Source organism: Psychrobacter cibarius (assembly GCF_904845955.1).
In the GTDB taxonomy this organism is placed as follows: Bacteria; Pseudomonadota; Gammaproteobacteria; order Pseudomonadales; family Moraxellaceae; genus Psychrobacter; species Psychrobacter cibarius_B.
The window spans coordinates 57,672-115,342 of the sequence record NZ_CAJGYX010000007.1 but is presented as its reverse complement, the minus strand read 5'-3'; the positions used below and the strand labels follow the sequence as shown (position 1 = coordinate 115,342).

The following is a 57,671-nucleotide window of genomic DNA, read 5'->3' as shown; positions in this document are numbered from 1 at the left end:
CAATACTTGATAATGACGCAGTACAGTATTGGCATGCATCAATACCGCCATTTCAGTGGTTTCATGGGTGACGAATGGATTGCCATCTCTATCGCCGCCAATCCAAGAGCCAAAACTGACAAAGGCGGGTAAAGGATAGTCGATTAACTCAGGATAGATATCGACGATAGCGTCTTTTATATTACGATATACTTTGGGAATGGCAGTGAATAAGCTGGCATCAAAATAGTGTAAGCCGTTGTTTATTTCATCATAAACCAACGGTTTGCGGCTACGAACTTCGTCTGACGACCATAGCAAATCAATGGTTTCTGCTGTTTTTTGCTTGGCTTGCATAAAGGCTAAGCTACCTTCGGAATAGTCGCTCATGGCATCGGTATGCTCATAGAGGGTCTGCAAGATATTCATGGTGGTGCGTCTACGGGCTTCGGTAGGATGAGCCGTAAAAACAGGAATAAATTTAAGGTGATCAATAAGCTCTTTGATTTGCGCAGGTTCGATTTGCCGCTCACGGCATTCTAACAAGGTGCGGCGAAAGGAGCCCTCCCAGCTTTGATTGGATTGGGCACGCATAGTACGGCGTTGCTCACGCAGATAGTTTTCTTCAGTTAAATTGGCGAGGAAAAAGTAAATAGAGAATGCCCGAATGACGTTTTTTAAGGTTTGATTGTCTAATGAGGCAATAAGATCGATCAGCTGCTGTTTGTGTACTGGATTATGCTCGCGGCGCTCCTGAATAAAGCCTTTCCGCAATGTTTCGATAGTACGTAGGGTATCCTCCCCAGATTGGCGAGAAATGGCCTCACCTAAAAATGCGCCTAACAATCTAACACGCGCACGCAATACGTCGTTCTTCAATAACATAATTGGCTTCCTTGGCTTCTAATCGACTCATTTATCAATGAGATAGGGTGGTTAATAATTAAGGGTCGCTGTTCTTATAGGATATAAATTAAAGTTATTTATATTCATTTGCTAAAAAATCCAAATAGCGTTTCCACGAGCGCTCATCGGCACGTGCATCATATCTATCACTGCCGAACACGCTAAAGGCATGTGGTGCACCACTATATGTCACCATCTCATGCGGTACGTTGGCGGCTTCTAGCGTCTTACCCAAAGTGGCGAAGCTCTCTAGAGAGACAGATTCATCAGCAGAGCCATGGAATACTAAGATTTCTCCAGTTGTCTTGTCATAACTTTGACCCGTTGGAATATCAAAGGCACCATGGAAGGGTACAAATGCTTTTTGCTCAAATCCTGAGCGCGCCAGCTCCAGAGCAACGGTACCGCCAAAACAATATCCCATGGTAGTGCCTTTACGCACATCATTACCTTGTAGTCTTCCAGCATTCAGCGCACCTTGAAGTATGCGGCGCATTTTATTGCGATCATCGTATAACTCCCCAGTTAAGCGTTTGTTTTCTTCAATAGAAGTAGGGCGAACGCCTTGTCCGAACATGTCTGCCGCCAATACATTGTAGCCCTCAGTGGCTAACATGTCAGCACGTTTGCGCTCATAGTCTGTCAATCCATCCCAATCATGAATGAGTAAGATAAAAGGCGCATTCGCTTTGTCCGCTTTGGCGTAATAGCCTTCGTATGCTTGATCATCCACGGTATAGGTAATATTTTTGGTTGTAATGGCGGCAGCTGTTTGGCTGAAAGTCAGTGCCATTAGTCCGATTGACGCACCCATTAGCAATGAGTGATAAGGTTTTTTGGACGGAGTATTTGAAGTTGATAACATAGTAGGTCGCCTTATAATCGTATAAAAAAGATAAATAATTGGCTAAAACTATGCCCATTTTATTTATCAACTGTTTTAATGCTTCCTAAGAGCATACCTTAAAAAATCACCACATGACAAGAATCTATCGTCAACGTTGAAGCTCTCTTTAGATACGCTGAAATTACGGCTTTATCACGGCTGCAAACTTTAACCAAATATCAACAAGGAGTGCCATGAATTAGTCATATTTTTTGGCTAACATTAAAGGTAGCTCTATACAAAGGTTCTAAAGAAATAGAGCCTACTTTTAATTACTAGCTAGGATGCATAATGAAAAATAATATTGATCATACTGACCCCGCTAAAGATATGAATACGGAACGTGGCAATGGCGGTGAGACTCACCAGCGCGCAGGGGATGACACCAAAGTATTGACGACCCAACAAGGTGTCGTCATCTCTGACAATCAAAACTCTCTAAAAGCAGGCGCACGTGGCCCCACATTGCTAGAGGATTTTGTATTACGGGAAAAAATTCATCATTTTGACCATGAGCGTATTCCTGAGCGTATCGTTCATGCGCGTGGTAGTGCTGCTCACGGTTATTTTGAACTCACTGAGTCGCTCGAAAAATATACCACGGCGAAAATTTTGACTGAAACAGGTAAACAGACGCCTTTATTTACCCGTTTTTCTACGGTTGCAGGTAACAAAGGCTCAAAAGATACGCCACGTGATGTGCGTGGTTTTGCCGTAAAGATTTATACCGAAGAAGGCAATTGGGACATCGTTGGTAACAACATGCCGATTTTCTTTATTCAAGATGCGATGAAGTTTCCAGACCTCATTCATGCGGTCAAACCAGAGCCTGATCGTGGATTTCCGCAAGCCGCTTCGGCGCACGATACCTTTTGGGACTTTGTGTCATTAAGTCCTGAGACCATGCATAATTTAATTTGGCTGATGAGTGATCGTGCACTACCACGCAGTTTACGCATGATGGAAGGCTTTGGTATTCACAGCTATCGTTTAATCAACAAAGAAGGCAAGAGCACCTTTGTCCGTTTCCATTGGAAACCTGTACTCGGTGTACAGTCAACCACATGGGATGAGGCGGTAAAAATCTCAGGCGCTGACTCTGATTATCATCGCCGTGATTTATTTGAAGCCATTAATAATGGCGACTATCCTGAATGGGAGTTTGGCGTCCAGTTATTTACTGAAGAAGAAGCTGATAAGTTCCCGTTTGATCATCTAGATGCCACCAAATTGATTCCAGAAGAGATGGTGCCAGTGAAAGTCGTGGGTAAAATGGTGCTGAACCGCTATCCCGATAACTTTTTTGCAGAAACGGAGCAAGTGGCGTTCTGTCCATCGCATCTGCCACCAGGTATCGACTTCAGTAATGACCCATTATTACAAGGTCGTCTGTTCAGTTATTTAGACACGCAGTTATCACGTTTAGGTTCGCCTAACTTTGCCCAAATTCCAATCAATGCGCCGAAATGCCCGTTTGCCAATAATCAGCAAGATGGTCATATGCAGATGCAAGTATCTAAGACTCGTGTGCTCTATGAACCGCAAAGCTTAGATCCGACTAGACCGCGCGAAAGTGTCAAACGTGGCTTTGAATCATTCCATGAGCAGTTGGATGATGGTGTGAAAGGTCGCGTGCGTGCAGAAAGTTTTGCCGATCATTATAGTCAACCGCGGATGTTCTATCGTAGCCAGACGCCAGCTGAACAAGCACACATTGCTTCTGCTTATGCCTTTGAGCTAGGTAAAGTAGATACGGCGCATGTACGTACGCGTATGCTGAGCCATCTGCCGCATATTGATGAAGACTTGGCAAATCGTGTGGCAACAGCGCTAGGTATGGAACTGCCAGAGCCTGCTGATGCCGCTGCTCCTGTACAGGATATGGCGACATCGAAAGCAGTACAAACCATTGGTCTAACGCTTAAGAGTTTAAAAGGCCGTTTGATTGGTATCTTGGTCGCTGAAGGCTCTAAGCATAGTGAAATCAAAAAGTTCGAAGAGGCGGCAAAAGCGCAGGGTGCTAGCGTGAAAATTGTTGCGCCCAATAAAGAAGTTGTCTTAGATGACGACACTCGCATACAAGCAGATGAGCGTCTCGCTGGCGGCCCTTCAGTGATGTTTGACGCAGTCGTTAGTATTATTATGCCAGACCAAGCTAAAAAGCTAGCAAAAGACAGCTCAGCACTAGATTGGTTCAATGATGCCTATGGACATTGCAAAGCGATTGCTTATTGCGGGGCGACTGATGAGTTTATCTTAAGTAAGCTACCTATCGAAAAAGACGCCTTTATCACGCCACTGGCTGAATTGGATACTTTTATTGAAAATGCCAAATCTCGTCTGTGGGAACGTGAGCCAAAGGTTCGTGACTTGGCATAAGGTAGTATTAAGTTTAAACTTCTGATACTTTTAAAATTTTACTAATTTAACGAAAACTCAGCTTTAGCGCTGGGTTTTTTTTGATGGCAAGTTTTATAAAAAAGCAATTTATAGTCACAAGCGTTCACTCAAAGTCATTACAAGTTGAATGGTGGGCGTTATACTAAATCCTATTAAGGCGCGTTAAAAGCGTCTCCTATAATAGGGATGCTATAACAGTGAGCAATCATGTAGCAGGGAATGCAAATGAGTTTATGTGACATTGTACGCTTGGATGGATATATTCAAAGTACTTATCTTGCGGTATATCCAGATAAAATCATGCTGCTGGACGGTGGTTGCCGCCCTGATGTAGCGATGGTATTAGATTATATTAGAACGAGGTTACAGCGACCAATCAGCGATCTAAAAGTCGTCGTGGTGACCCATATGCATCCTGATCATGCAGGCGGCGCTCATCAATTCAGAAAAGAGACGGGCTGTATCATTGTTTCGGCAGAAAAAAAGCGTCAATGGTATAGCGGTATCGGTGGGCATGCCATGCATTTTGTGGATATAAATCTTGCGCATTATGTGGCGAGACGTCAAGGTCGCTCCCTTAAGAACCTGTATTATCCTGCCCATCTTACGCCTGATATGACCGTTAAAGATGGGGATAGTGTGCCGAAATTTGATGAATGGCAAGTACTGGAAACACCCGGACATACAGATCGTGACTTGTCTCTATTTCATGTACCAAGTCGGCAAGTCTATACGGCCGATCTCATTATCAAACTGCGTCATAAGTTTGGCGCCTTTTCCTATTTATGATCCTAAAGTCTATATTCAGTCACTACAAAGAATAAAGGCGTTAAAACCTTCTATGGTTATGATGGCACATGGGCGTGAGCTAGCAATAGACGCAGAAACGTTTGATATGCTGATTACGCAAGCACCCAAGCATCCACGGACGATCAAAGACACGATTAAGCATAAGCTACTGTGGCGAAAAGACACTGACTTCACTATTTTTAAACGAAACCGTAAAAAATAAAGTGAAATTTTAAGCAAAAAAAAGCCCAGTCATTATTAATATAATGACTGGGCTTTCTAAATATGGTGGGCCGACCGCGACTCGAACGCGGGACCAATTGATTAAAAGTCAACTGCTCTACCAACTGAGCTATCGGCCCTGAAGAGTGTATAAAAAAGCATGGCTTTTTTTAACTCTGCAAGTGAATTTACAACTTCGTAAATTCGGTGAAGTTTTCTAAAAGAAAGCTTCTTAAACTTTGTTACTTATTATGCCAATACCTGATAGGGCAATGTACATAACAAGCATAATACTAAATATGGTGGGCCGACCGCGACTCGAACGCGGGACCAATTGATTAAAAGTCAACTGCTCTACCAACTGAGCTATCGGCCCTGAGCGAAGATAAAATGAAGTAGTACTTCATCTGAGTGCAAGAGAATTTACATTTTCATAAATTCTAAAAACTCTATACCTTTACTAGGTTTATATCTACTACAAGATAAGTTTCCTTAAAGGCAAACTTATTAAAACTAGACATCTAAAAAATGTCTTTAAACTTAATTTTTAATATTAGGTAAATCAACATTAAAAGAGGCATTAAGTTTGTTTCAACGTTTAAAGAATTTCTATCCCTAAACGTGAGAGCACATTATATACACTATCAGGACAATTACAACCCCGTAATATAAAAAAAGTGCAATTAATGCGAAAAAATGCGTTTTTTTATATAATTTGGCTTATTGGTGGCTGTTTCATGGCAGTAAATGCCTATTTAAAACGTCAGTCGCGACGTTTTAGTCCCTAGACAGTGCTTCAACAGGGTCTAATTTAGCAGCATTACGCGCTGGCAAGAATCCAAATACGACACCAATCAGTGTTGAACAAATAAAAGCAGCAATAATAGAGGTTGATGAGTAAATCACTTTAAAGCTATCACCAGCAAAATTATTAATGATTTCACCAATAGCAAAGGCCAGTCCAATACCTAATAAGCCGCCCAAAATACAGACGAGTACGGCTTCTATCAAAAACTGCTGCATGATATCGTTTTGACGAGCCCCAACTGCCATACGTACACCAATTTCATTAGTGCGTTCCGTGACCGATACTAGCATAATATTCATCACACCAATACCACCAACGATCAATGAGATAACAGCAACCGATGAGATGAGCAGTGTCATAGTACCTGTGGTCGATTCAATGGTCTGACGAATAGAGTCTGAGTTAATAATATTAAAATCATCTTTACCATGGCGACCTTCTATTATGTCGGAAATAGCTGACTCAGCGACACTAGATGAGACACTATCATCTAACAGTGCTATAAAACTATCAATATTTGCACTACCAGTTATACGTGACATCACAGTGGTATAAGGCATATATATGACGGGTGTCGTGCTACTTGGTCCAAAGCCACTGTCGCTTGCCTCAAGGACGCCAACCACTCGTCCAGGCACACTACCGATGAGTATGACTTCTCCGATAGGGTTATCTATATCTGCAAAAAAAGCACTCTTGGCATTGTCATCGATAATAATATCTTGACTGCGAAGGTCGATACTTTGCGAATCGAAACCTTGACCTAATGCCAGCGTCTCACCAGTGACCTCTAGATAATACTCACCAACACCATTGATGGTCGAGTCTTCCTGCACGCTGCGATAGCGTACACTAGAGCTGGTATTGACTTGAGGGCTCACATTGATAACATACGGTTGACTGCTGACCGCTTCTGCATCTTCTGGTGTGAGGTTGTCGTCATTATATTTACGTCGCGGGTCGCCTCTAGGGTAGCCGTCATTCACTGTTATAGTATTGGTTCCTAGCGAGCTAATATTTGCGAGAATTTGCTGCTGAGAGCCTTGACCAAGACCAACGATAGACACAACCGCAGCGATACCGATGATAATGCCTAACATGGTCAGCAATGTGCGCATCTTGTGTGCACGCATGGCAAGTAAGGACATTTTAAAAGCTTCGAGCAAACGATCCACAAAGCTGCCGAAGGCACTTTTACGATGTCCACCGAGGATAGATGCTGGGTGTTGAGTTGTCGGTCTATAATGCTCAGTTTTGTAATCTGCAATGACGTAGCCATCTTTTAACTCAATAACTCGTTCGGCTTGGGCAGCAAGTTTGGGATCATGAGTGACCATATAATGGTATGACCTTTAGCATTTAGATCATGTAAGATCGCCATCACGTCTTCGCCAGATTTGCTATCTAGTGCACCAGTTGGCTCATCTGCTAAGATAACATCGCCACCATTCATCAGGGCGCGAGCAACAGAAACACGCTGTTGTTGGCCGCCTGAGAGCTGGCTAGGACGATTATTTACCTTTTCACCAAGACCTAGATCGGTCAAGAGCTTTTCTGCGCGATTGATTCGTGCCTCAGTGTTCATACCAGCATATACGGCAGGGACGGCAACGTTATCTTTAGCGCTAATGTCACCGAGTAGGTGGTAGCGCTGAAAGATAAAGCCAAAATGCTCTCGGCGTAACTCAGCCAGCTCATCTGCCTCTAGTTTGTTTGCTGATTGGCCGTAAATCTTATAGTCACCTGCTGTCGCCTGATCTAAGCAACCTAAGATATTCATTAGAGTAGACTTACCAGAGCCAGATTGCCCGATAATCGCGACCATTTCACCTTGATTAATCGTTAAATTAACCTTGTGCAATACGCGAATGGTTTGCTCGCCAGCAGCAAACTCTCGAATAATACCCGACAGCTCCATAATGGGCTTGTCAGCGGTAGATGTAGTGTTATTCTGTGAGTGAGATTCTGTCGATGTGTTAGTGCTGTCGGTCGGCTGTTTAGCAGATTGAGATATAGTCATAGCAATGTCTTTAATCAAAGATAGTGAGTGTCGTGAGAAAAGGGCTAAGTTGCTCAAGCCCTTTCATCGTTAACATAGTCAAAGAATTAATTACATCCTTGGAGTACCACCAGGTATACGAGTACGACCACCACCTTTACCTGAAGCATTGGCACTACCTTCGCCGATGATGACTTGCTCACCTTCTTTTAAACCACTTAAAATTTGCGCATTTACTCGGTTATCAATGCCCACTTCTACTGTGCGAGGTTCTACTGTGCCGTCATCATTTAGTACGCGTACAACCTTGCTGGTTTTTGCTTGACCTTCAGTTTGATTTCTCGCGGGTCTTTCTTGTATGGCTGCTGATGGCACAAGCAACGCGTCTTTGGCTTGATCGATGATGATATAAATCTGGGCGGTCATATCAATACGAAATAATCGCTCAGGGTTAGCTACTTCTACGTAGCCAACATAGTAGATTGCAGAATCGGTTGAGCTGGTCTTGCTAATTTCCTCAGGTGCCGGCTCAATAGCTGTCAGTGTCGCATCATACTGCTTGTCTGGATTACCGATGATATTAAAGTAGGCGGGCATACCAGCATTGACATTGATAACATCGGCTTCGGAGATTTGTGCGTTGATTCTAACAGTAGACAAATCTGCTAAAGTTACGATGGTCGGGGCTGTTTGATTGGCATTGACCGTCGTGCCTTGCTCTGTGGTCACTGATACGACAGTACCTGATATTGGTGCGCGAATCGTTGTATAGCTAAGGTCTTCTTGAGCCGTTGCGACATTGGTTTGAGACTTTCGTAATGCTGCTTGTTGGCTATTAATGTTTGCAGTGGCTGTTGCAATGGCGGCTTGTGCCGTATCAATAGCAGCGCGTGCATTGGCAACGGCTGCTTTTGCGGTCTCGACATTGGTCGCTTGTGTATCATATTCTTGTTGTGAGATAGCATCGATAGCGACTAAGTCTTGCAAACGTGCAAAATCAGACTGTGCTTGTTTAAGCTCAGACTGACGGCTGGCAAGATCGGCATAGGCACTTTTTAGACTAGCTTGTTTGCTTAACGATTCTGCTTGCGCACTTTGTAGCGCGGCTTCGCTTTGCTCAAGACTGGCTTGTTCATTGCTCAGGCTGTTCTTCTGAGTCACTTGATCAATCTGTGCAATCAAATCGCCTTGTTTCACCTCGTCACCCACTTCTACATAGAGGTTTGTGACCTCACCAGAAACCTGTGCACCGACATCAACGGTATTAAGTGCTTTAACTTTACCTGATGCCATGACATTGTTTTCGATATCACCAACCTCAACAGGTGCGGTTAAATAACTGGGTTTTTCTTCTTCTGGTTTTAAAAAAGTATAGGCCAAAGCCCCTAATGCTACGATGATTAAGGCGATGACACCCCATTTGATAGCAGACTTTTTGCTTATTTTGCGCATAACAACAATCCAGTCACAATGAAATCAAGTGTACATATAGTAGAGGCTTGAAGTCCAAAAGGGAATGGTAATTAGTTTAAGAAAGGTTAAGGTGGTTTTGTAAAAAAAAATAATCATCTGAACGTAAGTTAGGATAGTAAAGTTATTCATATTGAAACAAGGATTTTATGATGCTAAATCATCAGCAAGTTCAAGATATAGTTAATGATTATGGTAGAAAAATAGGGTTGAGTACCAATGATGTGATCTTAAGAAAAAAGCCATCTGGATTCGGGGAACCACATTTAGAGATAAGTGATGACTATTACCATTATGTAGTATGTGAACGAGGTAGCGAACTCACTAGAAAGTCTTCTAGGGACGTAGATGATTTTATCTATAGGTTTTTTGAGACTACAACTTCTATGATAGCGAGTGAGTATCAACAGCAAAATACTGTCATCGGTGAGGATCAAAGAATAATTTGCTTTCGTAAACAAATCGAACTTATGACTGAATTAAGCGATGAGTGGGGTAAAAGAAAAGAGGTTGATATAGCAGAAATTTTACAGAACGCTCCTTATTCAGTTAACAAAATTACTTGGCTAAATAAGTTATTGAATTTTTTCAACCAATCAAACGGCAAACAGCCGCTTACCTGATAACTCAAGCGCTGCCTGCAATAATAACTCCCACGCTGGCTGACGCACGAGTCCTTTGATGGCTTGGTCACATTTATAAAGCAGGGCAGGCCATTCAGCCGTTTGCGCTTTTGACTGGCGACGGCAAGCTTGCTGGTACAATCCTTGTTTGCTACGCCAGATACCAAGCGCTTGCGGGTCTTGCCCATCCATCAACTGCATAATTTGCCGCATGTCTTTACTGATTGCCCATAATACCAAGGTGGTTGGCTCGTCGGTGGCTTTCAGCTGAAACATGATTTTGGCGACTTGCGTGCTGTTACCGGCAAGCATGGCATCCGATAAATCAAAGACGCTAAACTGTGCATCACTGACCAACGCGGCTTGTAGATCCTTAATGTCTAAGGCAACATTGTTTGGAAGTTGTGTAGAGTGATCAGCCTGTTGAGTAGCCTCAATATTCTTAGCGACTAGCTGCGGCGCAAATAAGTAGGATAGCCGCCATAAGGTCTGATAAGCGCTTAGCAGATGGTGCTCAGTATGCGACATAAGCAGCTGCCAGGCTTCTTGCGATAGCCGTAAACCAAACTGCTGAGCTTGTATTTGCAGTAGCTGCTGTCGTTGCTGCTCATTATATAAATTGCAATCAATGACATGACCATATTGAGCAAATGGCGTAAACCACTTACTGCTTTGCGATCGTTTGTCTTGTTTGGGCGTGAGCCATAATAAACTATGACTGTGCGTCCCTGTTTGAGCTTCAACGGCAAAGCGCTCAAGCTCAGTGATGACCGCCTTGTCAGGCTTATGATTGCCCGTCACGATGAGTGCACTGGCATCATCAAATAAAGACTGGCTACCAAGCTCTGACAATACTTCTTGCCAGCTCTTGACTGATATCAGCTCAATACGCTTAATCGCGTAATTCTGCGCGCGGCAATGTGGGCGCAAGGCATCGATGAGCCATTGACTGAGTAGTGGCTCATCACCATGCGCCAGCCACAAGCCCGCGACTGCAACGGAAGGCTGTAGTAGCTTTGGATAGGCTTGTATAAAGGTATCTTGCATAGGGTAATAAGTACACAGATTGATGAAAATAAACGTGGAATGTGTTGCGCATTATAAATTATGGGTTTGGCACCACCACCGCGATCGACGTTGAGCCATTACCGCTTTGCACAGATTGTCTGACTCCAGAAGAGCTGACCTTTGGTAGGGAGATGGCGACTTATTGATCAGTAATTCGGCGTGCCAATCTGTCATAGAGCCAGTCACGAATTTGATCGCCTTGCTGATCATCAGTGCTCACCGATGCTTCATTATATTGATAGCTACGCTCGACTTGAATGGGGTTGCTTAACGTAATTGGTTTACCATTTTCCATCGTCTGATAGCTGACATCTGCTGAAAGTACCAAACGGATCTCTGTCAAGACACCGACCAGCTCATAACGCTTAAAACGCACGTTATTGATGGTGATAGCGGCAATGGGTTCAGCACTTGCTTGTTTGTTATTGTTCGCAACATCAGCTGCTGTCATGTTGTCAATGACCTCAACACCTAAAGTTTTCAGGCGTCTTGTCAATGGCAGCTTAAGCGGAAATGAGGTGCGATTGTCTTCGAGAATCACCGCTGTTTTGGCGACATCAAGCAGCATTGGCGCATCATAGCCACGCAGTTGAAAGCCGCAGCCACTAATAGCTGCCGTTGCACCTAATAGCGTAAACATTGGCAGGGCAGTCAGAAAAGCCGCCACCAGTTTTTGTCCGCTTGATTTTTTAGCAAAAGCGTCTTTTTTGCTTAAGCTGGCTTTGGGTGACTGACCTGCTCGATATTTATACGACATAATCGCTATCCTAATATTATGAATAGGCTCAGATTAATCATTAAACTAATAAAAAGTACTGAGCCTAAAAAATCTAGCCTACCACCACGATGTTTACCAGCTTATTGGGGACGACGATTTCTTTTTTGATGTCGCCAGTCAAGAATTTTGCCACACTTTCCATTGAGCGTGCTTGTGCTTTTAGCTGTTCTGGATCGCTATTTGGGGCTACGTCCATTTTACCGCGCATTTTACCATTGACCTGTACTACCATCGTGATCATATCTTGTACCAGAGCGCTTTTATCAACTTCTGGATAATTCAAGGTAATGGTATCTAAACCCAATTGCTCAAGTAAATGTTCACCAATGTGCGGCGCATATACGGATAGCATAATCAGCAGATCCGTCAATGCCTCATGCTGTACCTGTAGGTCTTGCGTGCTATTGGCCTTAAAGCCAGTCAGCTCGTTGGCAAGCTCCATCAAACTTGATACAGGTGTGTTTAATGCCAAACGATCACCCAAATCACTATCGATTTTAGCAATGGTTTCATGAGTTTTACGGCGTAAGTTTTTGGCTTCTTTGCTTAAGCCATCAGTGCTCAAAGCTTCATTGTTCAGCGTCTCGATACTTAGGTTCGCGGCAGTAAGCGCTTGCATGTGTTCAGTAGCAATACGCCATACTTTTTTGACGAAGTTATAAGGGCCTTTGAGTGCATCATCTGACCATTCTAGCGTTTGATCCGCAGGTGCGGTGAAGAGCGTATAGAGACGAACGGTATCAGCGCCGTATTTATCTATAGTAATTTGCGGATCGACACCGTTATTTTTTGACTTAGACATTTTTTCGATTTTGCCAATGGTTACGGGCTGCCCATCAGATTTTAAGATGGCTTTAATCGGTTGACCACGCTCGTCATAGTCGATATCAATGTCTTCTGCAAAATAGTAGGTAGTACTGCCATCCGCATTTAGGCGATAGAATGTCCCTGCCAATACCATGCCTTGCGTCATCAAATTAGCAAACGGCTCATTTCCTGACACCAAGTCTTCATCACGCATCAGTTTATGGAAGAAGCGTGCATAAAGTAGATGCATCACCGCGTGCTCAACACCGCCGATGTATTGATCGACAGGCAGCCACTTATTGGCGGCAGATTTGTTGACCATGCTTTGCCCATCATTTGGGCTTGCAAAGCGTGCATAGTACCAGCTTGACTCCACAAAGGTATCAAAGGTATCGGTTTCGCGCTCAGCAGGATTACCGCATTTAGGACACGTCGTATTGACAAACTCTGGAATATTTTTTAACGGATTTCCGCGACCATCAGGAACGACATCAGTCGGCAAGACAACGGGCAAATCTTGCTCTTCGACAGGTACGGTACCGCAATGCTCACAGTTAACCATTGGGATAGGACAGCCCCAATAACGCTGGCGAGAAACCCCCCAATCACGGAGACGGTATTGGATTTTTTTCTTAGCAAGCTCTTGTGGTTCTAGTTTGGTCAGCATCGCTTCAAATGCTTGCTCAAAGTCTAAACCATCAAATTCACCTGAATTGACCAAAGTATTGCGTTCGGTATAAGCACGATTAATCTCAGTATCGTTCGCCTTTGCATCTGCTTCCAACGCATCGAAATAGCCGACAGGGATATCGATGACTTGTTTAATGGGTAAGCTGTATTTAATCGCAAACTCATAATCACGCTCATCATGAGCAGGGACAGCCATCACTGCGCCTGAGCCGTAGCTCATAAGCACATAGTTGGCAACCCATACTGGCACTTCTTCGCCAGTGAGTGGGTGCGTGACCGTAAGACCAGTAGCCATGCCGATTTTTTCAGCTTTAGCTAGGTCTGCTTCTGCAACTGAGCCTTTTTTACAAAGCGCACAGAATTGCGCAATCGCTTCATCATGCTCAGCCGCATACTGCGCTAGCGGATGTTCGGCTGCGACCGCCACATAAGTCACACCCATCAAAGTATCAGGGCGAGTAGTGAACACATCTAACGTATTGGTCTCGCCAGCAAGCTCATAAGGGAAGTGTACTTCCATGCCTGCGCTGCGACCAATCCAGTTGCGCTGCATGGTCAATACTTCTGATGGCCAGTGACCTTCTAGCTGATCCAAATCATCGAGCAATTCGTCAGCATAATCAGTGATATTAAAGTAATACATCGGAATGTCGCGCTTTTCGACCGCAGCGCCACTACGCCAGCCTTTACCATCGATGACTTGCTCGTTGGCTAAGACGGTATTATCAACAGGATCCCAGTTGACGGTCGAAAGCTTTTTGTAGACCAAGCCTTTTTTGTATAGCTGTAAAAACAACCATTGCTCCCACTGATAATACTCAGGGCTGCAAGTAGCAAATTCACGTGACCAGTCAATAGACAAACCCAGTAGTTTAAGCTGCGCGCGCATGCTGTCAATATTGGCAAACGTCCATTTGGCAGGTGGCGTTTGGTTAGCAATCGCCGCGTTTTCTGCTGGCAAGCCAAAACCATCCCAGCCCATAGGCTGCATGACTTCATAGCCCTTGAGGCGATAGTAGCGGCTCAGTACATCAGAGATGGTATAGTTACGCACGTGACCCATATGCAGCTTACCGCTTGGGTAAGGGAACATCGACAGCATATAGCGACTTGGCTTATCGCTTGGCTCATTGCTCACTTCAAAGCGCTTGTCAGTTGCCCATTTGGCTTGCTGCGCCGCTTCTATCGCTTGTGGGTTATAATGATTGTTTTCAGCTTGGTCAGATGTCACAGTATTGCTCATAGTTGGCTCGAGATTGATTAATACGAATAAATTGGGTGAAATTTCACAATGCCATAGCATAGCGTAATTTGGCAAAAATTGCGACGATATGATAGGGCGTTTGCGCATGACGAAGAATACAAATTTGAAAATTTGAGCGGGTTTTTAATGTTTTGGTTATCATAAACCAAATACCCATAGGCTTAGGTATAATAAACAGAATAATGATCAATGATCAATGATCATTGATTTGGAGTTTTTATGACCATCACCATTTACGGTATCAAATCTTGCAGCACCATGAAAAAAGCCTTTACCAAGTTAGATGAGTTGGGTGTCAGCTATGATTTTCATGATTATAAAAAACAAGGTATCGATAAAGATAGCGTCCAACATTGGGTAGATGAATTAGGCATTGATAAAGTGCTCAATAAGCGCGGTACGACATGGCGAAAACTAGACGACAGTCAAAAGCAGGCGGCTGATGCTAGTCTAGATAACGCCATTGATTTGCTCGTAGAAAATACCAGTATGATTAAGCGTCCGATAGTTGAAGGTGAGCAGGTAGATAAAAATATATTACTATGCGGTTATGATGAAGCTGAGTTTGATAAAGTTTTTTCGTAAAAGAATACGGCTACCATCAATAAAGCCCGAGCTAAGAACCTCTTAGCTCGGGCTTTATAACACCTAGAATAAACCAAATCACACTTGCGAGCCATATAAGCAAGACGTAAAAGCGAATTTGTTCAGCATTCCAATCTAGTGCAAACCACTCAATGAGGAAAAATGACTTCCAGCCTTCTATCCATTTTGCGCCACCATAGCCAATAATCCACCAGCAATACAAGCTTTCTAAGATAAAAAGCAGACACCAGAGCCACAATGCCATGATTTACTCCTGCTAGTCCGCCAATGATGAGCCTAAATCACGACTGATTAATGTACCAACCCCTTCATTGGTAAAAATCTCTAACAGCGTGGCATGAGGCACACGACCATCGACGATCACCGCGCTTTTTACGCCGCTACGTACCGCATCAAGTGCACATTGGATTTTGGGAATCATACCGCCTGAGATAGTGCCGTCTTCAATGAGGCTGTCGACTTTCTTTGGTGTGAGTCCAGTCACGACTTCGCCGTCACGACCCAGCACACCTTTGATATTGGTTAGAAGCATGAGCTTTTCAGCTTGTAAAAATTCCGCTACTTTACCTGCAACCAAGTCGGCATTGATATTGTACGTATTGCCTTCGCTATCGACCCCAAGTGGCGCGATGACGGGAATAAAATCAGAGGCAATGAGCATGTTAATCACGTCTTTATTGACACTGACCACATCACCGACAAACCCTAAATCGACGGGCACAGCAATCCCATCTGTGCCAATTTTTTCCATCATCAGTTTTTTGGCTAGGATTAAATTGGCATCTTTACCCGTCAAACCGATAGCGCGGCCACCGTGCTTGTTGATTAAGCTAACAATAGATTTGTTGACGCTACCACCTAAGACCATCTCGACGATATCCATGGTGCTTTTATCGGTGACGCGCATACCATCGATACGGTCTGACTGACGCCCCAACTCTTTTAATAAATTATCCACTTGTGGACCACCGCCATGCACGACCACGGGATGAATGCCAACAGTTTTTAACAAAACGATGTCGCGGGCAAATGAGCTCTCAAGCGCAGGATCCGTCATCGCATTGCCACCGTATTTGACCACGATAAGCTTATCGACAAAGCGCTGGATATAAGGCAGCGCTGTGGTCAATACTTCAGCAGTGTTTTTGGCATCATCTAAATTAAGCGTCATTATAAACTCCTAAGTTATGGTATTAAAAAGTCATATTTTTATTTGACAGCAACTACTTTGACGGTAACTATTTTGCTCAAAACTATTCGGCAGGAATAGCGACAATTTGTTCCGCCAGTTTTTTATCAAATGGGCGACATAAAGCGGCAAATTTTGCTTGAATGTCGCGTAAGTCTTCTATGCTATCACCAGCAAAGCGTGCGGTAAGATTGTGACTGGTATTTGATTGGCGGAGCACCCCAAAACCATGGGCGAAATCCAAACGCACGCCATCAATACAGCTCAGCTTCGTCCCCACTGGCAATAAGCATTTGGCTTGCTTGGACGTCATATATTGCCGACTCATCGAACAACGGCAAAGCGATGGCTGGCCAGTAGCTATCCAATGATCACCAGAATCTTTTGCTACAGTCGCTTCCACGAGCTGGCGTAAATACTGACAAAATTTGGTCAGCTGCTCGACGATAGCATCGTCTTTTTTAAGGGTTTTAAGCATCGGCAAATAATGATCCGCCGTACTGACCATAGCAGGCAATTGCTCTGTAATATCAGTCAGAGATTTTTTACCCTGAGCATCGTAAGCCGCTAGCCAATGCAGCAATCGCAAGGCCGCGTACATGGCGTCATCATAAATAATAAAGCGGCTATCGTTAAATATGAAATGCCCTGACAATTCACCCGCAAAGACAATTTGACCAGCAGATTGCTGCATCTGTCGGCGCATAAAGCTGCTGCCCGTTTTACTGAGCACAGGTGTTGCGCCAAGCTCAGACAAGAGTTTCGGTAGATGATGGGAGCATTTAATATCAAAAAGGATTTGAGAGGGCAGTTGTGAATGGTCTGGGCTTTTAGAACACAGCGATTCGGGGTGTTCGGTCAGCGCCACTTGCGCTAATAAATATAGCAAGTGATCGGGCGTGACAACTTTACCGCTATTATCAACGATCATTAAGCGGTCGCCATCGCCATCAAAAGCGATACCTATATCTGCTTGATGTTGACGCACACTTCGCTGTAATTGTTTAAGACGGTGTGGTTCAGTGGGATCTGGATTGCCAGAGGGAAAACTGCCATCTGCGATGTCATTAATCATGATGACTTGCTGGCAAAAATGCTCAAATAAACGCTGGGCGATATTACTGGTCGCGCCATGCATACAGTCTATGACGATTACTACATCAAGGGTGCCAGATGGTTGTTGGTTATCTTTAAGAAGTGGTTTATTACAGGGATGGATTTGCTTAAAGACTTGAGCGATAGCCTCAATATAAGTCGTCGCGACTTGTGCATCAGATAAATTGAAAGGTTGATTACAAATAGATTTAGCAGTTGTATTTGTCAGCGTATTTTGAGCATCGACCTGTGTTTGACCGTAATTAAGGTGACAGGCATAGTTAGCCCGTGTTTTTTGCCAAAGCAACTGAATCTCTGCATGACTCGGAGATTGATGATTGACCAGCCATTTGATACCTAAAATATCTTTAGCAGAATGACTGGCGGTGACGATAATGCCATGACCCGAGTATTGCTCTGCCCAAAAAACCATCATGGGGGTAGTGATTAACCCCAGTCGGATAACTTGTAAGCCATGTTCAGTCAGTATATTAGCCAATCTCTGAGCGATAATATCACTACCGAGACGCACATCATAACCAAGCACAACGACGGTACTTGTAAGGTCAATACTTGGTTTTGGCAGGCAGGCTTTGACAGGATCTGCTGTTGGGTTGCAATCTGCGGCACTATAAAGCTGAGCAAATGTCTTGCCCAATGCTTGAATAAAGTCAGTGGTAAAATGCTGGCGTGAACCACGAATATCATAAGCACGAAATAAGCATTGCTGCGCAGCAAAAGACGGCATCGCTTACTCTCCTTATGGCGTGATTCACGTGATGGTGATTTTGTGATAACTAAAAGATAATTAACATGGCAAATCAGTAATGACGACTGATTATTGGCGGCCTGAATGTCCAAAGCCGCCTGCACCGCGTGCACTGGTATCACTAAATTCTGATACCACTTCAAACTCAGGGCGGGCAACGGGTACGACGACATATTGTGCCATACGTTCCGCAGGATTCAACACAAAGTCTTCATTACTACGATTCCAAATACTGACCATCAGCTCACCTTGATAATCGGCATCAATCAAGCCGACCAAATTACCCAAGACGATACCGTGCTTATGACCAAGACCTGAGCGCGGTAAAATCATCCCTGCAAAGTTAGGATCTTGGATATAAACCGCCAAACCAGTACCAATTAAATGCGTGGCACCTGCTTTAATCGTCAATGGCTCATCAATACAAGCGCGCAAGTCGATACCAGCGCTGCCATCAGTGGCGCGTGTCGGTAACGAGAACGCTTTATCTTCAGTAATTTTGGGGTTTAATACTTTAACTTGTACAGCTTGCATAACGCACTCACTTAACGGTTGGATAGTTTCTAAATAATATTGTTTCTAAATAATATAGTTTTAACGTTGGCTATGTGATTATAGTATCAACACACTTGCCAAACCTAAGAATGACATAAAGCCGACGATATCCGTCACAGTGGTTAAAATAACCGAGGCGGATAGGGCAGGGTCAATATTCATGCGTTTTAGGAGCAGTGGAATACTAATGCCCGAAACGTTAGCAGCAGTCATATTAATCGCAATGGCAAAACCAATGACGGCGCTAATTTTAATGTCATGAAACCATAATTGGGCAATAATCGCCATGATTATCGCCCATATGATACCGTTTATCGCGCCAACCCACAGCTCTTTATTTAATAACCACAAACGGTTGGAACCACCGATTTGACCCATCGCCATACCGCGAATGACGACAGTTAATGTCTGAGACCCGGCAATACCGCCCATACTAGCAACCACAGGCATGAGTATCGCCAGCGCCACCACTTTTGCCAGTACCGCCTCGAACTGACCAATCACAGCGGCAGCCAATAAGGCGGTACACAAGTTAATGCCCAGCCAAATACTGCGGCTTTTGGCACTGGTTAAAATAGGCGCAAACAGCTCTTCATCTTGGCTGACACCCGCGAGGTTTTTCATGGTGCTATCGACATCATCTTGGATAATTTCCATGATGTCCTCGCCATTTAACTGACCGACCAATTCACCGTGGCTATTAATAACGGGGGCAAAACGAATATCCTCTGAGCGGAAAATCGCCGCGGCATCTTGGATGTCTAAGCGATCATTAATGGTGATGGCGTTATCAATCAATTCTGAGACTAAAGTAGTTTGATCGTGTTTAATCAAATCGACCAGACTGAGCAGCCCGAGTAATTGTTGGCTTTGATCGACGACCAGCAGCTCTTGGCTTTCATCATCGAGCAAATCGTCATTTTCTCGTAGCCAGTTCTGTACTTCTGCAAGGGTGATATCATCCCTAATCTGAATGAGGTCAGGATCCATGTAACGACCGACTTCCCAGTCAGCATAGGTATCGAGCTTATTGACCTGCACTCGGATGTCTTCATCCAAGGTTGCCATGACCGAGGTACGCACACTTTCGGTGACGGTGTCTAAAATCTCAGAGATGTCTTGCGCATCAAGGTCTTGGGTAAATAAGGAAATGTCTTTCGATGAGACGTTTTCTAACAGCGGCTGGCGTGTATCAAACTCTAACTCGGCAAGTACTTCGCCTTTGATATTTTCTGGTACTTGTGCCCAAATCAATAAGCGATTTTGGCTAGGGAACGATTCTAATAGGCTCGCAATCTCATATTTGGACTGCTTTTCTAAAAACTCAGTAATCGCCTCGTATGCCTTGTCAGCAACCAAACTTTGCAGGTATAGAAGCTTATATTCGCCGCTATACTCTGCTGGATTGTAATCTCCCTGTAGCGTAGATGGTCGTTCCTGATCAGGCATAGGGGTAGGCATAAAGGTTCCAAAGTTTTTAGAAAGTATAAATAATAACAAACACTAAAATGTCGAATAAGTGCTAATTTCTCATGTCGCTAACTGATGATGCTCTCAAGCGTTGAGCCTAACGCTAACGATTACCCAATAAAGCGCGAATATTAGCCAAGTATTCATCAGCAACAGCTTCTGGGTCTTTAGTCGCTTTTTTCTTTTTCGCCTTGGCTGGCCAGTCGATATGCTCTTCTGGTAACTCATCTAAGAAGCGCGATTCAGAAGTGACACGCATCTGTCCGCCTGCACGGCGCTGAGTCGCTAGCGTCAATGTCAGCTCTCGACGCGCACGAGTAATGCCCACATACATTAAGCGCCGTTCTTCCTCGACCGTCTCGCTTAATATAGAGTTGCGATGCGGTAGCATTTCTTCCTCAAGCCCCATGATATACACAAAATCAAATTCCAAACCTTTTGCTGCATGCAAGGTCATCAAGTTAACCTTGTTGGTATTTTCTTCTTCTTGCTGTTGCTCGAGCATATCTAGCAACACCAGCTTACGAATGATGGTATCAATGGTGCGATCTTCGTCTTCTTCGGCGCGATTAATCAGTGATTGAATACTAGTGTAGAGCATATCAATATTATCGATACGGTTTTTTTCTTGTTGCGGGGTTTTGGCGTCGCTACGCACAAAGTCGATATAACCCGTTTCATCAATCATCTGACGAACGATAGGCACAGGGTCAGGATGCTGATCCAGCTCACGCGTATAATGTTCAATAAACTCACCGAACTCCTTTATCGTACCATAAGCCTTCGACGGTAAAACATGCGCGAGCCCTGCGTGGGTACAAGAAGCGAGTAGCGAGATGCTATGCTCTTGTGAAAATAAGCCTAACTTTTCTAGCGTTGCTGGCCCCATTCCACGCTTAGGCGTATTGATAATACGCAAAAACGCACTGTCGTCTTCAGGGTTCAAAATCAAACGCAGATAGCCCATGATGTCTTTGATTTCACTACGCGCAAAGAACGACTGACCACCCGATAATTTATAAGGCACTTGCAGTTGACGCAACTGCGCCTCTAGCATGCGCGCCTGAAAGTTACTGCGATAAAGAACGGCATATTGCTCCCACTCATTACCGAAACGCAGTTTATGAGTAACAATCTCTTTTGCCACACGCTCAGACTCATCATCATCATTACGACAGTTAATAATGCGAATTTTTTCGCCTTGACCTTTATCTGACCAGAGTTTCTTTTCAAATAAATGCTCGTTATTGGTAATAACGGCATTGGCAGAAGTCAAAATACGCGTGGTCGAGCGATAGTTTTGTTCAAGCATGACGATTTTTAGCTTAGGAAAATCCTCCTTGAGCAACGCCATGTTTTCAGGTTTTGCCCCGCGCCACGCATAGATAGATTGATCGTCATCACCCACGACGGTAAAACGCCCTTGCGGTCCGACCAGATATTTAATCATTTCGTACTGCGCAGTATTGGTATCTTGATACTCATCGACCAATAGATAGCGAATGCGATTTTGCCATTTGTCACGCAGTTCTCTATTTTCACGCAGGATTTTGGTGGGCAGTACAATCAAATCATCAAAATCAACAGCGTTATAAGCCCGCAAATTGCGCTCATATAAGGCATAGAGGGTCGCAAAAATCATGTCTTCTGGATCGTCTAAGGTTTCCATCGCCTTATCCGGCTCAATCAGATCGTTTTTCCAGTCAGAAATCATTTTAATGGCTTTGCCGACCAATTCGCGACTTTCAGCGCCGCTTAAATTGTCACGCATCATCAGCTCCATCAGCAAACGCTTACTGTCGTCGCTGTCCATGATGGAGAAGTTACCCTTGAGCGGTGTATGAATCAACTCATAACGCAAAAACTGTAGCCCAAATTGGTGAAAGGTGGATACCGTCAGCCCGCGAGTTTTTTCACTCGGCAGCAATTTACTGACACGGGCTTTCATCTCGCGCGCCGCTTTATTGGTAAAGGTCACTGCGGTAATGCGCTCGGCTGGCATGTTGCACTCTTCGATTAGATACGCAATCTTGCGGGTAATCACCGATGTCTTACCGGAGCCGGCACCTGCTAGCACAAGCAATGGACCGGATACGTAGAGCATCGCTTCTTGTTGTTTGGGATTAAGTTGACTCATAAGGTGACCTGTAAGACAAAAGCAAAAAGAAAGCAAAAAAGACGAGTGTTGATATCAAGCGTTGCTCAGTGAGATAAAAACGGCACGTATCAGGCAGATCGATAGCGCAAGACGGCAACATAGCATTATAGCTTGTTGCATCATCTCGATATCAAAACATGGCGTCGATAAGGTTAATCAACCTATCCGCTAATCACGCTCATGACCATTAATATTTTGTGACAATTAATCAAGAGCGCCATCGTTAAAACAGCCGCTGATACTACCATGCAATTAGGCGGGTTATTATAAAGCAAAAACCGTCACATTGGGGAGGAGTTCAAGGATCGGCACCCAGTAAAAAAGCGTTAATTTTTCGTGACTTATACTATATATACTAGCGTCCACTCAAAAATGTGGATTTGGGCTTAATATAAGGTAACGTCTATATCATAATTCATGGTAAAAAAAACATGTTTCTTTCACCTATAAAGTGACCGTTCAATACAGTTAAAAACTAGCTTTTAGGCACTGATATGCGTATAGTACGTAAATAATTTATGCCAGTTGTCTCGTCATTGTTGACCACGTGTAATGAGCTATTAAATCAATTAAATAAACTATCGAATATGATATTGATTTAATACGTTGATCTTACGTTGTTAGAAGATGCGTTAGGCGACCAGCCTTTCTCCGTTGTATATCGGAGTATCTATAGTTGGTCATGTCTGACATCGTCGTCAATAAGCTTGATAATTGGTTATTACCAGCACAGTATCTATATGAGCCATTGAGTTATTAAGACCCAATGGCAGTTACTTTGTGTTTTCGTCTGCGTTATGCCAGTCGCTATTGCCACTCTATAGTTTGTGAGTATGCGCGCTGCGCTTGACACTCGATTGGGTGAGGAGCACGTATTATCATGTCTGCTTTTAATTGGTCAGCCATTGCTTTTATCTTAGCCGCCATTGGGCTAGTGGTCTTTATGCTGGTTGTGCCGCGTTTGCTTGGCGGTCGCTCTCAGGGCTCACAAAAAGAAGAAGTATTTGAAGCGGGTGTTGTCGGAGCTGGCAACGCCCGTATTCGTTTGTCTGCCAAATTCTATTTGGTGGCAATCTTCTTCGTTATCTTTGATTTAGAAGCGCTATATTTATACGCTTATGCTGTTTCAGTACGTGAAGCAGGCTGGCTGGGCTTCGCCGCTGCCGCGATATTCATTACCATCTTGATTATAGGCTTGGTATACGAGCTCAGTCTGGGTGCGATGAATTGGGCACCATCGGACAAGCGCCGCAAGCAACCACGTCTATATGCAGCTCCAGTAGGTTTTAATTTGGCAGATATTACGCAGTTTGATGGCGTCGATGAGCTGATGGTCGATCCAACTGGCAAGATACCAGCCCAGTCTTCAGGGCAGATTAATGTATCGAACAATATCGAGACTAACCGTCGTCACTTGCAAAATATCGATCATATTAATACTACTGGTAATGTGACTTCCATGGATTTTGCCACACCTGCGCAACAAGACAAAGTCAAACGCTAATCGCTTTTGACGGTCTTGTGGCACGTTACTGCAAAATGGTCGCTTATTAATAATAGAAGTTAAGGCGATAGCGGAAGCAAGATGATTGCTGCGCTTCGCCTAATATAAAGGTTGTATGTTATGAAATACACATTAACAAAAGCCAACCCTGATGCAGATGTCTATCCTGCTCAGACAAGCCAAACGGTCAATGATCCAATCGAAGACGAAGTGAATAAAAACGTCTTTATGGGTCGTCTCGAAGACCTCGTCCATTCAACAGCAAACTGGGGGCGCAAGCACTCACTTTGGCCATTTAACTTTGGTACCTCTTGCTGTTATGTCGAATATGCCACCACCCTAACCGCCGTTCATGATTTGTCACGTTTTGGTGCCGAAGTCATTCGCGCGTCGCCCCGTCAGGCAGACGTGATGATCGTTGCTGGTACTTGCTTTGTTAAAATGGCACCGGTTATTCAGCGCCTGTATGAGCAAATGCTTGAGCCAAAATGGGTTATCTCGATGGGTGCCTGTGCCAACTCGGGTGGTATGTATGATATCTATTCGGTCGTGCAAGGTGTGGACAAAATTATCCCTGTTGATGTCTATGTGCCCGGTTGTCCGCCGCGTCCAGAAGCATTGATCCAAGGCTTGATGTTGCTGCAAGAGTCGATTACTAAAGAGCGTCGCCCGCTAGGTATTCATGTCAATGATCAGGGTATTTATCAGCCACAAATGACGCCTGAGCGTGACCGTAAGCAAGCAGATCGTATCGCTGTGAAAAACTTGCGTAGTCCAGACAGTATTTAATCAGCGAGCCTGTAGCCAAACTGCATGTGATAAACAGTATATTAGGCATAAATTATTTGGCTATATCATGTTTTAGTTTGGCTCAATCATACACAATCCGTAAAAGTGCTCAGTACGCATATATTCATCGTAGTTCGCTTATGTTTAGCGTAGTTCAGTTATGATTAACATGGTTCAGTTATGATTAACATAGCTCGGTGAGGCTCAACATAGCTCAATGATGATTAATGAAGGAATACATCATTCATGGTCACGGTAGTTGAAAACATAGATCCTAACATTAAGCCTGTTCCAGCGGTTATCACCGAGCTGGAGCAGAAGTATGCCGGTAAGTTTGTCGTGCAGCACACTGTGGATGAGATTCCAACGGTTTGGGTGGCACGTGCTGATTTGCTCGACGTTCTTTTATTCTTGCGTAAATTACCCCAGCCATACGTCATGCTATTTGACTTGTCAGCGATAGATGAGCGCTTACGCCAACATCGCCAAGGGTTGCCTGACAGTGATTTTACGGTGTTTTATCACTTGATGTCGCTTGAGCGTAATAGCGACGTACGTATTAAAGTCGCGCTGAGTGAAGACGATGTCAATGTACCGAGCGCCACCCAGATTTGGCCAAATGCCAACTGGTATGAGCGTGAAGTATGGGACATGTTCGGTATTGTCTTTACCGGTCATCCGCATTTGACCCGTATCTTATTGCCAAAATACTGGGAAGGTCATCCACTGCGCAAAGAGTATCATGCTCGTGCGACTGAGTTTACTCCATATTTCTTGAATACCGCCAAGCAGCAGTACGAGCAAGAAAACTTGCGTTTTGTCCCAGAAGAATGGGGCATGAAACGCTCAGGTCGTGATGAAGACTTTATGTTCTTGAACATCGGTCCTAACCATCCCTCTGCTCACGGTGCTTTTAGACTTGTGCTACAGCTCGATGGTGAAGAAGTCGTCGATTGTATCCCTGATATCGGTTATCACCATCGCGGTGCAGAAAAAATGGCTGAGCGTCAAACTTGGCACTCATTTATTCCTTATACCGACCGTATCGATTATCTCGGCGGTGTGATGAATGAGCTGCCGTACATCATGTCGGTCGAAAAGCTTGCTGGAATTACGATTCCACCGCGCGCTGAAACCATTCGCGTGATGATGAGCGAGTTTTTCCGTATTACCAATAACTTACTATTTGTCGGTACGTTCATTCAGGATGCGGGCGGCATGACCCCGGTATTCTATATGTTTACCGATCGCCAAAAAGCCTATGACGTCATCGAAGCTGTGACTGGCTATCGTATGCATCCTGCTTGGTTCCGTATCGGCGGTACTGCTGCTGATCTACCACGTGGCTGGCAGCGTCTGGTTCGCGAATTCTTGGATTGGATGCCAAAACGCTTGGACGAATATGTCAAAGCGGCATTGCAAAACAGTGTGCTCAAAGGTCGTACCCAAGGCGTTGCTCAGTACAATGCCAAGCAAGCACTTGCTTGGGGTGTTACTGGTGCAGGTCTGCGCGCGACAGGCGTTGACTTTGATTTGCGTAAAGCACGTCCGTATATGGGCTATGAAAATTACGACTTTGAAGTGCCAGTCGGTTACAACGGTGATGCTTATGATCGCTGTATGGTCAAAGTCGAAGAGATGCGTCAGTCGTTACGTATTATTCGCCAGTGCATGGATAACATGCCACAAGGCCCTTATAAAGCGGATCATCCACTCGCTGTACCACCGCCGAAAGACCGTACCTTAAACGATATCGAGACCTTGATTAATCACTTTATCTCAGTATCTTGGGGTCCTGTGATGCCAGCGGGCGAGTGTACGACGATTGTAGAAGCGACCAAAGGTCTGAACAGCTATTACATCACCTCAGATAAGGCGACGATGAGCTATCGTACCCGTATTCGTACGCCGACATTTGCGCATTTGCAGCAGATGCCATCGGTGATAAATGGCTCGCTCGTCTCTGATGCCATTATGTATTTGGCATCGATTGATATTGTAATGGCTGACTGTGATCGTTAATACTGTGATCGCTAGCACTTTAGTCTAATGCTTTGATCAGAAAATTATCGTTATTAAAGAAATACGTTTATCAATATATCATTGCCAAATGGCACACCAAAATGCTGATATCTTGCCATATATCGACACTCGTAAGACTGTCGCTATTAGCTGATAAAGCGTGATGAGTGAGGACAGATAGAAGACTATGAAAATTGTTTCCGACAAAATGCCAAAAGTAGATGTGGCAAGCATCCTCACTAGAGAGGAAATTGCAGCTATTCATGAGTTTATGCACCATTATCCACAAGCCCGTGCCGCTTCGTTAGATGCGCTAAAAATTGTGCAGAAGCGTAACGGTTGGGTAGATGATGCACAAGTGAATGCTATTGCCAATATTCTAGATATTCCGATGTCAGATATGGATGGGGTTGCTACTTTCTTTAACCGTATTTATCGTCAGCCTGTCGGTCGCCACGTCATCCTTATTTGTGATTCAGTGGCTTGTTTTTTGACAGGCTATGAAGCCTTGTCTGCTGAGATCAGATCGCAGCTGGGCATTGAATATGGTCAGACGACGGCTGATGGTCGTTTTACGCTATTGCCAATTTGCTGCTTAGGTAATTGTGACAAAGGCCCTGCTGTGTTGATTGACGAAGACACGTATGGTCCTGTTCAGCCCGAAGAAGTCACGCAATTATTGGAGCTATACGCATGAGATTAACGCTTTCAGAGCAGATTGCTCAACGTAGTCAAGGCAAAGCACCTAGCCAGCTTAATGAGCAGCGCATTCCAATTTATGGTGATAAAGCAACAGCGACTAGCGAAACCAAACCGTTAACATGGCGTCTAGCACATCATGATGCCGTACTAGATTTGACCACCTATGAGTCGTTAAAAGGCTTTGATGGCTTAAAGCAAGCTTTGAGTCAATCGCCTAAAGAAGTGGGCAATATGATTAAAGCTGCCAACGTCAGAGGTCGCGGTGGTGCAGGCTTTAATGCTGGTTTGAAATGGACATTTATGTCACCGCCAGATGGTCTACCACGTTATCTCATCTGTAATGCTGATGAAATGGAGCCGGGCACCTTTAAAGATCGCCTATTGATGGAGCGCCTACCGTTTCAGTTAATTGAAGGTATGTTGATTACCGCACATGCGATTGGCGCAACTGATGGTTATATCTTTATCCGCGGTGAATATATCTTAGCCGCCCAGCGTTTGGTCGCTGCCATCGAAGAATGCTTGGCTAACAATCTCATGGGCAAGAATATTTTAGGCTCAGATTTTAGTTTTAATCTGCATGTGCATACTGGCGCTGGACGTTATATTTGCGGTGAAGAAACCGCATTGATTAATTGCTTAGAAGGTCGCCGTGCTAATCCACGTACCAAACCACCGTTTCCACAAATTTCTGGTGCATGGGGTCGTCCAACCGTCGTCAACAACGTTGAAACCTTGTGTAACATGCCAGCCATCCTAAACCATGGTGTTGAATGGTATCAGTCATTATCTAACATCAAAGGCAAGAGCCAGACACCGGGTACCAAACTGTTCGGTTGTTCAGGCTTAGTTAACGATCCAGGTCTGTGGGAGTTACCGTTTGGTTATACGGCACGCGAAATCATTGAAGATTTAGCGGGTGGTATGCAAGATGGTAAAACCCTCAAAGCTTGGCTACCGGGCGGTGCCTCTACTGACTTTTTAACCACTGAGCATTTAGATGTGGTGGTAGATTTTGACACCATTCAAAAAGCAGGTAGCCGTATGGGTACTGGGCTAATTATGGTGGTGGATGAAGCACAAGATATGGTACCGCTCGTTCGTAATCTCGAGATTTTCTTCCAACGCGAATCCTGCGGTTGGTGTACGCCATGCCGTGATGGTCTGCCGTGGGGTGTCAAACTGCTTACTGCTATCAATGATGGTGAAGGGCAAGTGGGCGATGTCGAAAAACTAGAAGGCCTCACGCGTGACTTATGGATTGGTAAAACTTTCTGCGCACATGCGCCGGGTGCGATGGAACCACTGATGAGTGCGATTAAATATTTCCGTCCAGAGTTTGATCAAAAAATCGCGCAGGCGGTTGGTGTCGATGTCATTGATGCGGCAGCCAATCAACAGCCAGAAGTGAAATAAGGAGAGCGGCATGGCAGTCATACATATTGATGGAACCACTGTCGAAGTAGATAGCGCAGATAACTTGCTACAAGCCTGCTTATCACTCGGCATTGATGTGCCGTATTTTTGTTATCATCCAGCCCTTGGCTCAGTAGGGTCGTGCCGTCAGTGCGCGGTCAAGCAATTCCAAAACAAAGAAGATATGGAAGCAGGTCGTGGCCGTCTTGTGATGTCATGTATGGTCGCTCCGGGCGATGACATGTATATCTCTGTTACTGACGATGAAGCCAAAGCATTCCGCAAGTCGATGGTTGAGTTACTGATGACCAACCATCCACATGACTGTCCAACTTGCGAAGAGGGTGGGCATTGCCATTTGCAAGACATGACTTATATGTCAGGTCATAGCCGTCGTCGCTACCGCTTTACCAAACGCACCCATCATAACCAAGAGCTTGGCCCATTCATCGCGCATGAGATGAACCGCTGTATCGCTTGCTATCGCTGTGTCCGTTTTTATAAAGACTATGCGGGCGGCGAAGATTTGGGTGTTTATGGCTCAAACAACCGCGTCTATTTTGGTCGTGATAAAGATGGTCAGTTCGAAAGCGAGTTTTCAGGCAACTTAACGGAAGTATGCCCAACGGGCGTCTTCACCGATAAGACACACTCTGAGCGTTATAACCGTAAATGGGACATGCAGTATGCACCAAGCATCTGTCATGGCTGCTCAGCTGGTTGTAATATCTCACCAGGTGAGCGTTATGGTGAATTGCGCCGTATCGAAAACCGCTATAACGGTGAAGTAAACCGCTATTTCTTATGTGACCGTGGTCGCTTTGGTTATGGCTATGTCAATCGTGACGACCGTCCAACCCAAGCGCTTGAACGTATCAATGACAAGCATGTCAAAATCAATATTGACTATGCACTCGATGAAACCATCAAACGTATCAAAGATAAAAAGGTCATCGGTATTGGCTCACCTCGTGCCAGTTTGGAAACCAACTTTGCGCTAAAAAACCTCGTTGGCTTTGATAAGTTTTCAACAGGTTTGAACCATCAGCAGCAAGCGTTGGTCAATAAATGTATCGAAGTGCTTAGCACGGAAGGCATTTATAACCCAAGCATGACTGATATCGAAAGTTATGATGCGGTATTAGTATTGGGTGAAGATATCACCCAAACTTCATCACGTGTCGCGTTGTCAGTACGCCAAGCGGCAAAAAACGAAGGCCTGAAAATGGCAGCGGCGCTACAAACGCAGCCGTGGCTTGCCGAGCCTGTTAAACGTATTGCTCAAGATGCGTTAAGCCCAGTTTATGTCATCGACGTGGTACAGACTAAGCTAGAAGACATCAGTAAAGTCAGTGTCGTAGCAACGCCTGAAGACATCACTAAACTTGGCTTTAAAGTCGCTGATGAAATTGCCAATTTCGCTGATGATTTCGCAGAAATCGCAGACCTACAAGCAGCTGAGCAAGATGCTGATGCAAGTATTGAAACTGATGGCATGCAAGCGTTGGCTCAGCAAATCGCTTATGACTTGATTCAAGCAGATAAGCCACTGGTTATCTCGGGTAGCAGTTTATCCTCTACGGCTTTGATTGAAGCAGCGGCGCAGATTACTCAAGCATTGACGCAAAAACGCTCAGCCATTAAAGCGACTGAACAGCAGCAAGTGGACACGTATAATGCTCAAGTCCGTGATGAGCAAGCGCAAATAGAAGATAAAGAGCTATCCGCTAAACCAAACAAACCTGAAACCGGTGTTGATACAGAAACGCAAGACAATGTAGAACGCGCTCCTGCTAAAAAACTTGAGCTGAAAGAAGTAAACAATAAATATCAGGCACAAGCAGGTATTTACCTAACGGTTACCGATGCCAATAGCATGGGTGTTTGCATGCTTGGCGGTCAATCAGTCGAAGAGCTACTGGCGACTGATTTTGATGTGGTGATTGTTGCCGAAAATCAACTGACTGATGCTATTGATGCCAGTAAGTTGACTCAACTATTAGCCGATAAGACTGTCATTGCCTTAGATCACCAGCTGCTTGATTGGCATAAAGATGTCGATATCGTATTGCCAGCAGCAAGCTTTGCTGAAGCGGATGGTACGCTGATATCGGCTGAAGGTCGTGCTCAGCGCTTCTTCCAAGTTTACGACAACGAATACTACCATCCGATGAGCAGTATTAAAGAAGGCTGGCGCTGGTTACATGCCGTGCATAGCAGCATCGAAGGTCATGATGTCGATTGGACGCAGCTAGATGACGTCATCAATGCATTAATTGCTACACATCCTAAGCTTGCTGGTATTAAAAATGCTGCTCCTGATGCCGATTACCGTATGACGGGTCTTAAGATTGCACGTCAGCCGCGCCGTTATTCAGGTCGTACCGCTATGCGTGCACCGATATCTGTGCATGAGCCGATGCAGCCAAAAGATTTAGACACCGGTTTGACCTTTTCAATGGAAGGTTATAGTGGTAAAGAAACGCCAAGCTCGATGATTCCTTTTGCCAATGCGGCAGGTTGGAACTCACCACAAGCGTGGAACAAGTATCAAGACAAAGTCGGCGGCCATCTGAAAAATGGTGATCCAGGCGTACGCTTATTTGATCAGCTAGCACGTCTAGAAATACGTCAATATGTGGCACCAGAGGCGATGTCTGTGACGACGACGGATATGCAGCAAGGTCAAGCGAAACTGGTGCCTATCTATAATATCTATGCCAGCTCGATGATGGCCTCGCGCAGCCCAATCGTCGCAGAGCAACTACCCGTTGCCGCATGGCGTATCAGTATGGATGACGCTAAGGACTGGAACATCGCTAATGGCGATTACTTAGCGATTGAGATTGATAAGCAACAAATCACCTTGCCAGTACAGATAGTCGGTTATTTAGCAGAAGGCTGTATCGGTTACCCAGTTGGGCAGGTGAGTATCATTCATCCATCAATGCCAGCGTCGGTTCGCAAAGTGGATGCACCAGTGACGATGATGGGTAGCATGGCTAACGATATGATGAACAATAACGATGCTGCGCAAATGAACACAGCACCGACCACCACACAGGAGGTGTAATATGCAAGTTACCCGTATTATCCCTGATGTGCCAAGCTTCTTGGCTGGTAGCATGAGCTTTGATGCTTGGTCCATTTTATTTATGGTCGGGCAATCACTGGTCATCTTCTTGGTCGTGGTTATGGTTGCCGCTATGATGATTGTCTATGAGCGCCGCATGCTAGCTTTATGGCAGGATCGTTACGGTCCAAACCGCGTCGGACCCTTTGGTTCGTTGCAGCTAGTCGCGGATATGCTCAAAATCTTCTTTAAAGAAGATTGGACACCAAACTTTACCGATAAGTTTATGTTTACGTTGGCACCTGCGGTCGCGATGTTCACCGCACTGGCCTCATTTGCCATTATTCCTATTTCGCCAACGCTTGGTGTTGCTGACTGGGATATCGGTATTCTGTTCTTCTTTGCGATGGCAGGTATTGCCGTCTATGCAGTGATGTTCGGTGGCTGGGCATCAGCGAATAAATTCTCACTACTCGGCGGGCTACGTTCAGCAGCACAAACCATCAGTTATGAAGTCTTTTTAGGCTTATCTTTGATGGGCGTAGTCGCATTGACAGGCTCATTTAACTTGCGCGCCATTGTTGAGGCGCAAATCGACGGCTGGTATATCATTCCGCAGTTTTTTGGCTTTTTGACCTTTGTTGTTGCGGGTGTAGCCGTTACCCGTAGACATCCATTTGATCAGCCAGAAGCAGAGCAAGAGCTGGCTGAAGGGTATCATGTTGAATATTCTGGCATGAAATTCGGTATGTTCTTTATTGGCGAATATGTCAACGTTGTCCTGATTTCTGCCTTAATGACGTGCTTATTCTTTGGTGGTTGGCTTGCACCTTTTAACTTAGATATTCCATTTATTCCACCAGCTTTTTGGTTCATGATTAAAACGCTGTTCTTTATGACCATGTTTATTTTGGCTCGAGGCTCACTCATGCGTCCGCGTTATGATCAAGTGATGAACTTTGGCTGGAAAGTTTGTCTGCCAGTAACGCTGATTAACCTGTTGGTTACTGCTGCGGTCATTTTGATCTTTTCCCCAACGTTGTAGTCATCACTAGCCATCATTGATGAACTAGGGTAAAGCTGATAAGGATAATAATCCCATGTTTACTACCATAAAAAAGACCGTCATTGGACTATTTACCATTGTCCGCAGCATGTGGATGGTCAATAGTCATGCGCTCAGACCGCGTGACACCATCCTTTATCCTGAGGTGCCGGTACCTGTGCCGCCGCGTTTTCGTGGACGTATTGTCCTAACGCGTGACCCTGATGGAGACGAGCGCTGTGTGGCTTGTAACTTGTGTGCGGTGGCATGCCCGGTAGGGTGTATCTCCTTACAAAAAGCGGAACGTGAAGACGGTCGTTGGTATCCAGAGTTTTTCCGAATTAACTTTTCGCGCTGTATTTTTTGTGGCTTGTGTGAAGAGGCGTGTCCAACGACAGCCATTCAAATGACGCCTGACTTTGAGTTGGGTGAATATAAGCGCCAAGACTTGGTCTATGAAAAAGAGCATTTGCTCATTTCAGGGCCAGGTAAATATCCTGATTATAACTATTATCGCGTGACGGGTATGGCGGTAGCGGACAAACCAAAAGGCGCAGCACAAAACGAAGCTGCACCGATTGATCTAAGGAGCTTGCTACCATGATGAATATTTTGAACCATCCTGAACTGGCTGGGTTTTATTCGCTTGCAGCAGTGGCCATATTTGCCAGTCTGCGCGTCGTGACTCAAGCCAATCCAGTGCATGCTATCTTATCGATGATTGTGTCATTACTGGCAATCGCAGGGATATTTTTCGTCCTAGGCGCGCCATTTGCTGGTGCGTTAGAGATTGTCGTCTATGCCGGCGCCATTATGGTGCTGTTTGTTTTTGTCATCATGATGCTGAACTTAGGTATGAGCAATGATGAGCGTGAAGAGCGCTGGCTTGATGCGGGCACTTGGGCGCTACCGACAGGGTTAACGATTATTATCGCGGTTGTGCTGTATGCGATGATTGGTATGGGTCATGACGAAGCGGCAATGATTGGTGGCTCGACAATATCTGCCAAAGCAGTCGGTACGGTGCTATTTACTAAATATGTGATGTTGATAGAAGTGGCTGCATTGCTACTATTGGCAGCCTTAGTCGCCGCTTATCATTTGGGTAAAGAGTCTATCGCTGATGAGGTTACTGTTAATGCAAACCACAGTAATGGTAGTCAAGGATCTAATGCTAATGTCGCAAGTATCAAACACTACGATGATCACGGCATGCCTATAGATGCTGACGCGGCGAAAATGGCAGAACCTTACGAATATAAAGATGTTGACCCGCATGACTATGTAAGTATGAATGCAGGTACGCAGCTGGGTGTGAATAAAGTCACGCGCAAGGAGTCAGACTAATGGTACTAGCAGCGAGCGTGACACAAGATGTGTCAAACGTGCCGTTTGCCCACGAGGTAGCAGGCTTAGTACAGCCAGTTGCTGAGGCGCAGAATGTACTGGGCATGATACCCATGAGCCATGGACTGATTTTGGCAGGTATCTTATTTGCCATTGGTCTGTGCGGCGTCATGGTACGACGTAATTTCCTATTTATGCTAATGAGCCTTGAGATCATGATGAATGCAACAGCATTAGCATTTGTGGTGGCAGGTAGTCGTTGGGTCGATCCAGATGGACAGATTATGTTTATCTTTATTTTGACCTTGGCAGCAGCAGAGGCCGCCATTGGTTTGGCAATATTATTGCGGTTTTATCATCAGCGTGGGCATCTCGATGTCGATAGCGCCAATGAGATGAAAGGATGATGTCATGAGTTTATTACCATTAACCTTTATATTCCCGCTCGTTGGCTTTTTGATTTTGGCCTTTATGCGCGACAAGCTAACAGAGCAGGTGGCAGCGATTGTCGGTGTCGGTAGTATGCTGTTATCAGCACTATGCACGCTAATCGTTAGTTATACTTTTTTAACCAATAATCCAGCAGGAACAGTCATAGAGATTCCGCTTTGGACATGGTTCCAAGTCGGAGATTTTGCCCCAAGTTTCGGTCTGAGCTTTGATGGTTTGGCACTGACGATGACGGGTGTCATCACTGGGATTGGCTTTTTAATCCATCTTTTTGCCGCTTGGTACATGAAAGGCGACACTGGATTTGCCCGCTTCTTTAGCTATATGAACTTGTTCGTCGCCAGCATGTTATTGCTAGTATTAGCAGATAACTTGTTCTTGCTTTATCTTGGCTGGGAAGGCGTTGGTATCTGTTCGTACTTACTGATCGGTTTTTATTACCATGACCGCGCCAATGGTCTTGCAGCGATGAAAGCCTTTACGGTGACGCGCGTGGGTGATGTATTCTTAGCCTTCGGTCTGTTTTTATTATTCCGCGAATTCGGTACGCTTAATATTCAAGAGATTATTACCCGTGCGCCAGAAGTATTCGATATCAACAATCCAACGATGATGTTGACAACCATGATGTTAGTTGGCGGCGCGATGGGTAAATCGGCGCAACTGCCATTACATACATGGCTGGCTGATGCGATGGCAGGTCCAACGCCAGTATCAGCGCTTATTCACGCGGCAACGATGGTCACGGCAGGTGTTTATTTAATCGCTCGCTTACATCCATTGTTTGAGCTGACCCCTGGTATTTTATTATATTGGGTCGGCGGCGTCGGGGCGTTGACGTTGGTCGTTGCTGGATTCTGTGCACTGGCACAAACCGACATCAAACGTATTCTTGCTTACTCAACGATGAGCCAAATTGGCTATATGTTCTTAGCACTCGGCGTTGGCGCGTGGCAAGGCGCTATCTTCCATTTGATGACCCATGCTTTCTTTAAAGCCCTGTTATTCTTATCATCAGGTGCCGTCATCCTTGCGGTACACCATGAGCAAAACATCTTTAAGATGGGCGGTCTACGTAAAAAGATACCGTTGGTATTTTGGTGCTATATCGTTGGTGGCGGTGCACTTGCGGCAATACCTTGGGTCACCGTTGGCTTTTATTCTAAAGAAGCGATTCTTTGGGAAAGTTATGCAACCGGTCATATGGTCTTATTCTATATGGGTGTATTCGGTGCTTTCTTAACCGCGCTTTATACCTTCCGTATGATTTGGATTATCTTCTTTGGTGAAGAAAAAACCCATGCTCATAAGTTATCTGGTGTGTCATATTGGCTACCACTTAGTGTGTTGCTCGTATTATCAACGGCAGTGGGCGCATTTATTACCCCGCCATTACAAGGCGTCTTGCCAGAGAGTGTTGGGCATTTATTGGAAGTCGCTGGTCAAGCGCATGGTAAGCATACGGCTGAGTTTATCGCCATGGGTGCGATGCTGGCTGGTCTAATAATAGCGGCGCTATTATATGTTGTGGATAAAGGTCGCATGCTCACCCGCTTTAAGCGCTCACGTGTTGGTGGGGCGCTATATCACTGGTGTTATCATGGTCTAGGTTTTGATGCGCTATACGATGTAATTTTTGTAAAACCCTTTTTGTTCATCGGCCGCTTATTTAAAGCCGACCCTATCGATAAAGCGTGGCTTGTTTTACCTAAGCTGGCATCTGCTGGTAATAAGGTATTGTCTGCGACGCAAACAGGGTCACTTCGAGGTTACGCTGCAAGCTTTGGCTTGGGCATGGCTGTATTACTAGTGCTGGTAATGATGACGGTGGTATAAGATGATTGAGTTACAACAAACGTGGATGCTACCAGCATTAATTGCAATTCCCTTTATTGCCGGGTTGTTATGTTGGTTGGTCGAGCGCTTTAATAAACGTCTGCCGCGATGGATTGCTCTAATCGGTATGACGTTGACCTTTGTATTGTCGCTAGTGCTGTGGCAATACGGCGACTTTAGCGGCATGAGTAAGCAAGTGATTGCGCCAGACGCTGCTGTGCCTTGGGTCGCTGAATTTAGTGTGCCATGGATACCGACTTTTGGTATTAGCTTCCATTTAGCGATGGATGGCTTGTCGCTGATGATGGTGGCGTTAACAGGATTGCTCGGTATTGCTGCAGTAGCTTGTTCGTGGAATGAGATTCAGCGTCGAGTCGGCTTTTTCCATCTCAACCTTTTGTGGAGTTTGGGCGGCGTCATTGGTGTGTTCTTAGCCATTGATCTGTTCTTGTTCTTCTTCTTTTGGGAGATGATGCTGGTTCCTATCTACTTCTTGATCGCGATTTGGGGTCATGATGTGGTTGGCAAAACCAAGGAATACGCAGCGACTAAGTTCTTTATTTATACCCAAGCGTCTGGGCTTATTATGCTGGTCGGGATCTTGATATTGGTCATTATCAGCTACGCTCAAAAAGGGGTGGTGAGCTTTAATTATAATGATTTGCTCGGTACGTCACTTGGCGGCTGGGAATATCCGATCATGTTGTGCTTCTTTATTGGCTTTGCGGTTAAGTTGCCGATTATTCCTTTTCATGGCTGGTTGCCAGATGCGCACGCACAAGCCCCAACGGCAGGTTCGGTGGATTTGGCAGGGGTATTAATTAAAACCGCCGCTTATGGTTTGATTCGTTTTGTCTTGCCATTATTTCCAGCAGCATCACAAGATTTTGCACCGATTGCGATGACCTTGGGTACCATTGGTATCTTCTATGGTGCATGGCTCGCCTTTATGCAGACCGATATGAAGCGTTTGCTCGCTTATACCAGTATTTCGCACATGGGCTTTGTGGTATTAGCAATTTATGCGGGTACTTTATTAAGCTTGCAAGGTCTGATGATTCAGATGCTAGCACATGGCTTAAGCTCAGCAGCGCTATTCATCATGGCAGGGCAGTTATATGAGCGTCTACATACGCGTGATTTAACCTTGATGGGTGGTATGTGGGGTCAGTTCCGTTACTACGCACCGATACTGATGTTCTTCTGTGCCGCGTTGCTCGGTATTCCGGGCACAGGTAACTTCATCGGCGAGTTCATGATTTTATTTGGTGCTTTCGCTCAGTATCCAGTATTTGTGGTCTTTGCAACATTCAGTCTGGTACTAGCAGGGCTATACTCGCTTATTTTGATTCACCGTGCATTATTTGGCAAAAACAACATCGAAGCAGTCGCCATGCAAGAAACCAAAGCACATGGTTTGCCTACGCGTCCATTAAAAGATTTGGGTAAGCGTGAGTTGTCATTGTTATTGATGCTCGCTGCAGGCTTGGTATGGCTTGGTCTATATCCACAGCCGTTCCTTGATACGTCAAGTCATGCGATGCAGTGGATCAATAATGCTTATATATACAGTCAAGTCACACAAGTAGATGCGTCGCAACTGCTTGATGCAATGGAGGCACGTTAAGTCATGAATGATATTACGATGAATGATTTGATGGGGTTATTGCCTTATGCGCCAATCATTGCCGTCGTTATTACGGTATTGGTGGTCATGATTGCCATCGCAATTAAACGCTCACATATGGTGACTGGTACGATAACGGTCGTCGGCTTAAATATTGGTCTATTTACCCTCATTGGGCAAATGACAGGGATTGTGAATAGCGGTAATCTCATGCCAAATGCTGAGCAGTTATTCGTTATTGATAACTTTGCTCAGTTTAATATGGTGATTATTTTTATCTGTGCATTGGCTTGTTGTACGTTATCTTATGCGTATTTGGCCAATCTCAAGGATAATAAAGAAGAGCTATATTTGCTCATGTTGCTATCGACGATTGGTGCTTTGCTGATGGTCAGTGCTCAGCATTTAGCGTCATTCTTTATGAGCTTAGAGATGCTGTCTATACCGCTATACGGTATGCTGTCATATACCTATATGCGCAACCGCTCACTAGAGTCAGGGCTGAAGTACTTGGTGCTGTCAGCGACGGCATCGGCGACATTGCTCATGGGTATGGCATTTATCTATGCCGAAGTAGGCTCGCTCGCCTTTAAGCCAATCAGTATGGTATTGGGTGATGTTTTTGAGTCGCCACTTCTGATACTTGGTGCGGCGATGATGATGTTTGGTATCGCCTTCAAACTCTCTGCTGCGCCGTTTCATATGTGGACACCAGATGTATACGAAGGCGCTCCAGCACCAATCGCTACCTTTTTAGCATCGGTATCAAAAGTAGCTATGATGGGCTTAGCGGTTCGTTTCTTAATCGATACGTCTTTATTGGCCTTGCCATCGGTGCAAATGCTGTTAATGGTCATGGCAACTTTATCTATTTTGATCGGTAACTTATTAGCAGTACGTCAAACCAGCCTCAAACGCCTATTGGGTTATTCATCCATTGCCCATATGGGTTATGTGTTGATTGTCATCGTCAGTATCGGCGCGGCAGCGGATAGTATCTCTAGTATGTATATGGCGGTTTATGCATTAACCTCTATCGGTGCCTTTGGCGTTGTAACCTTGATGTCGAGCCCTTATCGTTTATCTGGTGAGGCTGATGAATTGACCCATTATCAAGGGCTGTTTTGGCGTCGTCCCGTATTGACTGCGGTTATGACTATTATGATGTTGTCATTGGCAGGTATTCCGTTGACGGCTGGCTTTATTACCAAGCTATTTGCGATATTGGCAGCGGTACAAGGAACCAATTGGTTCTTAGCAGCGATGATTATCTTGGGTAGTGCGACCGGCTTATTCTATTATCTGCGCGTAATGCTCACCCTCTTTAAACGTCCGAAACAGTTCATTGAGTTTGACGTTTCTAGCCAATGGGCGATGCGTACTGGCGGGATCATGGTTATTGCGGTGACCGCGATGATTATCTTCTTTGGTATCTTGCCAAACAGTATGATTGAATGGGCAAGTCTGGCACGTATTTGGTAAATAGCAAAAGGGTAAGTAGGGGTATGCTGATACCGCTGCTTATCTGTTATTACGGTCAGAAACCCAAGATGCGCCAGCTTTATGATAAGCTTGGCGCATCTTTTATTTTGTGTCGTTTAAAGTCTTGATAAAAATAATGATTACTAAAAAGTGAGTCGATAATTCTTATGAGTGATAATATTCAGGCAGTAACCGTGCTTAGTAAGACCACGTGGACGCCAAATCTATTTAGCTTCACTGTCAGCCGTCCTGATAGCTTTAAGTTTACTGCGGGTCAATTTGTGCGTTTGGGCGTCAATCCCAGTCAATTAAAATATTATAAACAGCAGCGTGCAGCAGGTAATGCCGTTGCTAATGAAGAACAGAATGAAAAACTAAACGAAGACATCTTTCGGGCTTATTCCATCGTTTCTTCGCCGTTTGATGAGGTGCTAGAGTTCTTCTCTATCGTAATTCCTGATGGCGCATTTACGTCGCAGTTGCAGCATTTAGAAGTGGGCGATGAGCTACTACTCAATACTATGCCGTTTGGTTTTTTGACGTTAGCACGTTATCAAAAGCCTTTACCAAAAGATTTATGGCTGCTCGCGACTGGAACGGGCTTGGCACCATTTTTATCAATGTTACAAGATTTGCAGACGTGGGAAGACTATGAGCACATCATCTTGGCCTATAGCGCGCGCTCGATAGAAGAGCTTGCTTATGTTGAAAAGATCGAAAGCTTGCAAGAAGACTTTGGTTCTTTGGTTGAAAATCCTGCAAAACTAATCTTTATTCCCATCGTTACCCGTGAACCTGTCGAAGGCGCCCTGACAGAGCGTCTGCCCAAGCTGCTGCTAGATGGTACGCTACAAGCGCGAGCAGGGATTGCCTTAGATATTGATAGTACGCATGTCATGTTATGTGGCAATCCAGACATGGTGGAAGATACCAAAGAAGCGCTCAAGACTTTAGGTCTGGTGATGAATCGTCGCGGCGAGGGCAATATTGCAGTAGAAAATTACTGGTAGTTGCATGATTGATGACGGCACGCTTTAGAAGCCATTGAAAATTTGCTTGATAAAAAAGCGCTGACTCTAAAAGACAAAAACAGTCTCTAAGTGTCAGCGCTTTTTTGCTAAGTAAAAAACGTCATTTGTATACTGAGGGATTTATACCTGACTCGGTTCGGTCGCATCATCTATTGGGTTAATAGGGCCTTGCATCAGCTCAGGCTCATCATCATCGCCGGTAATATCTTCGTTACTGCTGGCAGCCAATAAATCACGATAATTGATTTGAGTTTTCAAAATCATTTGCTCTTCTTCAAGCTCGCCATAGTTGACTTGAACTTTATGTAAAGTGCTCATGATTTTTTTGTTCTTTTTTAACCAGCGATTGATATCAAGGTAGATAACCTCGTCTTTTGCACGGGCGATATTGATATAGGAGAGAATAAAGCCTAAAGGGTCTTTTTTCAGAATAGTGTGATAAAACCAAATAAACAGTTTGATACCTTGGCGCTTAATAAACGACTCACAACGTAGATTTAGCACATCAGTATAAGTCTGTTGACCAAAGACAAATCGCTGGACGTTACGATCGAGCTGTACATGAATCAAACTAAAATTACTCGCCACCTCTGCATAAATGCCACCAGCATCGACCGTACAGTATAAGCGAAACCAGTCATCATGCATCTCAACACGCAGCTCTAAGATGGCTTTTACATTATCAGTGACGAACTTCTGTAGCGCATCATTGACATAAATCTGTGCCACTGGCAGCGACAACTCATCTTCGAATTTATCAGTCGTTCTATGATATATCTGTTTGATTGATTGGGTAAGGCGCTCCCAACCATCGCTAAATGATTCGTCGAAACGATAGCCCATATTTTCAAAAAATTCATCAAAATTGTCTGAATTATCCCTGTTATCAAAATCACTCAAACTTATTATCCTTATAATTATAGGGGAGGTAGCTGACTCAATGGCATAAAGAGCGACTGATTAAAAAATGACAGACTGTTCTTTAATGAAAGCTGGCGAGTGGTCATTACAAGCATTTTTGCTAAATCAGCCCTGTCTATTTACGCCTGTTTAACCCGCCCTAATGACACAAAAATTATAAAACAGTATATAACAGATATGATGGCTTCAAAATGGACACATGGGTTTTGTCGCAAATCATTTAATTGGCAATGCTTATATGTTCAAAATACGGCCTAGCGATGACATAGCCGCATTGGTTTTATATCATTTTTGCTGGTTCAGCTTGTCAATAAATTGACCAAAGGAGATAAATACTGTGTGAGTGGATTAAAATGAGTCGGCAACGGTTGTGCTAGCGACAGAATTCTATGTCATGTTATGATAGCGCCAGTATAAATCCTGCCCATTATCATAACGCTTATTATTTGCTGTCTTGTATTTATAAGCTCATATTCATAAGCTGAGACCCATTGTGGCCTATATCAAAGATTCACAAAGCTATCATTTTTCCGCGCAAGCACCTAAGCGGGATGTTAGTTTACCGGTGGACATCGTTATCGCTGTGGCCGTACACGCCATTATTATTTTTGGTATTGGCTTTTCGATGGGCAAAGATCCTGCGGCAATGATGCAAGATGTGGCAAAAGCGCTAACCGACAATATGCAGCCAAATGAAGACGCCCACTTTATTGCTAATGCCTCCCAAGAAGGTGGCGGCACAGTGGAGGAGCAATTAAGACAAGAGAACGACCAAATCAGCCCATTGTCTGCTGAGCAAATAAGTGAGACGCAAGATGTGATTAGCCTGCAGCGTCAAGTACGCCAGCAGCATTATCAAGAAAGCTATCTGCGTACCACCTTAAGCTGGCGTCAAGCGAGTGTGGAGTCTGATAATGATAGCAAGCAAGCACAAGATGATATGATGGCGCAAGAAGAGCGTCTGCGTAAACAAATTGCTACTTTAGAGACACAGCTGTCTCAACGTCAGCAAGTCTATGCAACCAAATCAAAAGTCGTGACGGTCGATAGCAACTCGACGACGCGTGGTGCCGCGGCTGATTATATTAATACTTTCCGTGAGCATGTCGAACGCATTGGGAATTTGCATTATCCCATGCAGGCACGGGCACAAGGTATCACGGGCGAAGTGCGCCTTATGGTCATCATTAGTAGTGATGGTAATATTAAAGCCATACGTCTGCTTGAAAGCTCCAACTCCACATTATTAGATGAAGCAGCAAAGCAATCGGTACGCCAAGCAGCGCCCTTTGGTAAATTCACCAAAGACATGGAAGATATTGTTGAGCTGCGTTTGATACGTACCTATCGTTACAGCGATAAAGTGGATGTTACTTATTAGGGCGTGTTGAATATATAGATGATAAGCGTTAGCTACGCTGCAAACAGATAAGATACCAATATTTATAACAAACGAATACCACACACCGCTATAAAATAAAGAGTCAGTATGGAATTTTTAGGTTTTACAATAGATGTTGCCAACTTAACCAGTAACGCATTAAGCTTGGTCATTAAAGTTGCGCTAGCGATATTAATATTCGTTGTAGGTCGCTGGCTTGCCAAAAAGGCAGTCACCGTTGCTCACAAAATGATGTTGCGTAGTCGCTTAGATGACACAGTTGCGAACTTTTTAGGTCGTCTAATCTACGGAGTGTTACTGGTCGTGGTTGCGTTAGCTGCTTTGAGTAAGGTTGGCGTACAAACCACCTCAGTCGTCGCTATATTGGGCGGTGCTGCAGTCGCCATTGGTCTGTCACTAAAAGATCAGTTGTCGAACTTTGCCGCTGGCATCATGATTGTGACGTTTCGCCCCTTTGTGCGCGGCGATTATGTGCAAATCAGCAGCTACACAGGGACCGTAACAGAAATCACTTTGGTCAATACCCACCTAACGACGATAAACAATCACGATATTATCATCCCAAATAGTGATATTACGACTTCAGCAGTGACGAACTATACGGCGCTACCCAACCGCCGTGTCGATATCACGGTCGGTATTGGCTATGATGCCGATATCAAAACTGCCAAAAACGTGATGCTGAATTTGGCAAAAAATAATCCGTTGGCCTTTACTGACCCTGAACCTATCGTACGCGTCACCAATTTGGGTGATAACTCAGTAGACTTGGCGCTCAATATTTGGACAACCAATGCTGACTGGTGGACCATGCAGTGTGATTTGCTGGAGCAATTCAAATACGCCTTGGATGATGAAAAAATCGACATTCCATTCCCGCAGCGTAATGTCCACGTCAAAGGACTGGATCAGATGATTAATCAGATGAGTCAAGCACAAAAGCTACCGATGACCAAAGACTAATCGCTAAAAAATATGAATTAAGTATAAGGGTTTGGAAGGCTGAGACCGGCTAAAACCTCAATTTCAAACCGTTCCATCTCATCTTGCTCGGCTTGTCCAAGCTCATGATCAAAACCCAATAAGTGCAGCACACCATGTATCAGTAAATGGCTAATGTGCTGTGCGGTTGTCTTTTCTTGCTCTGCAGCCTCACGTACTATGACGCCATGACAGATGACCAGCTCACCGAGAGGTAGCGTTGGCATCAGCTCAATAATTGCGGCTGGCAGATCACTTGGATAAGATAAAATGTTGGTCGCATAATCCTTACCGCGTGCTTCCAAATTTAATGCCTGACCCTCGATTTCATCGGTAATGTATATGTCTAATACTTTAGATTTTTCTTGCCATAGCTCAGGGTCGATATCTACAAAATAGGGTAGCGTTAGACCTTCTTTAATGCGCTCATCGATATAATCCAACGCTGCCATCATCACAGACTGTAAGTGCTTACGATCATAAAAAGTGTCTAGTATGTCATCATCAATACTACTGGTGGCACTGATATCAAGTGCTGCCAAACTGGCATCATCGCCAGCACGCTCATTTGTATCATGGTTGTCAAAACTGTTGTTACCCTTCTCTTGGCTCATGCCATTATCCTTTTACTTTATTGTAAGATGGTGTGCTTTATTATCTGATATAAGTTATGACTAAAGCTAAAAAATGCAAAGCCGGATTACTGACAGTAATCCGGCTTTGCATTTTTATAACATTAAATAGCAGGCTAGACCGTTTATAGCTTGGCTGCAGCATTAGCGATAACTTGTTTACGCTCTTGCTCTTTTCTGCGCTCAAACTTACGCTTTTCTTCTAACGCTACTTGTTCTTCATCATAAACATCGTAGGCTTCTACAATTTTCTGTACCAATTGATGACGTACCACATCTTTTGAATCAAACTTGGTGATATGAATTTCTTCAATACCACTTAAGATTTCCATTGCTTGTGCTAAGCCTGACTTATGACCACGTGGCAAATCGACCTGTGTAATATCACCTGTAATTACTGCTCGTGAACCGAAACCCAAACGGGTCAAAAACATTTTCATCTGTTCAGGCGTGGTGTTTTGCGCTTCATCTAAGATGACAAACGAGTTATTTAACGTACGACCGCGCATATAGGCAGGGGGTGCGATTTCGATGACTTGTTTTTCAATCAGCTTGCCCACTTTTTCAACGCCGATCATCTCATATAGCGCATCATATAATGGACGCAAGTAGGGATCGATTTTTTGCGTCAAGTCACCTGGCAGAAAGCCCAGTTTTTCACCAGCTTCTACCGCCGGACGCACCAATAAAATCCGCTCAATCTCATTACGCTCAAGCATATCCACGGCGCAAGCCACGGCTAAATAGGTCTTACCCGTACCAGCAGGGCCAATACCGAATGAGACATCAGAGTTCAGTACGTTTTGGACGTAGGTCTGCTGATTGCCACCGCGAGGAATGATACGACCTTTACGCGTGCGTAAGCTAACTGGCGTAAACTCGTGAGCTGATTCTAAGTCCGTCTCAGCGTCTGCATTATCCTTGGCTTCTTGCTCATCCGCTTCCATATCTTCATCACGAGAAATGCTCGATTGGATAATAAGATGTAGCTCCGCTGCACTAATGTCCTTGGTATTCTGTGCCTCATCTACCAGTTTATAAATAATACGTTCACCGCGCTCGACATTCGATATGTCGCCACTCAAACAGAAGTCACCTTGACGCTGCATGATTTTGATATCGAGGCGTTGTTGGATATATTTCATGTGGTTGTTGTATTCACCAAGCACGGTTTTGAGCTGTGCGGGTGTCAATGATTCAAACTTTATACGGCGGCTCATGGAATCAGTCAAGCGATTATCCTTTTATTATGTACCCCAACGCTATGATTTGGTTTCGATGGCATTGCGGGTTTAAGAGATAAAATGGTCGGTCGTTATGGTCTTGGCTTTACGTTATAGAGATAGAAATGACGGTAGAATTATTATTCGTTTTAGGAGTGGTGATAACTAACGGTCTTGCATTTATTATGGTCGATAGATTTTAAATTTCAAGCCATACGTCGAACAGATGACACTGTTTTTGTACGACGATTGCAACCGCTTTTCGACATTGATATTTTTATGTCTACTTTTGAGCGGGTTACAGTATTGCAAATAACGTTTAGAGCGTGACGAAATCAAGCGTTTCAATTATAAGTTTTGGCTACTGTTAAGGCGACAGAGTGATGAGTGATTTGTGGTAATCTATGGGGGATATCATAGTGCTTTATCGCTGAGTTTAAAATATGAATAAAATGATAAAGGCTGATGAAAGCTGACGAAGGTTAGTGCTTATTACGCATTCGACTAAGGCTATGCCAATGTGTAAATGTTCAATATGCCCTAAAAAATTAAGATAATTCTAGCGATTATTCATCGCTTATAGTGCGTGCGCCCAACAGCGTAAAATAGACATGAAAATTAGGAATAATAATGCAAAATACTGATGTAAATTTATCGAATGCTAAAAAAAAGTTTGAACATAAAAAGGCAGCTACTGAGCAGCAAGTCCTCATCGCTGGTGGTGGTCATGTGGGATTGTCATTTGCACTGTTACTAGCGCATCACGGTATTGCTAGCACGTTATTAGAAAAAAACAGTTATCCAACCATCAGTCCAAATGATGACAGCAATCGTAGCCATTATTTAGACAGCCGCAATACAGCACTGTCACGTCGTACGGTACAGATTTATCAAGAGATTGGGTTATGGGGTGAGTTGCAAAGTCATGCTTGTCGTATCGATGCGGTGCAAATTAGTGAGCAAGGCAGCTTTGGGCGTGCACAATTAAACAAAGCGGAAGAGCGGGTCGAGTCATTTGGACAAGTGATGGAAAATGCGTGGCTCGGACGTAAGCTTTTATTAGCCGCGCAGCAAGAGCCATTAATCACTTTGATCGATAATGCCAGTGTCAGCGCCGTGACCCAACAAGCAGATGGGGTGACGCTCAGCTTTAACTATTATGGTGAAGAGGAGCATGAGCAGCAATTGCAGGCCAGCGTGTTGGTCGCTTGTGATGGTCGCGATTCGACGGTACGCCAATTATTAAATATTGGCACGACGACTTTTGATTATCAGCAAACCGCTATCGTCGGCGTGGTAGAAACTGACAAGCCACACGAACATGTGGCGATTGAGCGTTTTAGTCCAGCAGGGCCACTGGCGGTGTTGCCACTGACCGATCCAGACGGCGATGGCAATGATGACTATCAGACAGGCTATAGACGCTCGGTGGTTTGGGTTTGTCCAAAAGGGGAAGAAAATAAATACTTAGAAGATGATGCGCATTTCTTAGCGACATTGCAGCAAGCCTTTGGTGAGCGTGCGGGCACGTTTGTCGCTGCTGGTCGCCGCGGCGCTTATCCACTGACACGCGTGCTGGCAGACGAGCAAGTAGCGGGTCGCTGTGTCATCATGGGCAATGCTGCTCATACCTTGCACCCTGTCGCTGGTCAAGGTTTTAACCTCTGTATGCGCGATGCCCATGTGCTGGCACAAATGCTGAGCGCGCAAGTGCTAAAGGGCAAAGACATCGGCGATACGCAACTGTTAAAACGCTATGAGAAAGCACGTCTAAGCGATCAAAAACGCGTCATTCGCTTCTGTGATGCCGTGGTACATGGTTTTACCCATCCTAATCCAGCCATCAAGTTGGCAAGGAATGTGGCCTTGGTTGCCTTTGATAAACTGCCAAATATTAAGCCACTAGTCGCTAATTATGCTATGGGGTTAAAGTCCTAGTTTGCCATATCACGGTATATTAACGGTCTAGACCAATGTTCTATACGATTGCACTTAAATGTAGGAATAACTTATGAAAAATAATCATACGCTGATTATCGGTAGCGGTATTGTTGGGGCAACGCTTGCTTTACAGTTGGCACAAGCAAAAATGCCTGTGACGTTAATTGATGCCCGTCCTGCACGTGATGACTCAGAATGGCAACAGGTGCTTGGCAAGCGGGATGCGCGCGTTTATGCCTTGAGTCTTGCTAGTATTAACTTACTTAAAGACGTGGGCGCATGGCAAAAGATAGCAGCATCAGAGCGTAAAGCGGACTACTCGCAAATGCAGGTGTGGCAGCTAAACGGCATGGGCGAGCTATTATTTGGCGACAGGGGTGATAATCATTCTAATACTACGCTACCGCAAATGCTCGGCAGCATGGTTGAGCCTGCCGTCATTGAACATGCGTTATGGCAGCGTTTATCTGAGGATGATGTCAGTGACTATTTAACCGTCATCGCTGGACATAAAGTTATCAATATGGATTGGCTGGGTGCAGAGCAAGGCTACCGTGTGACTTTAGATGATCATACTGCTATAGCAGCGGCTCTGCTGGTTGGTGCCGATGGTCGGGGCTCATTTGTACGCCAACAAGCGGCGATTGGGCTGGACACACTCGATTATAATCAAACCGCTATTTGCTGTGCGATTCACACCGAAAAACCGCATCAAGCGACTGCGCGCCAAGCAATGCTGCCCACAGGTACGCTGGCGTTATTGCCGCTCGCTGATATTACTGATGCAGATAAAGCCAACCCACAACATTGGCAGTCGATCGTATGGACATTGCCGCGCAATCAAGCATTGGCGTTGATAGAGGAGGACGCGCGCGTCATTGCTGATAAATTGGCTGCTGCCAGTAACTATGAGCTAGGTGCTATCACTCAGATTGAGTCAATCGCTAGCTTTCCACTGACTGCGCAACAAGCAAAAAGCTACGTCGCGGACAACCTAGTCTTGATCGGTGATGCAGCGCATGGCGTCCATCCACTGGCGGGTCTAGGGTTGAATCTGGGCATGCTCGATGTGCAGACTTTAAGTGAGCAATTGGCACATGATTTTGAACGTAGTGGTGGAACCAGTTGGGGCAGCAATCAAACGTTGCGTAGCTACGAGCGTTTGCGTCGTCCGCATAATAGTATAATGATGCACAGCTTTTCCGCGCTTAATTGGCTATTTGCAGGGTCGCTTGCACAGATGCGTCCTATTCAACAAATTCGTAGCGAAGGTATGTATCGCGTTGGCAAAATTAAGCCATTAATGAGACTGTTTGCTAAGCAGGCGAGTGGAGTTTAGGGATAGCTTTAACTTACGGAAGCGTAAAATATGAATGCTAAATTATGGACAATAGCATCAATTATGATAAGTGCATTAGCACTAACAGGTTGCCAAACGTCTGACTTGTCTAACCAAAAAGCTCAAACTATTAATTTGCCAATTATTCTGATTAATTTAGATAGCGACGGCGACGGCGTGCCTGATGATTTAGATCAATGCCCAAATATGACAGAGAACGTGGTAGTGGACGAAAGAGGTTGTCCTGAGATTACAAGTCTTATTGGTATGCCTCCAATGATGGAGTATCGTGCTTTTTTTACCAAGGACAGCAGTGAATTACTGCCACAGTATCATGATGAGCTTGATAGAGTAGCAGAACAAATGAATAACTATGATACGGCTACTATGAAAATTGAAGCTCATGTCTCGAAGGATGAGGTCAATAAAGCTTCTACCTCAATGTTGCAATCAAACTCACTGGCTAAGAATAGAGCACTCATTGTTAAAAACTACCTAGTTTTAAATCACAAAATCGAGTCTAGTCGTCTGACTACTCTCGATTGCGGTATTAAAGGTTCTATTGCACCTTCTGACACCGAGGAAGGCAGATCTATGAATCGTAGAGTTTATAGCTTAGTAACTGATTTAAAAAACCACAAAGCTAATTATCATCAAAATGACCTAGGCTCAAACAGGTGTATCGAGTTTTAGTTTTTGTCATTTATTAATAAATAACCATAAGATAAAAATAACTACTCGAAGGCAAATCTCATGCTTATCCCTAAATACTGGGCGCAACATAAACAGCGCTTTGAGTTATCAGAAACGTCTAGTAAACCTTCCAAGCAAGCCACTATCAAACGTTACGGTTGGTCAGATGTCAGTCAAAGCGAAGCGCTATCCCATGCTAAATGGCGAGTCAGTGAGGCGCATAAGCGCTGGCTGGCAGGTGAAGATATCTTACGCCGTGAGCGCAGGGAAGAGTATAACGAAGGCAACGGTATTCCTATTCGTGAAGAGATTATTTCTGAGCATGATTTTCCAGAAAATAAATTATCGAATAATAGTGCAGCAGTAACGAAGCTTATCGTTACGCGTAACAGTTACGGCGCACAAGTCGCTAACGTCGATAATATCGCCATTATTGATGTTGATAATGATGATTTATTGCATCAAAAATATCCTTATGATTATAACCATCATGGCTTTATGCCTGCCTTTCTCATTAATCAAAGCAATCCAACAACCAAAATAAAAGTTTGGGCTTTTGTTATTGTCTTTATACTTATTGCCAGTGTCATCGCTTGGCTAGGACTATCATGGTTGTGGTTATTGGCTGTTATGATTGGTGCGACTGCTTATTTGTGGCAACAAGCCAGTGTTAAAGACAAGGCCCGCGCGCAAAAATATGCCGATGACGCCGCCTCGTTACTGCCTTATATGACAGATTTAATCAAAAAACGTATTGCTAATCATCCTACCGAGTCCTTTCGTTTATATCAGACGCCCGCAGGTTTTCGTATTATCGCCACTCACGATGTTGTATTGCCAAGTAATAGGTTAGTCGCGGAATGGTTTGCGTATTTCCATGCGGATACCAATTATGTGCGTCTATGTCAGGTGCAGCAGTGCTTTCGAGCACGGATTACTGCCAAGCCGTGGCGTCTGAGTGAGGTTGAAAATAATAAGTTGGCTAAAGATATCCCTGCTAAGGACTTTTGGTTTGGCTCTGAGAACACAGATATAGATAGTAGCATTGAGCAACGTCAAGATGAGTTAAAAGCGCGTAAGCAGTGGATTGTTGACTATGATCGTTTTACCCAAGGCTATCGTGCTTGTCATTATGTCGAGAGTTTTGCTGGTAAAGAAACTGTTGATAGAAATACAGCAGCTACGCAAGCTATTGATGCTTTTATCGAGTGGCATGATAGAGTTTGTCAGGTGGAAAAAAATCTAGAGATGGCTTAGGTTATAATTTTTTTAATTAATTTTTTACGAATGCTAGAGTAGCATTTAATTATATAAAGAAAGGCTACTGATGAGACTTTATAACGTTTTATTATTAATAGCATCTATTGCTTTAGCTGGCTGCCAAACCACTACAGCTGCGCCGTCTAAAAAGGTACCTAAAGATGAAAATATCAGGACGATGCAAGCAGAGATTGATTCAGATGGCGATGGTGTGCTTGATGCTATAGATGAATGTCCAGGTACACCTTTTAACGTAGTGATAGATGAAAGGGGGTGTCCAGATTCCTTACTTTTTGGTGAAAATGAATTTATGATGGAAGCTAGAGCCTATTATGATGAAAATAGCAGTGAGATAAAAAATGAGTATTATGAACAGCTAGATAACGCAGGCAAAAAAATGCAAGATCATTTGGACGCTGTTATGCATATCGAAGGGCATATATCCAAACGTGAAGACAATAATGCAAATCAAACATTATCAAGATACCGCGTGGAAGGAATTAAAAATTATATGACCATGACATATAATATTGATCCTGATCGTATTAAGACCTTTTACTATGGGTCAGAACGTCCAATTGCGCCAAATGATATCGAAAACAGTTGGCTCAACCAGCGTATTTATGCGCTTATTAGTAATGTTAAGTAATATATTAAATATTTCAAAAAACTGAAAGTAATGACAGATAAAGCCTTAAATTATTCTGAATGAAAAGAGAGTAGCAATGACAACTAGAAACTATGGAAATTTATTGCTACTGGCATTATTTATTAGTTTAGCAGGCTGTCAAACGACTGAAATCGTAGCGGCTAAAACCTTGCCTCAATATGAAAATATCAGAACGATGCAGGCAGATAGCGATTTAGATGGCGATGGTGTGCTTGATGCTATAGACGAATGCCCTGAAACGCGACCCAATGTAGTAATTGATGCTAAAGGCTGTGAAATAATAATTGAGGGAGGCGAGGCACTTGAAATGGAGTTCAATGGGTTTTTCTCGCAAATGAGCAGTCAGCTATCTGATATCTATGATGCAGTATTTGTGAAAATAGCAGAAAGTCTTAATGATCGCCCAAAAGCCAATGTTTTTATTTTCGGTCATGCAGCGAAAAGTGAAATAGATACAGATGCTTTAGCGACTTTTGGTTTCGATTCTTTATCACGCAATCGCGCGCTAATTATTAAGAATAATTTAGTGTTGCAATATAATATCGATGCTGAGCGTATCCGTACTTATGAGTGCTCAAATAAGATTATAGTTACAGATACAGCGTTTATAGATCCAAGTTTTGAAAAGCTCACTCTTAAAAATATTGAGGCAAAACAACGCCGCGCAACTTTAATGGCGAGTAGTGAAGTTCATGATTTGATGAATCTTGAATATGATTCTGATATGCAAAAATATGGTGAATATGCCAAGCACTGTGAACTGTTCGAATAATAACGACTGATTTTCTTCAACCGTCAAATATTATTCTTACCCCAACGCCGAAAACACCACCATCAACACAGGCGAGACGATATTAATAATAAAACCAAAACTAATCGCTAAAGGCACTACTTTTAGACCGCCAGATTGCTGAATAATTGGCAGGGTAAAATCCAAACTGGTCGCGCCGCCAAGCCCAACTGCTGCTGATGGATATTTACGCATAAACACGGGAATAAATATCAACGCAAAGAACTCACGTACCAAGTCATTAAAGAGGGCGACACTGCCCCAAACCGCGCCATAAGCATCGGTCATGACGATTGCTGATAGTGAGTACCAACCAAACCCTGACGCCAGTGCCAAGCCTTTGGTCCACGATACTTCACTGAATATCAGCGCAAATATCAAGCCACCAACCAATACAGCTAGTGTAAAGATGACACTCATCTCAACGCCGCGCTTATTCAGCAGCACTTCTTTTAGCGTAATACCTGAGCCTTTTAAGCCAATGCCGACCAACAAAATTAATATCATCAGCATCACCGTCATGGTATTTTCAGGCGGCATATAATTGTCTGGTAAGAAATAACCAATCACCATACCAATGACCACACAAATAACTTGAGCGAGGCTACCACGGATACTCACGCGATGTTCTTTAGATTTTACGCTGGGTTTTTTGGCATGCCATGGACGCAGTCGGTCAAATAACATCAGGGCAAATAAACCACTGCCAATTGTCAATATCGATAATATAGTCACATAAAGGGCAATATCGCCTATCTGACTGCCAAGTCCTTCAACTTGTGACAGCTCGATACCAATCAGCGCTAAGATGATAAATACCAGATAAGATAAGCCTTTATCTGCAAGCTTTGTCATGGTTGGATGAGAAGGAATGGCAAAGCCAATAAACATTGGCATTAATACCAGAACAAGGGTAACTAGGCTTTGCATGGTGATTGGCTCGCGGCATTTTCAAAGGCGTTTTTAAGAAGCTGGAAATTGTATCACATGAAACGATCAATGCTGCCATGAGCGGCTAAGATTCCTTGTAAAAGCCGACTGTTTAACGACCAACTATTGAGCGTTAAGATAAAATCGTGAATCACTAAGCCGTAAGTCAGGATTTCATTCATGATAATTTGACTGCTAACAACGCTTAAGTATTTACCTGACCAACTTTTGTTGCTACATTAATAGACTTACTATATTTGGCTTGCCTCATGTCGCTATATCAGCTCAAGTCTCAGTTTCAAGATCAGCTGCGCCCAATAAGTGATGCGTTGGTCGAGCAAAAGGTGACTGCCAATCAAGTGACGGTGTCAGCCGTAGTACTGAGCCTTGGTACGGCCTATATGATTGCCAAACCCGCAACTGAGCAGCAGGCATTATGGTTGCTGTTACCTTCATCACTGTTTGTGCGTATGGCGCTCAATGCTATCGATGGCATGATGGCGCGTGAGCATGGGCAAGCCTCAAGGCTTGGGGCAGTGCTTAATGAAGTGGGTGATATCGTGGCTGATACGGCGCTTATCGCAAGTTTAGCTCCGCATATTGCTAATGGTAATTTACAAGCGTCGACAGTCAATTTACCAAACCGCATATCAATCCATCAGCGTCATATTATCGGTCTGATTGCGCTTAGTATCAGCACTGAGTTACTAGGTATCACTAGTAATACGATATTAGACATTAGAGCAAACCAAGGACCTTTAGGCAAAAGCGATCGTGCTTTTTTACTGGGTTTGCTTGGCGCTTTTATGGTGACTAAAGTACCGACCGTGCTATCGCACATCAAAGTGGGTCCACTATTGATACTGACAGAGGCGCTGCTACTAAAAACCTGCTTGAATCGCCTGCGTTATATGGCAGATTTATACTTGATGCGTAAACCACCCGCGCTTCGCTCAAATCACTCAGAAACTCTTGAGTTAATACCAGAGTCATCGCATAAATCAGTTTTTCTTCTTGGTTGCCAAGAGAATGTTGGTCAACCCAATACGCTATTTTTCGATGCTGTTTCATCAAATTTTTCTTCATTAAATGCCCCTTTATCAAATTTTGCTATTAAAACTTCCTTTTTGGAGCCTAAGATAATGCCGACCACCCCTCTCAATAGTCATGAAAAAGTGGAGCAGGTTAGCGATACACTCAATTTATCGTCTTCCAAATTGATAAGCGGTGAAAGTTGCTACAATGCTTACGATGGCACGGCGATTTATTACCGCTATTGGCTGACGATGCCTTTAGAGGATATAAAAAAAGCCAGTCAGCCTCTGCGTCAAGTCATTTTATTACATCGTGGTCACGAACATTCGGGACGATTAGCAGAACTTGGAGAGCAGTTTGCCATTGCAGGCTATCAAGTATTCGCTTGGGATGCGCGCGGTAATGGGCGCTCGGGTGGTATCAAGGATCATGCCGAGAGTGTCACCGAGCTTGAGCGCGATTTAGACGGTTTTGTACAATTGGTTATCGGGCAAACGGGCATTGCTATCGAGGATACCTTAATCGTCGCCAGTAGTATCGGTGCGGTACTCGCCGCAGCATGGGTACATGATTATGCGCCAAATATTCGTGGGATGATATTGGGTACACCAGCGTTGAGTATTCGCTTGTATATGCCATTTGCGATACCATCGCTAAAGGTAGCTCGCGCGCTTGGACTGATGTCACGCGTGAGCAGTTACGTCAAAGCGCAAGTCTTAACCCATGATAAAGACGCGCAGCAAGCTTATAATGCCGATCCACTGATTTCTAATAGCATCTCGACCGACTTGCTCATCGATACGCACGCAACGGGCCAGCGCTTGCTCGATGATGCGGGTGCTATCACCGTACCGACGTTTGTATTATGTGCAGGCAAGGATTACGTGGTCGATAAGCAGGCAGAGCGCGATTTTTATGAGGCCATCAATACTACTAATAAACGCTGGCAATTATATCCAGACAGCTATCATGCGATTTTTCATGAGACCAATAAAGCGGACGTCTTCGCGGATTGTATTAATTTCGCTGAGCAAGTATTCAGTAAGGACGTTAAAGCGCCTGATTTAAGCACAGCGCATATTAATAGTGCTAGTAAAGATAAAGTCGATCGCTTAGCGATTAAGCCCTTTAACCCTAGCTTTGCGATTACTAGATTTGCCATGCAAAAATTTGGTCATGTCAGCGATGCGATTGCCACAGGACTGGAGCATGGATTTGATTCGGGTCACTCGCTCGATCATGTTTATTATAATCAGCCTAGTGGTCAAAATAAATTTGGTCAGGCGGTCGATAAATTTTATCTTAGTAATATAGGCTGGCAGGGGATTCGTATCCGCCGTGAGCATATATTGGAGCTGGCACGCGAGGCTCTGGCAGATATTGAAGACAAAAACCAGAGCAGTACTAAACCATACCAACCAAAACTACTCGATATCGCTAGTGGGCATGGCTTTTATGCGTTTGATTTATTAATAGAGTTTACCAACTTGCATGCTGAGCTACGTGATTATGAGCAGCATAATATCCAAGCCTTACAGGCAAAGGCGGAGCAGTTAGAGATTGCTGATCGTGTCCTTACTTGTCAAAAAGATGCGTTTGACCCTGCCAGTTATTCTAATATGCAGAAGAGAAGTGCCAATGCTAAAAGTCTTGATGATAAAAAATTCGATATTGCTATCGCCTCTGGCGTGTTTGAATTGTTTTCTGACAATACACTACCAGCGACAGCATTGGCAGGCATTTATGACAGTTTAAAATCTGATGGTTATTTACTTTATACCAATCAGCCGTGGCATCCTGAGCAGGAATTCATTAGTAAAACCTTAAACAATCATCGCGGCAGTAGTTGGGTGATGCGCTGTCGCTCACAAGCGGAAATGGATCAATTGGTTGAGAATGCTGGCTTTAAGAAAGTCGCTATGCGTATCGATCGTTTTGGTATCTTTACCGTGTCATTGGCAATTAAAGTCACCTCAACCAATCATGAATAATACGCATGCCAAGCCCTATGAGCGTGTGCAACTTTTTTCAGGGGGCGGTTCACGTTTCGCCTATTATTTGGGCAGCTATGCGGCATTGGTTGCTCATGATTTGAAGCCAGATGTCATCGTCGGCACTTGCGGTGGCAGTCTGTCGGCTTATCTGGTCAATCTAGCGCCTGATCCCAAGGATTTGCAGGAGCTCATGTGCAGCCGTGAGTTGTATCGTGTCATTACGGCAATCAGACATGTTGCGCCAGACGAAGCCAATAGGCGATTAAAGATACGTTATATGACTCAGGCGCTTAAACGTTGGCAGTTATCAAAACAAAGAGGTAAAAGACAAAAACAGCAGCAATCAGACAGCTACAAACGACTATTGGATGAGTTGCAGTATTTAGCGATGTTTCGGATAGATAACGAGGGGCAATGGCTCGATGAATTGTCTCATTTTTCTCCTAATCACAATAATCTATATAACCCTACCGCGCCAGAGATAGCCATTATTGCCAGTCGACTGTATCAAGCGCCCAATCAACCCAGCAATCAAACGCTTACTACTGACAGCTCTGTTTACGATGAGTTTAAACTACAAGAGTTATTATTTGCGCCACCGTGTTTGGCAGTATCAGAGCATTTTGATGAAATACTTAACGCACCTGCGCATACGTTTGCCGATAGGCGTATTCATCAGTCAGTAAATATCGTAAAGCAGTGGGAATTCAATCCAGCGGTTCGTGCTTCTATGGCAGATATGTATTATCTACCGCCAACGCATATAGACGATTTGGGGTGGTGCTTAGGTGGGGTGATTAATCTCACTCCGATCGAGCTGGCATGTCAGCTAGGGCAGACGGTATTTGCAGAGACCAAGGCAGGTTATGATTCATGGCTGGCGGCACCTGCGATTCAGCGCGTTTTTGGTTTTGACCCCAATGAGCGTTTGGCACAGGTGCATGGTTATGAGTCAGCGGAAATGCTGTCGCTCGCTGATTCTGCTAAAACTTATCAGCGAGTGAA

The 57,671-nt window shown here is 44.3% G+C and carries 46 protein-coding genes, 2 tRNA genes and 1 pseudogene (2 of these 49 cut by a window edge); 30 read left to right on the top strand and 19 right to left on the bottom strand.

Annotated elements, in window-relative coordinates:
• Positions 1 to 864, bottom strand: the 5' portion of a protein-coding gene (ppc, locus tag JMV76_RS12900; RefSeq protein WP_201502972.1) for a phosphoenolpyruvate carboxylase. The gene continues 1,926 nt to the left of window position 1, outside the view; the window shows 864 of its 2,790 coding nt (coding positions 1–864); it begins with the start codon at positions 862 to 864; the stop codon falls past the left edge of the window.
• 94 nt (positions 865 to 958) lie between these two features.
• Positions 959 to 1,750 carry a dienelactone hydrolase family protein gene (locus tag JMV76_RS12895; RefSeq protein ID WP_201502971.1) on the bottom strand — a complete coding sequence of 264 codons (792 nt, stop codon included), beginning with the start codon at positions 1,748 to 1,750 and terminating at the stop codon, positions 959 to 961.
• 312 nt (positions 1,751 to 2,062) lie between these two features.
• Between JMV76_RS12895 and JMV76_RS12890 the strand changes: the two genes are divergently transcribed.
• The 3 genes from JMV76_RS12890 to JMV76_RS15130 all read left to right on the top strand — a co-directional run bounded on the left by JMV76_RS12890 (position 2,063) and on the right by JMV76_RS15130 (position 5,183).
• Positions 2,063 to 4,150: a catalase gene (locus JMV76_RS12890; protein WP_201502970.1), complete on the top strand. Its 2,088-nt coding sequence runs from the start codon at positions 2,063 to 2,065 to the stop codon at positions 4,148 to 4,150.
• A gap of 246 nt (positions 4,151 to 4,396) precedes the next feature.
• Entirely contained in the window at positions 4,397 to 4,960 is a 564-nt protein-coding gene (locus JMV76_RS12885) for an MBL fold metallo-hydrolase (RefSeq protein WP_265090310.1), read from the top strand.
• A gap of 52 nt (positions 4,961 to 5,012) precedes the next feature.
• Positions 5,013 to 5,183 carry a hypothetical protein gene (locus JMV76_RS15130; RefSeq protein WP_265090309.1) on the top strand — a complete coding sequence of 57 codons (171 nt, stop codon included), beginning with the start codon at positions 5,013 to 5,015 and terminating at the stop codon, positions 5,181 to 5,183.
• A 63-nt stretch (positions 5,184 to 5,246) separates the two neighbouring features.
• Here the strand turns inward: JMV76_RS15130 and JMV76_RS12880 are convergent.
• The 4 genes and pseudogenes from JMV76_RS12880 to JMV76_RS12865 all read right to left on the bottom strand — a co-directional run bounded on the left by JMV76_RS12880 (position 5,247) and on the right by JMV76_RS12865 (position 9,441).
• Positions 5,247 to 5,322: transfer RNA gene (locus JMV76_RS12880), tRNA-Lys, on the bottom strand.
• Between the two features lie 160 nt (positions 5,323 to 5,482).
• A tRNA-Lys gene (locus JMV76_RS12875) sits at positions 5,483 to 5,558 on the bottom strand.
• 401 nt (positions 5,559 to 5,959) lie between these two features.
• Positions 5,960 to 7,908 (bottom strand): annotated as a pseudogene (locus JMV76_RS12870) (MacB family efflux pump subunit).
• 192 nt (positions 7,909 to 8,100) lie between these two features.
• Positions 8,101 to 9,441: an efflux RND transporter periplasmic adaptor subunit gene (locus JMV76_RS12865; protein ID WP_201502969.1), complete on the bottom strand. Its 1,341-nt coding sequence runs from the start codon at positions 9,439 to 9,441 to the stop codon at positions 8,101 to 8,103.
• 167 nt (positions 9,442 to 9,608) lie between these two features.
• Between JMV76_RS12865 and JMV76_RS12860 the strand changes: the two genes are divergently transcribed.
• Positions 9,609 to 10,082, top strand: coding sequence for an Imm63 family immunity protein (locus JMV76_RS12860; protein WP_201502968.1), 474 nt, complete (start codon positions 9,609 to 9,611; stop codon positions 10,080 to 10,082).
• Here the strand turns inward: JMV76_RS12860 and JMV76_RS12855 are convergent.
• A complete protein-coding gene (locus JMV76_RS12855; protein ID WP_201502967.1) occupies positions 10,056 to 11,129 on the bottom strand; it encodes a DNA polymerase III subunit delta in 1,074 nt (357 codons plus the stop codon). The two genes, JMV76_RS12860 and JMV76_RS12855, sit on opposite strands and share 27 nt — an antisense overlap.
• Before the next feature lie 41 nt (positions 11,130 to 11,170).
• Here JMV76_RS12855 and JMV76_RS15125 point away from each other — a divergent pair, with 41 nt between their 5' ends.
• Positions 11,171 to 11,296, top strand: coding sequence for a hypothetical protein (locus JMV76_RS15125; RefSeq protein WP_265090308.1), 126 nt, complete (start codon positions 11,171 to 11,173; stop codon positions 11,294 to 11,296).
• On the opposite strand, the gene JMV76_RS12850 is transcribed toward JMV76_RS15125, so the two are convergent.
• Together JMV76_RS12850 and leuS are read right to left on the bottom strand one after the other, a co-directional pair.
• Positions 11,290 to 11,907 carry an LPS-assembly lipoprotein LptE gene (locus JMV76_RS12850; protein ID WP_227690398.1) on the bottom strand — a complete coding sequence of 206 codons (618 nt, stop codon included), beginning with the start codon at positions 11,905 to 11,907 and terminating at the stop codon, positions 11,290 to 11,292. The two genes, JMV76_RS15125 and JMV76_RS12850, sit on opposite strands and share 7 nt — an antisense overlap.
• A 73-nt stretch (positions 11,908 to 11,980) precedes the next feature.
• The gene (gene leuS / locus JMV76_RS12845; protein ID WP_201502966.1) at positions 11,981 to 14,668 is read right to left on the bottom strand and encodes a leucine--tRNA ligase; all 2,688 of its coding nucleotides are present in this window, start codon (positions 14,666 to 14,668) and stop codon (positions 11,981 to 11,983) included.
• A gap of 240 nt (positions 14,669 to 14,908) precedes the next feature.
• On the opposite strand from leuS, the gene JMV76_RS12840 reads away from it, so the two are divergent.
• Positions 14,909 to 15,274 carry a Spx/MgsR family RNA polymerase-binding regulatory protein gene (locus JMV76_RS12840; protein WP_201502965.1) on the top strand — a complete coding sequence of 122 codons (366 nt, stop codon included), beginning with the start codon at positions 14,909 to 14,911 and terminating at the stop codon, positions 15,272 to 15,274.
• 31 nt (positions 15,275 to 15,305) lie between these two features.
• Here JMV76_RS12840 and JMV76_RS12835 read toward each other — a convergent pair whose 3' ends face one another.
• The 6 genes from JMV76_RS12835 to JMV76_RS12810 form a co-directional block, all read right to left on the bottom strand.
• The gene (locus JMV76_RS12835; protein WP_055124538.1) at positions 15,306 to 15,539 is read right to left on the bottom strand and encodes a hypothetical protein; all 234 of its coding nucleotides are present in this window, start codon (positions 15,537 to 15,539) and stop codon (positions 15,306 to 15,308) included.
• Positions 15,540 to 15,551: 12 nt separating this feature from the next.
• Entirely contained in the window at positions 15,552 to 16,466 is a 915-nt protein-coding gene (argB, locus tag JMV76_RS12830; RefSeq protein ID WP_201502964.1) for an acetylglutamate kinase, read from the bottom strand.
• An 82-nt stretch (positions 16,467 to 16,548) separates the two neighbouring features.
• On the bottom strand, positions 16,549 to 18,327 hold the full coding sequence (locus tag JMV76_RS12825; RefSeq protein ID WP_201502963.1) for a phosphomannomutase/phosphoglucomutase: 1,779 nt from the start codon (positions 18,325 to 18,327) through the stop codon (positions 16,549 to 16,551).
• 90 nt (positions 18,328 to 18,417) lie between these two features.
• Positions 18,418 to 18,882 carry a dUTP diphosphatase gene (gene dut, locus JMV76_RS12820; RefSeq protein WP_045444733.1) on the bottom strand — a complete coding sequence of 155 codons (465 nt, stop codon included), beginning with the start codon at positions 18,880 to 18,882 and terminating at the stop codon, positions 18,418 to 18,420.
• 78 nt (positions 18,883 to 18,960) lie between these two features.
• On the bottom strand, positions 18,961 to 20,364 hold the full coding sequence (gene mgtE / locus JMV76_RS12815) for a magnesium transporter (RefSeq protein ID WP_083475673.1): 1,404 nt from the start codon (positions 20,362 to 20,364) through the stop codon (positions 18,961 to 18,963).
• 112 nt (positions 20,365 to 20,476) lie between these two features.
• On the bottom strand, positions 20,477 to 22,510 hold the full coding sequence (locus JMV76_RS12810) for a UvrD-helicase domain-containing protein (protein WP_060490569.1): 2,034 nt from the start codon (positions 22,508 to 22,510) through the stop codon (positions 20,477 to 20,479).
• A gap of 901 nt (positions 22,511 to 23,411) precedes the next feature.
• On the opposite strand from JMV76_RS12810, the gene ndhC reads away from it, so the two are divergent.
• The 14 genes from ndhC (at position 23,412) to JMV76_RS12740 (ending at position 40,834) form a co-directional block, all read left to right on the top strand.
• Positions 23,412 to 24,035, top strand: a complete 624-nt coding sequence (gene ndhC, locus JMV76_RS12805; RefSeq protein WP_201502962.1) for an NADH-quinone oxidoreductase subunit A — start codon at positions 23,412 to 23,414, stop codon at positions 24,033 to 24,035.
• A 120-nt stretch (positions 24,036 to 24,155) separates the two neighbouring features.
• The gene (locus JMV76_RS12800) at positions 24,156 to 24,824 is read left to right on the top strand and encodes a NuoB/complex I 20 kDa subunit family protein (protein WP_025653094.1); all 669 of its coding nucleotides are present in this window, start codon (positions 24,156 to 24,158) and stop codon (positions 24,822 to 24,824) included.
• A gap of 246 nt (positions 24,825 to 25,070) precedes the next feature.
• Positions 25,071 to 26,846, top strand: coding sequence for an NADH-quinone oxidoreductase subunit C/D (nuoC, locus tag JMV76_RS12795; protein ID WP_060490570.1), 1,776 nt, complete (start codon positions 25,071 to 25,073; stop codon positions 26,844 to 26,846).
• Positions 26,847 to 27,033: 187 nt separating this feature from the next.
• A complete protein-coding gene (gene nuoE, locus JMV76_RS12790; protein WP_201502961.1) occupies positions 27,034 to 27,543 on the top strand; it encodes an NADH-quinone oxidoreductase subunit NuoE in 510 nt (169 codons plus the stop codon).
• A complete protein-coding gene (nuoF, locus tag JMV76_RS12785; protein ID WP_055124532.1) occupies positions 27,540 to 28,964 on the top strand; it encodes an NADH-quinone oxidoreductase subunit NuoF in 1,425 nt (474 codons plus the stop codon). The genes nuoE and nuoF overlap by 4 nt, the downstream gene beginning before the upstream one ends.
• Positions 28,965 to 28,974: 10 nt before the next feature.
• Positions 28,975 to 32,037, top strand: a complete 3,063-nt coding sequence (gene nuoG, locus JMV76_RS12780; protein WP_201502960.1) for an NADH-quinone oxidoreductase subunit NuoG — start codon at positions 28,975 to 28,977, stop codon at positions 32,035 to 32,037.
• 52 nt (positions 32,038 to 32,089) lie between these two features.
• A complete protein-coding gene (gene nuoH / locus JMV76_RS12775; RefSeq protein WP_201502984.1) occupies positions 32,090 to 33,082 on the top strand; it encodes an NADH-quinone oxidoreductase subunit NuoH in 993 nt (330 codons plus the stop codon).
• A 55-nt stretch (positions 33,083 to 33,137) separates the two neighbouring features.
• On the top strand, positions 33,138 to 33,686 hold the full coding sequence (nuoI, locus tag JMV76_RS12770; RefSeq protein ID WP_045444743.1) for an NADH-quinone oxidoreductase subunit NuoI: 549 nt from the start codon (positions 33,138 to 33,140) through the stop codon (positions 33,684 to 33,686).
• Entirely contained in the window at positions 33,683 to 34,429 is a 747-nt protein-coding gene (nuoJ, locus tag JMV76_RS12765) for an NADH-quinone oxidoreductase subunit J (RefSeq protein ID WP_201502959.1), read from the top strand. The genes nuoI and nuoJ overlap by 4 nt, the downstream gene beginning before the upstream one ends.
• A gap of 98 nt (positions 34,430 to 34,527) precedes the next feature.
• The gene (gene nuoK, locus JMV76_RS12760; RefSeq protein WP_045445153.1) at positions 34,528 to 34,836 is read left to right on the top strand and encodes an NADH-quinone oxidoreductase subunit NuoK; all 309 of its coding nucleotides are present in this window, start codon (positions 34,528 to 34,530) and stop codon (positions 34,834 to 34,836) included.
• 4 nt (positions 34,837 to 34,840) lie between these two features.
• On the top strand, positions 34,841 to 36,715 hold the full coding sequence (gene nuoL / locus JMV76_RS12755) for an NADH-quinone oxidoreductase subunit L (protein ID WP_087815852.1): 1,875 nt from the start codon (positions 34,841 to 34,843) through the stop codon (positions 36,713 to 36,715).
• A gap of 1 nt (position 36,716) precedes the next feature.
• Complete coding sequence (gene nuoM / locus JMV76_RS12750; RefSeq protein WP_055124527.1) at positions 36,717 to 38,342, top strand: NADH-quinone oxidoreductase subunit M; 1,626 nt, start codon at positions 36,717 to 36,719, stop codon at positions 38,340 to 38,342.
• A gap of 3 nt (positions 38,343 to 38,345) precedes the next feature.
• Positions 38,346 to 39,824 carry an NADH-quinone oxidoreductase subunit NuoN gene (nuoN, locus tag JMV76_RS12745; RefSeq protein WP_201502958.1) on the top strand — a complete coding sequence of 493 codons (1,479 nt, stop codon included), beginning with the start codon at positions 38,346 to 38,348 and terminating at the stop codon, positions 39,822 to 39,824.
• A gap of 167 nt (positions 39,825 to 39,991) precedes the next feature.
• The gene (locus JMV76_RS12740) at positions 39,992 to 40,834 is read left to right on the top strand and encodes a ferredoxin--NADP reductase (protein ID WP_201502957.1); all 843 of its coding nucleotides are present in this window, start codon (positions 39,992 to 39,994) and stop codon (positions 40,832 to 40,834) included.
• Between the two features lie 141 nt (positions 40,835 to 40,975).
• Here the strand turns inward: JMV76_RS12740 and JMV76_RS12735 are convergent, their stop codons facing one another.
• Positions 40,976 to 41,755: a hypothetical protein gene (locus JMV76_RS12735; protein ID WP_201502956.1), complete on the bottom strand. Its 780-nt coding sequence runs from the start codon at positions 41,753 to 41,755 to the stop codon at positions 40,976 to 40,978.
• Positions 41,756 to 42,269: 514 nt separating this feature from the next.
• On the opposite strand from JMV76_RS12735, the gene JMV76_RS12730 reads away from it, so the two are divergent.
• The gene (locus tag JMV76_RS12730) at positions 42,270 to 43,157 is read left to right on the top strand and encodes an energy transducer TonB (RefSeq protein WP_201502955.1); all 888 of its coding nucleotides are present in this window, start codon (positions 42,270 to 42,272) and stop codon (positions 43,155 to 43,157) included.
• 108 nt (positions 43,158 to 43,265) lie between these two features.
• Positions 43,266 to 44,141, top strand: coding sequence for a mechanosensitive ion channel family protein (locus JMV76_RS12725; RefSeq protein ID WP_201502954.1), 876 nt, complete (start codon positions 43,266 to 43,268; stop codon positions 44,139 to 44,141).
• 17 nt (positions 44,142 to 44,158) lie between these two features.
• Here JMV76_RS12725 and ybeY read toward each other — a convergent pair whose 3' ends face one another.
• Complete coding sequence (gene ybeY / locus JMV76_RS12720) at positions 44,159 to 44,773, bottom strand: rRNA maturation RNase YbeY (protein WP_193007131.1); 615 nt, start codon at positions 44,771 to 44,773, stop codon at positions 44,159 to 44,161.
• A gap of 143 nt (positions 44,774 to 44,916) precedes the next feature.
• A complete protein-coding gene (locus JMV76_RS12715; RefSeq protein WP_374190062.1) occupies positions 44,917 to 46,023 on the bottom strand; it encodes a PhoH family protein in 1,107 nt (368 codons plus the stop codon).
• A 621-nt stretch (positions 46,024 to 46,644) separates the two neighbouring features.
• Between JMV76_RS12715 and JMV76_RS12710 the strand changes: the two genes are divergently transcribed.
• The 6 genes from JMV76_RS12710 to JMV76_RS12685 all read left to right on the top strand — a co-directional run bounded on the left by JMV76_RS12710 (position 46,645) and on the right by JMV76_RS12685 (position 52,689).
• On the top strand, positions 46,645 to 47,952 hold the full coding sequence (locus JMV76_RS12710; RefSeq protein ID WP_227690394.1) for an FAD-dependent monooxygenase: 1,308 nt from the start codon (positions 46,645 to 46,647) through the stop codon (positions 47,950 to 47,952).
• 73 nt (positions 47,953 to 48,025) lie between these two features.
• Positions 48,026 to 49,294: an FAD-dependent monooxygenase gene (locus JMV76_RS12705; protein WP_201502953.1), complete on the top strand. Its 1,269-nt coding sequence runs from the start codon at positions 48,026 to 48,028 to the stop codon at positions 49,292 to 49,294.
• A gap of 30 nt (positions 49,295 to 49,324) precedes the next feature.
• Positions 49,325 to 49,987 carry an OmpA family protein gene (locus JMV76_RS12700; protein ID WP_201502952.1) on the top strand — a complete coding sequence of 221 codons (663 nt, stop codon included), beginning with the start codon at positions 49,325 to 49,327 and terminating at the stop codon, positions 49,985 to 49,987.
• A 60-nt stretch (positions 49,988 to 50,047) separates the two neighbouring features.
• A complete protein-coding gene (locus JMV76_RS12695; RefSeq protein ID WP_201502951.1) occupies positions 50,048 to 51,244 on the top strand; it encodes a hypothetical protein in 1,197 nt (398 codons plus the stop codon).
• Positions 51,245 to 51,314: 70 nt separating this feature from the next.
• Positions 51,315 to 51,896, top strand: a complete 582-nt coding sequence (locus JMV76_RS12690; protein WP_201502950.1) for an OmpA family protein — start codon at positions 51,315 to 51,317, stop codon at positions 51,894 to 51,896.
• A 76-nt stretch (positions 51,897 to 51,972) separates the two neighbouring features.
• Positions 51,973 to 52,689: an OmpA family protein gene (locus tag JMV76_RS12685; RefSeq protein ID WP_201502949.1), complete on the top strand. Its 717-nt coding sequence runs from the start codon at positions 51,973 to 51,975 to the stop codon at positions 52,687 to 52,689.
• A gap of 36 nt (positions 52,690 to 52,725) precedes the next feature.
• Here JMV76_RS12685 and JMV76_RS12680 read toward each other — a convergent pair whose 3' ends face one another.
• Entirely contained in the window at positions 52,726 to 53,637 is a 912-nt protein-coding gene (locus JMV76_RS12680) for a lysine exporter LysO family protein (protein WP_201502948.1), read from the bottom strand.
• A 269-nt stretch (positions 53,638 to 53,906) separates the two neighbouring features.
• Here JMV76_RS12680 and JMV76_RS12675 point away from each other — a divergent pair, with 269 nt between their 5' ends.
• A complete protein-coding gene (locus JMV76_RS12675; protein ID WP_201502947.1) occupies positions 53,907 to 56,663 on the top strand; it encodes an alpha/beta fold hydrolase in 2,757 nt (918 codons plus the stop codon).
• On the top strand, positions 56,656 to 57,671 hold the 5' portion of the coding sequence (locus JMV76_RS12670; RefSeq protein ID WP_201502946.1) for a patatin-like phospholipase family protein. Its footprint extends 196 nt past the window's final position; the window shows 1,016 of its 1,212 coding nt (coding positions 1–1,016); its start codon is at positions 56,656 to 56,658; the stop codon falls past the right edge of the window. Before JMV76_RS12675 ends, JMV76_RS12670 begins: the two co-directional genes overlap by 8 nt.

What these genes read in the sequence shown, in the direction of transcription:
- JMV76_RS12895 (WP_201502971.1), bottom strand. Translation starts at nt 1,750, where the DNA reads ATGTTATCAACTTCAAATACTCCGTCCAAAAAACCTTATCACTCATTG.
- JMV76_RS12890 (WP_201502970.1), top strand. Translation starts at nt 2,063, where the DNA reads ATGAAAAATAATATTGATCATACTGACCCCGCTAAAGATATGAATACG.
- JMV76_RS12885 (WP_265090310.1), top strand. Translation starts at nt 4,397, where the DNA reads ATGAGTTTATGTGACATTGTACGCTTGGATGGATATATTCAAAGTACT.
- JMV76_RS15130 (WP_265090309.1), top strand. Translation starts at nt 5,013, where the DNA reads ATGGTTATGATGGCACATGGGCGTGAGCTAGCAATAGACGCAGAAACG.
- JMV76_RS12865 (WP_201502969.1), bottom strand. Translation starts at nt 9,441, where the DNA reads ATGCGCAAAATAAGCAAAAAGTCTGCTATCAAATGGGGTGTCATCGCC.
- JMV76_RS12860 (WP_201502968.1), top strand. Translation starts at nt 9,609, where the DNA reads ATGATGCTAAATCATCAGCAAGTTCAAGATATAGTTAATGATTATGGT.
- JMV76_RS12855 (WP_201502967.1), bottom strand. Translation starts at nt 11,129, where the DNA reads ATGCAAGATACCTTTATACAAGCCTATCCAAAGCTACTACAGCCTTCC.
- JMV76_RS12850 (WP_227690398.1), bottom strand. Translation starts at nt 11,907, where the DNA reads ATGTCGTATAAATATCGAGCAGGTCAGTCACCCAAAGCCAGCTTAAGC.
- leuS (WP_201502966.1), bottom strand. Translation starts at nt 14,668, where the DNA reads ATGAGCAATACTGTGACATCTGACCAAGCTGAAAACAATCATTATAAC.
- JMV76_RS12840 (WP_201502965.1), top strand. Translation starts at nt 14,909, where the DNA reads ATGACCATCACCATTTACGGTATCAAATCTTGCAGCACCATGAAAAAA.
- JMV76_RS12835 (WP_055124538.1), bottom strand. Translation starts at nt 15,539, where the DNA reads ATGGCATTGTGGCTCTGGTGTCTGCTTTTTATCTTAGAAAGCTTGTAT.
- argB (WP_201502964.1), bottom strand. Translation starts at nt 16,466, where the DNA reads ATGACGCTTAATTTAGATGATGCCAAAAACACTGCTGAAGTATTGACC.
- JMV76_RS12825 (WP_201502963.1), bottom strand. Translation starts at nt 18,327, where the DNA reads ATGCCGTCTTTTGCTGCGCAGCAATGCTTATTTCGTGCTTATGATATT.
- dut (WP_045444733.1), bottom strand. Translation starts at nt 18,882, where the DNA reads ATGCAAGCTGTACAAGTTAAAGTATTAAACCCCAAAATTACTGAAGAT.
- mgtE (WP_083475673.1), bottom strand. Translation starts at nt 20,364, where the DNA reads ATGCCTACCCCTATGCCTGATCAGGAACGACCATCTACGCTACAGGGA.
- JMV76_RS12810 (WP_060490569.1), bottom strand. Translation starts at nt 22,510, where the DNA reads ATGAGTCAACTTAATCCCAAACAACAAGAAGCGATGCTCTACGTATCC.
- ndhC (WP_201502962.1), top strand. Translation starts at nt 23,412, where the DNA reads ATGTCTGCTTTTAATTGGTCAGCCATTGCTTTTATCTTAGCCGCCATT.
- JMV76_RS12800 (WP_025653094.1), top strand. Translation starts at nt 24,156, where the DNA reads ATGAAATACACATTAACAAAAGCCAACCCTGATGCAGATGTCTATCCT.
- nuoC (WP_060490570.1), top strand. Translation starts at nt 25,071, where the DNA reads ATGGTCACGGTAGTTGAAAACATAGATCCTAACATTAAGCCTGTTCCA.
- nuoE (WP_201502961.1), top strand. Translation starts at nt 27,034, where the DNA reads ATGAAAATTGTTTCCGACAAAATGCCAAAAGTAGATGTGGCAAGCATC.
- nuoF (WP_055124532.1), top strand. Translation starts at nt 27,540, where the DNA reads ATGAGATTAACGCTTTCAGAGCAGATTGCTCAACGTAGTCAAGGCAAA.
- nuoG (WP_201502960.1), top strand. Translation starts at nt 28,975, where the DNA reads ATGGCAGTCATACATATTGATGGAACCACTGTCGAAGTAGATAGCGCA.
- nuoH (WP_201502984.1), top strand. Translation starts at nt 32,090, where the DNA reads ATGAGCTTTGATGCTTGGTCCATTTTATTTATGGTCGGGCAATCACTG.
- nuoI (WP_045444743.1), top strand. Translation starts at nt 33,138, where the DNA reads ATGTTTACTACCATAAAAAAGACCGTCATTGGACTATTTACCATTGTC.
- nuoJ (WP_201502959.1), top strand. Translation starts at nt 33,683, where the DNA reads ATGATGAATATTTTGAACCATCCTGAACTGGCTGGGTTTTATTCGCTT.
- nuoL (WP_087815852.1), top strand. Translation starts at nt 34,841, where the DNA reads ATGAGTTTATTACCATTAACCTTTATATTCCCGCTCGTTGGCTTTTTG.
- nuoM (WP_055124527.1), top strand. Translation starts at nt 36,717, where the DNA reads ATGATTGAGTTACAACAAACGTGGATGCTACCAGCATTAATTGCAATT.
- nuoN (WP_201502958.1), top strand. Translation starts at nt 38,346, where the DNA reads ATGAATGATATTACGATGAATGATTTGATGGGGTTATTGCCTTATGCG.
- JMV76_RS12740 (WP_201502957.1), top strand. Translation starts at nt 39,992, where the DNA reads ATGAGTGATAATATTCAGGCAGTAACCGTGCTTAGTAAGACCACGTGG.
- JMV76_RS12725 (WP_201502954.1), top strand. Translation starts at nt 43,266, where the DNA reads ATGGAATTTTTAGGTTTTACAATAGATGTTGCCAACTTAACCAGTAAC.
- ybeY (WP_193007131.1), bottom strand. Translation starts at nt 44,773, where the DNA reads ATGAGCCAAGAGAAGGGTAACAACAGTTTTGACAACCATGATACAAAT.
- JMV76_RS12710 (WP_227690394.1), top strand. Translation starts at nt 46,645, where the DNA reads ATGCAAAATACTGATGTAAATTTATCGAATGCTAAAAAAAAGTTTGAA.
- JMV76_RS12705 (WP_201502953.1), top strand. Translation starts at nt 48,026, where the DNA reads ATGAAAAATAATCATACGCTGATTATCGGTAGCGGTATTGTTGGGGCA.
- JMV76_RS12700 (WP_201502952.1), top strand. Translation starts at nt 49,325, where the DNA reads ATGAATGCTAAATTATGGACAATAGCATCAATTATGATAAGTGCATTA.
- JMV76_RS12695 (WP_201502951.1), top strand. Translation starts at nt 50,048, where the DNA reads ATGCTTATCCCTAAATACTGGGCGCAACATAAACAGCGCTTTGAGTTA.
- JMV76_RS12690 (WP_201502950.1), top strand. Translation starts at nt 51,315, where the DNA reads ATGAGACTTTATAACGTTTTATTATTAATAGCATCTATTGCTTTAGCT.
- JMV76_RS12685 (WP_201502949.1), top strand. Translation starts at nt 51,973, where the DNA reads ATGACAACTAGAAACTATGGAAATTTATTGCTACTGGCATTATTTATT.
- JMV76_RS12680 (WP_201502948.1), bottom strand. Translation starts at nt 53,637, where the DNA reads ATGCAAAGCCTAGTTACCCTTGTTCTGGTATTAATGCCAATGTTTATT.
- JMV76_RS12675 (WP_201502947.1), top strand. Translation starts at nt 53,907, where the DNA reads ATGTCGCTATATCAGCTCAAGTCTCAGTTTCAAGATCAGCTGCGCCCA.